Annotated in this window: 45 protein-coding genes, 1 tRNA gene, 2 pseudogenes and 2 riboswitches (1 of these 50 cut by a window edge); of the genes and pseudogenes, 25 read left to right on the top strand and 23 right to left on the bottom strand. The window is 67.5% G+C overall.

The genetic code is table 11. The features are described from left to right. Positions 1-42: 42 nt before the first annotated feature. From WMO45_RS12165 to WMO45_RS12180, 4 genes are all read right to left on the bottom strand, one after another. Entirely contained in the window at positions 43-786 is a 744-nt protein-coding gene (locus WMO45_RS12165; RefSeq protein ID WP_349141063.1) for an amino acid ABC transporter ATP-binding protein, read from the bottom strand. After that, positions 786-1,589: an amino acid ABC transporter permease gene (locus WMO45_RS12170; protein WP_349141064.1), complete on the bottom strand. Its 804-nt coding sequence runs from the start codon at positions 1,587-1,589 to the stop codon at positions 786-788. Before WMO45_RS12170 ends, WMO45_RS12165 begins: the two co-directional genes overlap by 1 nt. A gap of 4 nt (positions 1,590-1,593) precedes the next feature. Continuing rightward, positions 1,594-2,523, bottom strand: a complete 930-nt coding sequence (locus WMO45_RS12175; protein WP_349141065.1) for a transporter substrate-binding domain-containing protein — start codon at positions 2,521-2,523, stop codon at positions 1,594-1,596. 153 nt (positions 2,524-2,676) lie between these two features. Then, positions 2,677-2,854, bottom strand: a riboswitch (Lysine riboswitch). 173 nt (positions 2,855-3,027) lie between these two features. Beyond that, positions 3,028-4,506 carry a carbon starvation CstA family protein gene (locus WMO45_RS12180; RefSeq protein ID WP_349141066.1) on the bottom strand — a complete coding sequence of 493 codons (1,479 nt, stop codon included), beginning with the start codon at positions 4,504-4,506 and terminating at the stop codon, positions 3,028-3,030. A gap of 244 nt (positions 4,507-4,750) precedes the next feature. Here WMO45_RS12180 and WMO45_RS12185 point away from each other — a divergent pair, with 244 nt between their 5' ends. The 4 genes from WMO45_RS12185 (at position 4,751) to WMO45_RS12200 (ending at position 8,372) form a co-directional block, all read left to right on the top strand. Next, entirely contained in the window at positions 4,751-5,503 is a 753-nt protein-coding gene (locus WMO45_RS12185; protein ID WP_349141067.1) for an NTP transferase domain-containing protein, read from the top strand. 7 nt (positions 5,504-5,510) lie between these two features. Then, complete coding sequence (locus WMO45_RS12190; RefSeq protein WP_349141069.1) at positions 5,511-6,329, top strand: NYN domain-containing protein; 819 nt, start codon at positions 5,511-5,513, stop codon at positions 6,327-6,329. Between the two features lie 101 nt (positions 6,330-6,430). Continuing rightward, entirely contained in the window at positions 6,431-6,796 is a 366-nt protein-coding gene (locus tag WMO45_RS12195) for a BlaI/MecI/CopY family transcriptional regulator (RefSeq protein WP_349141070.1), read from the top strand. Position 6,797: 1 nt separating this feature from the next. After that, positions 6,798-8,372: a M56 family metallopeptidase gene (locus WMO45_RS12200; protein ID WP_349141071.1), complete on the top strand. Its 1,575-nt coding sequence runs from the start codon at positions 6,798-6,800 to the stop codon at positions 8,370-8,372. Here WMO45_RS12200 and WMO45_RS12205 read toward each other — a convergent pair. Beyond that, the gene (locus tag WMO45_RS12205) at positions 8,335-9,177 is read right to left on the bottom strand and encodes a C40 family peptidase (protein ID WP_349141072.1); all 843 of its coding nucleotides are present in this window, start codon (positions 9,175-9,177) and stop codon (positions 8,335-8,337) included. The genes WMO45_RS12200 and WMO45_RS12205 overlap by 38 nt on opposite strands. 94 nt (positions 9,178-9,271) lie before the next feature. Here WMO45_RS12205 and WMO45_RS12210 point away from each other — a divergent pair, with 94 nt between their 5' ends. Further along, a complete protein-coding gene (locus tag WMO45_RS12210) occupies positions 9,272-10,207 on the top strand; it encodes a helix-turn-helix transcriptional regulator (protein WP_349141073.1) in 936 nt (311 codons plus the stop codon). Positions 10,208-10,250: 43 nt separating this feature from the next. Here the strand turns inward: WMO45_RS12210 and WMO45_RS12215 are convergent, their stop codons facing one another. Both WMO45_RS12215 and WMO45_RS12220 read right to left on the bottom strand, forming a co-directional pair. Beyond that, on the bottom strand, positions 10,251-10,583 hold the full coding sequence (locus tag WMO45_RS12215; protein ID WP_349141074.1) for an arsenate reductase family protein: 333 nt from the start codon (positions 10,581-10,583) through the stop codon (positions 10,251-10,253). Between the two features lie 3 nt (positions 10,584-10,586). Beyond that, entirely contained in the window at positions 10,587-10,808 is a 222-nt protein-coding gene (locus WMO45_RS12220; RefSeq protein ID WP_349141075.1) for a DUF1653 domain-containing protein, read from the bottom strand. A gap of 303 nt (positions 10,809-11,111) precedes the next feature. On the opposite strand from WMO45_RS12220, the gene WMO45_RS12225 reads away from it, so the two are divergent. Continuing rightward, positions 11,112-12,770 (top strand): ribonuclease J, encoded by a 1,659-nt coding sequence (locus WMO45_RS12225; protein ID WP_349141077.1) that lies wholly within the window; start codon positions 11,112-11,114, stop codon positions 12,768-12,770. 52 nt (positions 12,771-12,822) lie between these two features. On the opposite strand, the gene WMO45_RS12230 is transcribed toward WMO45_RS12225, so the two are convergent. Together WMO45_RS12230 and WMO45_RS12235 are read right to left on the bottom strand one after the other, a co-directional pair. Next, positions 12,823-13,422: a hypothetical protein gene (locus WMO45_RS12230; protein ID WP_349141078.1), complete on the bottom strand. Its 600-nt coding sequence runs from the start codon at positions 13,420-13,422 to the stop codon at positions 12,823-12,825. Between the two features lie 107 nt (positions 13,423-13,529). Then, positions 13,530-14,474: an Ig-like domain-containing protein gene (locus WMO45_RS12235; RefSeq protein ID WP_349141079.1), complete on the bottom strand. Its 945-nt coding sequence runs from the start codon at positions 14,472-14,474 to the stop codon at positions 13,530-13,532. A 174-nt stretch (positions 14,475-14,648) separates the two neighbouring features. On the opposite strand from WMO45_RS12235, the gene WMO45_RS12240 reads away from it, so the two are divergent. Next, a complete protein-coding gene (locus tag WMO45_RS12240) occupies positions 14,649-16,061 on the top strand; it encodes an AAA family ATPase (protein WP_349141080.1) in 1,413 nt (470 codons plus the stop codon). Positions 16,062-16,126: 65 nt separating this feature from the next. Here WMO45_RS12240 and WMO45_RS12245 read toward each other — a convergent pair whose 3' ends face one another. After that, positions 16,127-18,412, bottom strand: coding sequence for a vitamin B12-dependent ribonucleotide reductase (locus WMO45_RS12245; RefSeq protein WP_349141082.1), 2,286 nt, complete (start codon positions 18,410-18,412; stop codon positions 16,127-16,129). A 134-nt stretch (positions 18,413-18,546) separates the two neighbouring features. On the opposite strand from WMO45_RS12245, the gene WMO45_RS12250 reads away from it, so the two are divergent. Then, a complete protein-coding gene (locus WMO45_RS12250) occupies positions 18,547-19,473 on the top strand; it encodes a CPBP family intramembrane glutamic endopeptidase (protein ID WP_349141083.1) in 927 nt (308 codons plus the stop codon). On the opposite strand, the gene WMO45_RS12255 is transcribed toward WMO45_RS12250, so the two are convergent. From WMO45_RS12255 to WMO45_RS12265, 3 genes are all read right to left on the bottom strand, one after another. After that, positions 19,464-20,183: a polysaccharide deacetylase family protein gene (locus WMO45_RS12255; protein WP_349141084.1), complete on the bottom strand. Its 720-nt coding sequence runs from the start codon at positions 20,181-20,183 to the stop codon at positions 19,464-19,466. The genes WMO45_RS12250 and WMO45_RS12255 overlap by 10 nt on opposite strands. A 75-nt stretch (positions 20,184-20,258) precedes the next feature. Further along, positions 20,259-20,936: a DUF2461 domain-containing protein gene (locus WMO45_RS12260; protein ID WP_349141085.1), complete on the bottom strand. Its 678-nt coding sequence runs from the start codon at positions 20,934-20,936 to the stop codon at positions 20,259-20,261. A gap of 66 nt (positions 20,937-21,002) precedes the next feature. Continuing rightward, positions 21,003-22,907 (bottom strand): VanW family protein, encoded by a 1,905-nt coding sequence (locus WMO45_RS12265; RefSeq protein WP_349141086.1) that lies wholly within the window; start codon positions 22,905-22,907, stop codon positions 21,003-21,005. A 306-nt stretch (positions 22,908-23,213) separates the two neighbouring features. On the opposite strand from WMO45_RS12265, the gene WMO45_RS12270 reads away from it, so the two are divergent. Continuing rightward, positions 23,214-24,323: a 5-bromo-4-chloroindolyl phosphate hydrolysis family protein gene (locus WMO45_RS12270; protein WP_349141088.1), complete on the top strand. Its 1,110-nt coding sequence runs from the start codon at positions 23,214-23,216 to the stop codon at positions 24,321-24,323. 520 nt (positions 24,324-24,843) lie between these two features. On the opposite strand, the gene WMO45_RS12275 is transcribed toward WMO45_RS12270, so the two are convergent. Next, on the bottom strand, positions 24,844-26,040 hold the full coding sequence (locus WMO45_RS12275; RefSeq protein ID WP_349141089.1) for an acetate/propionate family kinase: 1,197 nt from the start codon (positions 26,038-26,040) through the stop codon (positions 24,844-24,846). Positions 26,041-26,204: 164 nt separating this feature from the next. On the opposite strand from WMO45_RS12275, the gene WMO45_RS12280 reads away from it, so the two are divergent. Continuing rightward, complete coding sequence (locus WMO45_RS12280) at positions 26,205-27,374, top strand: tRNA(Met) cytidine acetate ligase (protein ID WP_349141090.1); 1,170 nt, start codon at positions 26,205-26,207, stop codon at positions 27,372-27,374. Positions 27,375-27,419: 45 nt separating this feature from the next. On the opposite strand, the gene WMO45_RS12285 is transcribed toward WMO45_RS12280, so the two are convergent. Continuing rightward, positions 27,420-28,268, bottom strand: a complete 849-nt coding sequence (locus tag WMO45_RS12285) for a rhomboid family intramembrane serine protease (RefSeq protein ID WP_349141091.1) — start codon at positions 28,266-28,268, stop codon at positions 27,420-27,422. Between the two features lie 88 nt (positions 28,269-28,356). Further along, positions 28,357-30,675 (bottom strand): polysaccharide pyruvyl transferase family protein, encoded by a 2,319-nt coding sequence (locus WMO45_RS12290; protein ID WP_349141092.1) that lies wholly within the window; start codon positions 30,673-30,675, stop codon positions 28,357-28,359. Between the two features lie 222 nt (positions 30,676-30,897). Between WMO45_RS12290 and WMO45_RS12295 the strand changes: the two genes are divergently transcribed. From WMO45_RS12295 to WMO45_RS12315, 5 genes are all read left to right on the top strand, one after another. Beyond that, positions 30,898-31,860, top strand: a complete 963-nt coding sequence (locus WMO45_RS12295; protein WP_349141094.1) for a radical SAM protein — start codon at positions 30,898-30,900, stop codon at positions 31,858-31,860. Continuing rightward, complete coding sequence (locus WMO45_RS12300; RefSeq protein WP_349141095.1) at positions 31,857-33,101, top strand: adenosylhomocysteinase; 1,245 nt, start codon at positions 31,857-31,859, stop codon at positions 33,099-33,101. Before WMO45_RS12295 ends, WMO45_RS12300 begins: the two co-directional genes overlap by 4 nt. Before the next feature lie 84 nt (positions 33,102-33,185). After that, positions 33,186-33,279, top strand: a riboswitch (SAM riboswitch). Between the two features lie 76 nt (positions 33,280-33,355). After that, positions 33,356-34,537: a methionine adenosyltransferase gene (gene metK / locus WMO45_RS12305; protein ID WP_349141096.1), complete on the top strand. Its 1,182-nt coding sequence runs from the start codon at positions 33,356-33,358 to the stop codon at positions 34,535-34,537. 100 nt (positions 34,538-34,637) lie between these two features. Then, a complete protein-coding gene (locus WMO45_RS12310) occupies positions 34,638-35,744 on the top strand; it encodes a glycosyltransferase family 4 protein (protein WP_349141097.1) in 1,107 nt (368 codons plus the stop codon). A gap of 21 nt (positions 35,745-35,765) precedes the next feature. Then, positions 35,766-37,310 carry an O-antigen ligase family protein gene (locus tag WMO45_RS12315; protein WP_349141098.1) on the top strand — a complete coding sequence of 515 codons (1,545 nt, stop codon included), beginning with the start codon at positions 35,766-35,768 and terminating at the stop codon, positions 37,308-37,310. A 47-nt stretch (positions 37,311-37,357) separates the two neighbouring features. On the opposite strand, the gene WMO45_RS12320 is transcribed toward WMO45_RS12315, so the two are convergent. Together WMO45_RS12320 and WMO45_RS12325 are read right to left on the bottom strand one after the other, a co-directional pair. Beyond that, positions 37,358-38,722: an MATE family efflux transporter gene (locus WMO45_RS12320; RefSeq protein ID WP_349141099.1), complete on the bottom strand. Its 1,365-nt coding sequence runs from the start codon at positions 38,720-38,722 to the stop codon at positions 37,358-37,360. An 82-nt stretch (positions 38,723-38,804) separates the two neighbouring features. Beyond that, positions 38,805-39,458 (bottom strand): C40 family peptidase, encoded by a 654-nt coding sequence (locus tag WMO45_RS12325; RefSeq protein WP_349141100.1) that lies wholly within the window; start codon positions 39,456-39,458, stop codon positions 38,805-38,807. Positions 39,459-39,569: 111 nt separating this feature from the next. On the opposite strand from WMO45_RS12325, the gene WMO45_RS12330 reads away from it, so the two are divergent. Both WMO45_RS12330 and WMO45_RS12335 read left to right on the top strand, forming a co-directional pair. Next, positions 39,570-39,806: a FeoA family protein gene (locus WMO45_RS12330; protein WP_349141101.1), complete on the top strand. Its 237-nt coding sequence runs from the start codon at positions 39,570-39,572 to the stop codon at positions 39,804-39,806. A gap of 14 nt (positions 39,807-39,820) precedes the next feature. After that, positions 39,821-39,901, top strand: a pseudogene (locus WMO45_RS12335) (FeoB small GTPase domain-containing protein); the annotation flags it as partial. An 8-nt stretch (positions 39,902-39,909) separates the two neighbouring features. On the opposite strand, the gene WMO45_RS12340 reads toward WMO45_RS12335, so the two are convergent. Further along, complete coding sequence (locus tag WMO45_RS12340; protein WP_349141102.1) at positions 39,910-41,220, bottom strand: recombinase family protein; 1,311 nt, start codon at positions 41,218-41,220, stop codon at positions 39,910-39,912. Between the two features lie 87 nt (positions 41,221-41,307). Here WMO45_RS12340 and WMO45_RS12345 point away from each other — a divergent pair, with 87 nt between their 5' ends. The 7 genes and pseudogenes from WMO45_RS12345 to WMO45_RS12375 all read left to right on the top strand — a co-directional run bounded on the left by WMO45_RS12345 (position 41,308) and on the right by WMO45_RS12375 (position 47,434). Next, entirely contained in the window at positions 41,308-41,448 is a 141-nt protein-coding gene (locus WMO45_RS12345) for a hypothetical protein (protein ID WP_349141103.1), read from the top strand. 51 nt (positions 41,449-41,499) lie between these two features. After that, positions 41,500-43,419 carry an AAA family ATPase gene (locus WMO45_RS12350; protein ID WP_349141104.1) on the top strand — a complete coding sequence of 640 codons (1,920 nt, stop codon included), beginning with the start codon at positions 41,500-41,502 and terminating at the stop codon, positions 43,417-43,419. Positions 43,420-43,576: 157 nt separating this feature from the next. Further along, the gene (locus WMO45_RS12355; RefSeq protein WP_349141106.1) at positions 43,577-44,797 is read left to right on the top strand and encodes a collagen-like triple helix repeat-containing protein; all 1,221 of its coding nucleotides are present in this window, start codon (positions 43,577-43,579) and stop codon (positions 44,795-44,797) included. A gap of 11 nt (positions 44,798-44,808) precedes the next feature. Beyond that, positions 44,809-44,982 carry a hypothetical protein gene (locus tag WMO45_RS12360; protein ID WP_349141108.1) on the top strand — a complete coding sequence of 58 codons (174 nt, stop codon included), beginning with the start codon at positions 44,809-44,811 and terminating at the stop codon, positions 44,980-44,982. A gap of 26 nt (positions 44,983-45,008) precedes the next feature. Further along, entirely contained in the window at positions 45,009-45,272 is a 264-nt protein-coding gene (locus tag WMO45_RS12365; RefSeq protein WP_349141109.1) for a hypothetical protein, read from the top strand. 24 nt (positions 45,273-45,296) lie between these two features. After that, positions 45,297-47,261, top strand: a pseudogene (gene feoB, locus WMO45_RS12370) (ferrous iron transporter B); the annotation flags it as partial. A gap of 96 nt (positions 47,262-47,357) precedes the next feature. Further along, positions 47,358-47,434: transfer RNA gene (locus WMO45_RS12375), tRNA-Arg, on the top strand. Positions 47,435-47,490: 56 nt separating this feature from the next. Here WMO45_RS12375 and WMO45_RS12380 read toward each other — a convergent pair. Further along, on the bottom strand, positions 47,491-48,330 hold the full coding sequence (locus WMO45_RS12380; RefSeq protein ID WP_349141110.1) for a GNAT family N-acetyltransferase: 840 nt from the start codon (positions 48,328-48,330) through the stop codon (positions 47,491-47,493). Positions 48,331-48,665: 335 nt separating this feature from the next. On the opposite strand from WMO45_RS12380, the gene WMO45_RS12385 reads away from it, so the two are divergent. Beyond that, on the top strand, positions 48,666-55,112 hold the full coding sequence (locus tag WMO45_RS12385) for a glycoside hydrolase family 2 TIM barrel-domain containing protein (RefSeq protein WP_349141111.1): 6,447 nt from the start codon (positions 48,666-48,668) through the stop codon (positions 55,110-55,112). Positions 55,113-55,168: 56 nt separating this feature from the next. Here the strand turns inward: WMO45_RS12385 and nagA are convergent, their stop codons facing one another. The 3 genes in view from nagA to WMO45_RS12400 are tightly spaced (at most 26 nt apart) and all read right to left on the bottom strand, a layout consistent with a single transcriptional unit that may run on beyond the window. Next, the gene (gene nagA / locus WMO45_RS12390) at positions 55,169-56,377 is read right to left on the bottom strand and encodes an N-acetylglucosamine-6-phosphate deacetylase (protein WP_349141112.1); all 1,209 of its coding nucleotides are present in this window, start codon (positions 56,375-56,377) and stop codon (positions 55,169-55,171) included. A 13-nt stretch (positions 56,378-56,390) separates the two neighbouring features. Further along, on the bottom strand, positions 56,391-57,155 hold the full coding sequence (locus tag WMO45_RS12395; RefSeq protein WP_349141114.1) for a glucosamine-6-phosphate deaminase: 765 nt from the start codon (positions 57,153-57,155) through the stop codon (positions 56,391-56,393). A 26-nt stretch (positions 57,156-57,181) separates the two neighbouring features. Further along, positions 57,182-57,256, bottom strand: the final stretch of a protein-coding gene (locus tag WMO45_RS12400) for a sugar isomerase domain-containing protein (RefSeq protein ID WP_349141115.1). 687 nt of this gene lie beyond the right edge of the window; only the last 75 of its 762 coding nucleotides appear in the window; its start codon lies off the right edge, out of view; its stop codon occupies positions 57,182-57,184.

The following is a 57,256-nucleotide window of genomic DNA, read 5'->3' on the forward strand; positions in this document are numbered from 1 at the left end:
GCCCGGCATCCATGGATGCCGGGCCCCGCCCGTTTTTTCGCCTCAGCCGGCCAGGAACCGGGAGAGGAACTCCCGGGTGCGCGCCTGCCGGGGGTTGGAAAAGACCTGCTCCGGCGCGCCCGATTCGCAGATCACGCCGTCGGCCATAAAGACCACCTGATTGCTCACGTCTCGGGCGAAGGCCATCTCGTGGGTGACCACCAGCATGGTCATGCCGCCGGCGGCCAGCTCCCGCATGACCGAGAGCACCTCCCCCACCATCTCCGGGTCCAGGGCGGAGGTGGGCTCGTCAAAAAGCAGCACCTCCGGCTCCATGGCCAGGGCCCGGGCGATGGCCACCCGCTGGCGCTGGCCGCCGGAGAGCTGCCGGGGCCGGGCATCCACGTAGGGGGCCATGCCCACCTGGTCCAGGTAGCGCAGGGCCCGTGCCCGGGCCTCCTCCCGGCCCAGGCGGAGCACCTTCCGCTGGCCCAGCATGCAGTTTTCCAGCACGTTCAGGTTGGAGAAGAGGTTGAAGGACTGGAACACCATGCCCACCCGGCTGCGGTAGGCCGAGGGGTTCACCCCACGCCCGGCCACGTCCCGGCCGTGGAAGCGGATCTCCCCCTGGCTGGGGGTCTCCAGCAGGTTGATGCACCGCAGCAGGGTGGACTTGCCCGAGCCGGAGGAGCCGATGATGCTGGTCACGTCCCCGGGGCGGACGGTAAAGTCGATGTCCCGCAGCACCTGGTGCTTGCCGAAGGACTTGGACAGGTGGCGGATCTCCAGAATGGGTTGGTTGTCCATCACGCCGCACCTCCCTTGTCCGCGTAGCGGTAGGTGCCCGCCGTCAGGGTCAGCGGGTCGGCCTGCACCAGCTCGTAGTCGCTGCTGCCCTCCAGATGCCGCTCCAGCAGCCGCAGCAGGAAGGAGGAGACCAGGGTCAGGGTCAGGTAACCCAGCATCTCAATGGCGGCCGAGGGGAAGTAGAGGTTGTTGACGCCGGTGATGTAGCGGTGGAAGGCGAAGAACTCCGTAAAGCCGATGATGAACATCACCGAGGAATCCTTGATGTTGATGATGAAATTGTTGCCGATCTGGGGCAGGATGTTGCGCAGGGCCTGGGGGAGGATGACGCACGTCATGGTCTGGACGTGGTTCATGCCGATGGCCCGGGCCGCCTCGGCCTGGCCCGGATCGATGGAGAGGATGCCGCCCCGCACCGACTCGGCCATGTAGGCCCCCGTGTTGATGGACACGATGAGGATGGCGGCGGCCCAGATGCTGTCAAAGTGCATGGAGTTGTTGGTGAAATAGGGCAGGCCGTAGTAGATGAACACCGCCTGCAGCACCATGGGGGTGCCCCGGAACACCTCCACATACAGCCGGACCACGGCCCGGATCAGCCCCAGCAGCACCCGCCGGGCCAGGGGGTCCCGGGGGCTGGAGGGGATGGTGTTGAGAATGCCGCACACCAGCCCGATGAGACAGCCGATGGCCGTGGCGGCCAGGGCCAGCAGCAGGGTGCTGCGGATGCCGCCCAGATAGGACAGGGCGTACTTGCTCCACAGCAGGGCCATGTCCTGGCCCAGAGCGAGGAAGCGGTCCATTGCCTTACACCTCCGGCTGGACGGCGATGGCGTCGTCCATCAGGGCGTTGAAGTCCTCCCGGGTCATGGGGGAGAGCACCGCGTTCATGGCGTCCAGCAGCACGGTGTTGCCCTTGGCCACCGACATGCCGATGTTGATGTTCTCGGCCTCCTCCTCCGGGGTGGCGAAGGTGAAGTTGTCCTCGGTGCCGTTGAAGTCCAGGATCACCAGGTCCGGGTCCTTGGCTACGGCCCCCTTGGCGGTGGGCACGTCGGTGCAGATGAAGTCCACGGTGCCGGTCTGCAGGGACATGATCATGGCCGGGGCGGTGTCAGCGGGGGGCTGGATCTGGGCGTCGGGGATCTGGGGCAGGCAGGTGTCGTACCAGTTGGTGCCCGACTGGGCGGTGCACACGCCTCCGGCCAGATCGGAGATGCCCTGGGCGTCGGCGTAGGGACTGTCGGCGGTGGTGACGCAGACGATGTCCGCGTAGTAGTAGGGCCCGGCCATGTCCACCTCCGCCATGCGCTCGGCGGTCATGGACTGGCCGGCGATGATGGCGTCCAGCGTGCCGCTCTGCAGGGCGGGGATCAGGGAATCCCAGGCGGTGGAGACCACCTCCAGCTCCCAGCCGTTGGCATCGCAGATCTTCTGGGCGACCATCACGTCGTAGCCGTTGGCGTAGGCGCCGGGCACGTTGGAGATGGGCACGGCCCCGTTGGAGTCGTCCGTCTGGGTCCAGTTGTAGGGGGCGTAGGCACACTCCATGCCTACGGTGAGCACCCCGTCCTCCACGCCGCTGGGCACGGCGGAGGGGGCGGCGGAGGCCGCAGGGGCCGACGAGGGCGCCGCGGGCGTGGCGGCGGCGCCGGTGGCGCCGTCCGAGCCGCAGGCGGCCAGGGTCAGGGACAAAGCGGCGGTCAGGGTCAGGGCGGTGATGGTGTTTCTTCTCATGTTTGTTTCCTCCAGTCGAGTTGTTTGGCGCTCTTGGACAACAAAAAACGCCATGAACCTTCCTGGTGGAAGCGTTCATGGCGGCAAGAGAGCATCGACAAACAGACCCCTCCTCCCAAATGGGAAAGAGCGGCGGAAACCTATGCCCAATGCCTCAATGATAGCGCTCCACACAGTTGATATGTGGCAGTCCGTGAGATCTTATCCCAACGGCCCAGGCTACCGGTCCTCAGGCAAACGGCCGGCCCTTCGGCGGTATGGCCCTTTCTCCGGCGGGGTGCCTGCCCCAGTCTGCCGGATACTCTTTCCATCCCGCGCCTCTATCATTGCAGCGGTCGCGAACCCCGCAACAATTGGTTCTTGGGCAATATTGTAGGCTGTACCGGAGGGGAAAGTCAATTGGAGGCTCCTCCAGCTTTCTATACGACAGCGTATAAAAGTTCGTAAGAAGTTATAAAAAATGCGGGACGGAGGATCCGTCCCGCAGAGAGGGAGAGATGATTCTCAGTGCTTGGCCGTGTTCAGCACAGTCACGTCGTCCTTGCCCACGATCAGGGTGCGCCAGATGAAGATGACCAGGAACACCGCCGCCGCCACGATGCCCACAGGGTAGGCGATGGAGGTGGACAGGTTCAGGCACTCGGGGGCCTGGAGGAAGTAGGTCACCGACACGGCGGACATAAAGGTGGCCGGCAGGGCCGCGATAAAGCAGGCCTTGGGGGGATAGCCGAACTTGTGCAGGAACACCGCGCCGGTCCACAGCACGATCATGGCCAGGGTCTGGTTGGCCCAGGAGAAGTAGCGCCACAGCGCGTCCCAGGGCAGGGCCAGGGCGATGACGGCGCCCACCGCCAGCAGAGGCACGGACAGGGCGGCGCGGGGCCCGATCTTGGACTGGTCGATGTGGAACCAGTCGGCGATGGTGAGCCGGGCGGAGCGGTAGGCGGTGTCGCCGGAGGTGATGGGGCAGGCGATGACGCCGATCATGGCCAGCACGCCGCCCACAGGGCCCAGCAGGGTGGTGGAGATGTCGTACACCACATCCCCCGCGCCGCCGGCGGCGATGGCCTGGGTCAGGCCGGTCATGCCGTCCAGCAGGGAGCCGTGGTTGGTGTAGAAGGTCACGCCGGCGGCGGCCCAGATCAGGGCGATGACGCCCTCGGCCACCATGGCGCCGTAGAAGATGCTGCGGCCCTGCTTCTCACTGGTGATGCAGCGGGCCATCATGGGCGACTGGGTGGCGTGGAAGCCGGAGATGGCGCCGCAGGCCACGGTGACGAACATCATGGACCACTTGGGCAGACCGTCGGGGTGCACCACGGTGAAGGCCGCGGCGGTGAGCTCCGGCATGTCGCTGCCACGGGTCAGGACGATGGCGCCGCCGATGCCCGCGGCCATGATGATCAGGCACACGCCGAAGATGGGATAGAGCTTGCCGATGATCTTATCGATGGGCAGGAAGGTGGCCACAAGGTAGTAGAGCATGATGACCACCAGCCAGAACATGGTGCCCAGCGCGTCGGGGGTCAGCTCGGCCAGCAGGCCGGCGGGGCCCACCGAGAAGTTGACGCCCACCATCACCAGCAGCACCACCGAGAACACCCGCATGATAAAGGTGATGACCTTGCCCATGTAGAGGCCCACGACCTCCGAAATGGACTTGCCGTCGTTGCGCTCGCTCATCATGCCGGAGAGGAAGTCGTGTACGCCGCCGCCCAGGATGGTGCCGAAGACGATCCAAAGGTAGACGACCGGCCCCCAGCAGGCGCCGGACAGAGCGCCGTAGATGGGGCCAAGACCTGCGATGTTCAGCAGCTGGACAAGAAAAATGCGCCAGGGTTTCATGGGGACGTAATCCACACCGTCGGGATGCGCCACAGCAGGGGTGGGACGGTCATCCACGCGGAAGATCTTCTCGACGAGCTTGCTGTACGTCATGTAGCCGACGATGAGGAGCACCAGACAGACAAAGAACGTGATCATAGTGTTCCACCTCGTAATCAATGGGCCCGGGGCCCGGAATCAAAAAAGGGCAGAAAACGGAACAGAAGCGGCCGGCCGTACCGCCCCTTCCCGAAAGCGCCCTCATTATAGTTCCGCGCCGAAAAAAGTCAATGGTGAAAATCACGAAAATTTCGACCCGGCACGATTGCAGGCCGGGGGCGGGTATGGTATACTTTTTTTCGATCAGACCCGGAAAAACCGGGAGAAAAGAGGATGAAATGCCATGGAGCATACGATAAAAGCGGTCGTCCTGGCGGCCGGAAAGGGCACCCGCCTGCGCACCGAGGGAGTGGATCTGCCTAAGGTCCTGCGGCAGGCCGACGGGCGGCCCCTGCTGGGCTATGTGCTGGAGGAGCTGTCCTTCCTGGACCGGGAGGACGTGGTACTGGTGGTGGGCTACGACCGGGAAAAGGTGGTCGCCGCCTTCCCCGACTACCCCCACGCCGTGCAGGAGCCCCAGCAGGGCACCGGCCACGCCGTGCAGTGCGCCCGGCAGGCCCTGGAGGGCTTTGCGGGCAGCGTGCTGGTCTGCTACGGGGATATGCCCCTCATGCGCCGGGAGACCTACGAGTCCCTGCTGGAGACCCACCGCCGGGAGGGCAACGACTGCACCCTGCTCTCGGCGGTGTCCGACGAGGAGCTGCCCTACGGCCGCATCGTCCGGGACGGGGAGGGGCGCTTTGCCCGCATCGTGGAGGACAAGGACTGCACCCCGGAGGAGAAGGCCATCCGGGAGCTCAACGTAGGCGTCTACGTCTTTGAGGCCGGCCCCCTGTGGCAGGCCCTGGACCAGCTGCGCCCCAACAACGCCCAGGGGGAATACTACCTGACCGACGCCCCAGCCTACATCCTGGCCAAGGGCGGCCGGGTGGGGGCCTGCCCCACCTGCACCGCCGAGGAGATGCTGGGCGTCAACACCGTGGAGCAGCTGGCCCAGGTGGAGCAGATCGTCCGCCGCCGGCAGGGCCGGGGCTGAGCCGGCCATGTCCCAGCCCAACGACCTGCGCCTGGCGGTGCTCATCGACGCGGACAACGCCCCCCGCTCCGCCCTGGGCGACGTGATGGCCGAGGTGGCGGTGTACGGCACCCCCACCATCAAGCGCATCTACGGGGACTGGACCACCCCCAACCTGGCCTCCTGGAAGCCCCTGCTGCTGGAAAACGCCATCACCCCCGTCCAGCAGTACAGCTACACCACCGGGAAGAACTCCACCGACTCGGCCATGATCATCGACGCCATGGACATTTTGTACACCGGCCAGGTGGACGGCTTCGTGCTGGTGAGCAGCGACAGCGACTTCACCCGCCTGGCCATCCGCCTGCGGGAGGCGGGCAAGAAGGTCTACGGCATGGGGGAGAAAAAGACCCCCAATCCCTTCATCGTGGCCTGCGACAAGTTTGTGTATATCGAGGTCATCCGCTCCACCGCCGAGCAGGCCCGGGCCGAAGAGGCCGCCCGGACCGAACCGGCCAAGGAGCCCGCCAAGCCCAAGAAAAGCGGCAAAAAGAAGCCCGAGGAGGCCCCCGCCCGGGAGTCCGAGCCAGCCGCCCGGGTGCCCCAGAACGTGGTGACCCTCATCGCCGACTCGGTGGAGATGCTGGCCGACGAAGAGGGCTACGCCTTTATGGGCGAATTGGGCAATTTGCTGGTAAAAAAACAGCGGGACTTCGACCCCCGCAACTTCGGCTTTTCCAAGCTGACCCAGATGATCAAATCCCTTCCACGCTTTGAGGTGGATGTACGCCAGACCAGCCTGCCCCACGTCAAGCACATCTTCGTGCGGGACCGGGAGGCAAAGTAAAACGACCGGCGCGCGGATTTCCGCGCGCCGGTTTTGCTTGACAAAACGATAAGACAATTGTAAAATGCGAATATAGACAAATGTCTAAAGGAGGAGTGGACATGGAACATCTGCCCGACGCGGAACTGGAGGTCATGCAGGCCCTGTGGAGACAGGAGGAGTATCCCGCCTCCTCCGCCGCAGTGATGGCGGCCCTGCCGGGAAAGCGGTGGCAGACCGCCACCCTCATCAAGCTGCTCTCCCGGCTGGAGGAGCGGGGCTTCGTCCGCCGGGAGAAGCAGGGGCGCAGCAACCGCTACACCCCGCTGGTGGCCCGGGGGGACTACCTGGCCCAGGAGAGCCGGGACTTTTTCCAGCGGCTCCACGGCGGGTCCCTGCCCAGCCTGGTGGCCGCGCTGATGGACAGCCCGGACCTCTCCCAGCGGGAGCGCAGGGAGCTGGAGGAGATTTTGAAAGGAGGGGAGTAGGATGACAGGCATCCTGGCCGCCCTGGCGGAGGTAAGCATCAGCATGGGGGCCCTCATCGCCCTGCTGCTGGCCCTGGGGCCGGTGTGGAAGGGCCGGTTCCGGCCCCAGTGGCGCTGCTGGGTCTGGCTGCTGGTGGCCCTGCGCCTGGCGGTCCCCCTCAACGTGAGCCTGCCCCGGGCCCCGGTCCGGCTGGAGGTCCCCGCACCGGCGGCGGCGGAGCCGGCCGTCCTTCCGGCCCGGCCGGAGCAGCCGGCGTCCCTGCCTCAGGCGGCGGAGGAGCGCCCCGCCCCCCGGGTGACGGCGGAGCAGGCCCTGGCCCTGGTGTGGGCCGCCGGAGCGGGGGTGGTGCTGGCGGTACAGCTGGGCAGCTATGTCCGCTTCCGCCGGCGGACCCGCCGGTGGTGCACGCCGGAGGGGCAGTATGAGGGCCTGCCGGTGGAGGGCTGCGCCCTGCTGTCCTCCCCGGTGCTGGTGGGGCTGGCGCGGCCGCGCATCCTCCTGCCCGAGGGGGTGGAGGGGGAGCGGCGGGCCTTCGCCCTGGCCCACGAGGCCATGCACGCCAGGCGGCGGGATCTGTGGTACCAGCTGCTGCTGGTGTGGGTGTGCGCCCTGCACTGGTTCAATCCCCTGGTGTGGCTGCTGCGCCGGGCGGCGGAGCGGGATTTGGAGATCGCCTGCGACGCGGCGGTGCTGGCGGGGAAGGACCGGGCCTGGCGGCAGCGGTACGGCAGGGCGCTGCTGAGCTTTGTGCCCGCGGGGGGACCGGCCCCCCTGACCAGCTCCTTTACCGGCGGGGCCCGGGGGCGCAGGGAGCGCTTTTCCGCCCTGATGCAGGCCGGGCGCACCCGCCGGGGGCGGGCCGCCCTGGCGCTGGTGCTGTGCGCCTGCCTGCTGGGGGGCGGCCTGGTGGCCTGCACCGCCGATCCCCAGGAGAGTCCGGCCCCGGCGGAGAGCCAGACCCCGGCCGTGGAGAGCCCCGCCCCGGCGGAGGGGAACGGCACGGTGGCGGCGGTGGTCCACGGGGTGGATGCCGGGGCGCGGCGCATCCTCTACACCGAGGACGACGGCGCGGTGGGCGAGGACAGCCCCTGGCAGGAGGCCGAGGTGGACGCCGAAGCCGGAGATCTGGAGGAGCTGGAGCGGCAGGTGGGGCTCATGAGCAGTTGGGGCCTGAGCTGCACGCTCACCTTCCGGGACGGGCGGGTGACCGCCATCCAGACCGGAGAGTTGGCCGACGGGAGCTATTACGTCGGCCGGCTGGACACGGAGGAGGGCGGGGACTTCTTCACCGCCCGGGTCTACGAGCTGGACCCCGACACCCGGCAGATGACCCGGGCGGCGGGGGAGCAGTGCTTCCGCCTGGCGGAGGACGCGGCCCTCACCCTGGCCGATGGCACCGTGTGGACGGGGGACCTCCAGTCGTTTCTGGAGGACTTCGCCCGGGACGAGCAGGCCCTCCGGGAGGAGGGCAGGCGCTACCAGGTGGTGCCCAGCCCCTATGTGCTCACCCTGCGGGCCCAGGTGTCCGGCGGGGTGGTCACCGCCCTGGAGCGGATGGCTCCGCCGGAGAAGTGAGGGGGAACACGCTGCCCACGGCCAGCAGGGAGGCGGCCAGGTCGGCCCGGTAGTCGGGGGCGGCGGAGTCCAGACTGTTGAGGACCACGCCGTCGCTCCCCGCCCGGGCGGTGGAGTGGATGTACCGCTCCTGCCCCAGGTAGAGGGCGATGTGGCCGGGGAAATAGAGCAGGTCCCCCGGCTGGCGCTGGTCGAAGGGGATGGGGCGGGCGGCAAAGCCCTCCACCAGCCGGGCGTCCCGGTAGAGGAGCACCCCGCTGAAAAACCAGGCCATGAAGGTCAGCCCCGAGCAGTCGATCCCCGACGGGGACTTGCCCCCCCAGCGGTACTGGGTGCCCAGGTAGGAGCAGGCCCGCTCCACCGCCCGCCGGCGCAGTTCCTCCTGGGGCAGCGCGGGGGGTACAGCGTAATATGGGACCAAAAGACTCCGTTTTGTATAGCCCTCCCGGCCGTCCGGGAGGGTGATTTTTTGCCAGCCCCCCTCCGGCTCCCTCACCGGGGCCGTAAGGGACCCCCGGGGCAGGGTGGCCAGCAGCAGGGCGTCTACCTCCGGGCGGGCCAGCACGTCGGCAAAGGCGGCCCCCACCGCCAGCTGCCGGGCCGGAACGCCGTCGGGGGCGGCCGTCAGGGCGTGGGCGGGCAGATAGCCCTCATAGCGGTAGTGGGTGCGCACCCGGAGCCAGCCGCCGGCCGCCTCCTCCAGCGGCTCCACCGGCCAGCCACACAGCACCTCGTCCGTCCGCTCGGCATCGGCGGAGGGGGCGGCGCGCAGGGGACAAAGGGGCAGTTGTACGAGCAGATGCATGGAAATCCCTCATTTCTCACAGGCGGTGATGAATCGGTCCGGTTTATGGGACTTGGTTTGTGCTAGACTGGGAGGCGAAAAGGAGGGGAGCGCCATGGCCAAACGGGCCAATCAGAAGGAAAAGCTGCTGCTGCTGTGGCGGCTGCTGTGGGAGCGCACCGACGAGAGCCACCCCATGCGCCTGCAGGAGCTCATCGACGCTCTGGCCGGGGCGGGCATCCGGGCCGAGCGCAAGAGCATCTACACCGACATCCAGGCCCTGCGGGCGGCGGGGGTGGACGTGCGCAGCCGGAAGGGGCGGCAGGCGGGGTGGTACCTGGGCAAGCGGCCCCTGGACCTGGGGCAGCTCAAGCTGCTGACCGACGCGGTGCAGCTGTGCCCCCTGGTGCCCGCCGGGCGGGCCGAGGAGCTCTCCGCCGCTCTGTCCGCCCTGGCCAGCACCCACCAGGCCGGACAGCTGCGCCAGCGGCGGGTCCGGGTGGACCGGCGGGCGGCGGAGCTGGACAAAGGGCTGTGTTCCAACGTGGATAAACTCCATACGGCGATCACAAATCGAAAAATCGTCCTGTTTCAATACCCGGAGTATAGGGAAAAAGCCAATGAAGCGGTTTCCGCGCGCTGTCTGGTGGACCCGGCGGAGCTGCTGTGGACCCAGGGGCACTATACCCTGGCGGGGGTGGACCAGCACACCGGACAGGCCGGACGCTACCGGGTGGACCGGATGGAGGGGCTGGTGGTCACCGCGCTGACGGGGGCGGGTCCGGACCGGACAGTATATGCGCCCGCCCCGGAGGAGATCACCCTGCGCTGCCGGGCGGAGCTGGCCGGGGCGGTGCGGGACCGCTTCGGGCCGGAGGTATCCTTCCGCCCCGGGGAGGAGGGGTGGTGCACCGCCGCGGTGTCCACGGCGGTGGACCCGGCCTTTCTGGGGTGGCTGTTCGCCCTGGGGGAGGGAGCCTACATCGCCGGGCCCGACTGGGCGGCCCGGCGGATGCGGGAGCAGCTGGCCGCCGCCGCCGCCCGGTACTGAAACGCGACGGCCGGCCCGGGCACTGCCCGGGCCGGCCGTTTGGTCACGTCCAGCTCTGCCAGATCTCGGGGCAGTAGCCCACGGTGGCCTGCCGCCCGTTGCGGACGATGGGGGTGCGCAGCAGCCGGGGGTCCTCCAGCAGCTTGTCCAGCTTGTCGGCGTCGTAGGCCAGGTAGTTGAGCAGGGCCGCGTCGGGGTGCTTGGGGTCGATGAGGGCCGCCAGGCCCACGGCGTTCACCACGCTCTTGAGCTCCCCGGGGCTGATGCCGTATTTCACCAGGTCCACCGACTGGAATTTGATCCGCCGCTCCTTGAAGTACCGCTCGGCCTTCTTGGTGTCAAAACACTTGCTCTTGCCAAAGATCTGAATGTTCATCCTTCACTCTCCCACGTAGACGAAGCGGGGGCCGGAATAGCCCTCCCGCTCCACATGCTCGCCCCACATGTCCGCCGGGCGGACCCAGAGGCCCCGCTCGCCGTAGAGCGCCTGATAGACCACCATGGGCTCCCCGGTCTCCGAGTGGCGGGCCAGAGCCAGCACCCGGTATTCGTTGCCCTTGAAGTGGCGGTAACGGCCGGGCCGCACAGGATACGTGTCCATGGAACACCGCCTTTCTCATTGCGTGTTCCCATTGTACCACGGCGCGGGAGAGAAAAAAAGGTATACTTTTTTTCGCAGGCGTGGTATACTAAGACTATCATTTTGGCTTTATGCGCGGCTACGCGCTTTGAATAAGGCAGGACACAGCAGACGGATTGGGACGGTGGTATTCTCCTTTTTCCCGGCGAGGCAGGGCCGGGACGAGCGGGAACTTCCACCGCCTTTGCATGAACGCCATTTCCCGACGCCCGTTGTCCTTATAAGACACAGATCGAGACAACAAAGGAGTGTTTCAAGACTTTTATGGCTGAAAAACTGAAGATTATTTCCCTTGGCGGCCTCAACGAGATCGGCAAGAACCTGACCGTGTACGAGTACGGCGGGGATATGATCCTGGTGGACGTGGGCATGGGGTTCCCCGATGGCGATATGTACGGCATCGACGTGGTCATCCCCGACTTTACCTACCTCATCAAGAACAAGGATCGCATCCGGGGCATCTTCCTCACCCACGGGCATGAGGACCACATCGGCTCCATCCCCTACCTTCTGCGGGATGTGAACGCGCCCATCTACGCCACCCGGATGACGGCGGGACTGGTGAAGCTGAAGCTGGAGGAGCACCGTCTGGTCAGCAAGACCAAGCTCATCACCTGCGAATCGGGCGAGGTGGTGAAGGCGGGCAAGTTCAGCGTGGAGTTCATCCACGTCAACCACTCCATCGCCGACGCCTGCGGCTTTGCCATCAAGTGCGCCGTGGGCACCGTGATCCACACCGGCGACTTCAAGATCGACCCCACCCCCATCCAGGGCGGGATGATGGATCTGGGCCGGCTGGGGCAGCTGGGCAAGGAGGGCGTGCTGGCCCTGCTGGCCGACTCCACCAACGTGGAGCGCCCCGGCTTCACCAAGAGCGAGCGCAGCGTGGGCGACTCCTTTGACGCGCTCTTCCGGGGCTGCCAGCAGCGGATCATCGTCACCACCTTCGCCTCCAACGTGGACCGCATCCAGCAGATCATCGACGTGGCGGCCCGGTACGGGCGCAAGGTGGCGGTCACCGGCCGTTCCATGGAGAACGCCATGAAGGTCTCCACCGAGCTGGGGTATATGCATATCCCCGACGGCGTGCTGGTGGATCTGGCCCACATCAAGGGCCTGCCCAAGCACAAGGTCTGCATCATCACCACCGGCAGCCAGGGGGAGACCATGTCCGCCCTCACCCGTATGGCCTTCAACACCCACCGCCAGGTGGAGATCCAGGCCGGCGACCGGGTCATCATCTCGGCCTCCGCCATCCCGGGCAACGAGCATTCCATCGGCAGCGTCATCAACGAGCTCTACCGCAAGGACGCCGAGGTGGTCAACGAGCGCCTGGGCGCCCTGCATGTGTCGGGCCACGCCTGCCAGGAGGAGCTGAAGATCATCCACGCCCTGGTCAAGCCCAAGTTCTTCATCCCCGTCCACGGCGAGCAGCGGATGCTCAAGACCCATGCCAAGCTGGCCCAGCAGATGGGCATGCCTCCCAAGAACATCATCATCAGCGACATCGGCAAGGTCATCGAGCTGACGGCCAACTCCGCCCGCATCAACGGCACCGTGCCCGCCGGGCGGGTGTTCGTGGACGGCTACGGCGTGGGCGACGTGGGCAGCGTGGTGCTGCGGGACCGCAAGCACCTGGCCGAGGACGGCATGATCGTGGTGGTGGCCTCCATGTCCGGGGAGGACGGCTCCCTGGTCTCCGGGCCGGACATCATCACCCGCGGCTTCGTCTACGTCAAGGAGTCCGAGGAGCTCATGGAGGAGCTGCGCCGGGTGGCGGTCAACGCCCTGGAAAAGTGCCAGGGGGAGAGCCTGGGCGACTGGGCGGCCATCAAATCCGAGATCAAAAACGCCATGTCCAATTTCCTCTACAAAAAGACCAAGCGCAACCCCATGATCCTGCCTGTCATCATGGAGGTATAAGCAGACAAAATCAGCCCCACAGCCGCGCATTGCGCGGCTGTGGGGCTGATTGTCATGTGGGGGACGGCGATACGTCAAAGGGGAGGGCACAGGTGTAGCATACCCCGTCGATGTACAGGATCAGCCGGCACTCGTAGCGCCCCGCCGGGATGGGCGGCGCGGACAGGTCCACCCGGAAGGTGCCGTAAGTCCCGCTGGGGTAGTCGTACCGGGCCATGGCATCCAGCTCCGCGGGGACCTCCACGGCGCTCCCGTCGTCGGAGGTGCTCCACACCGTGTCGTAGGACGCCGCGCCGCAGTACAGGATCTGGTCCGGGTCATCCAGGGGGGAGACCTCCACGGACTGGGAAAAGGAAGCGGCCGCCTCATGCGTCCCCTGCAGCTTCCAGGTCCCGGTCAGGGCGTAGACGCCGGAGGATGGATCGGGTTGCTCCAGGGCGGCGGCCGTGAGCGTATAGCCGCCGGCCGGCTCCTCCGTGCCGCCGGTCTGGGGCGGACTGGGCGCGGGGGATGCGGTTTGGGCGGCGGAGGGGGAAACGGCATCCAGCAGACCGGGCAGATCCATCCCGGTGGCAAAGGCGACGATACCCACTACCGCCGACAGCAGCGACAGGACCACCACAACGATGTTTTTGCTCAGCTTATCCCCCATGGGGCCGCCCTCCTTTCCTCATCCGGGAAAAATACAGCAGGCGGACAGCCGCTGCTGTCCGCCTGCATGCCCGGCCATCCGCCGGGACGGCCGTTTTGTATTTCGGTTCAGTTGCAGCGCACGATGCACTTGAGGGTCTGCCCGTCCACCGTGCACGTCAGGGTGGTCTGGCCCTTGCCCACGTACTTGACGGTGCCGTCCCCCGACACGGTGGCCACGGCGGTGTTGCCGATGCTCCAGGTGGGGGTGGAGGAGGTGCCGCTCACCTTCACCTGGTAGGACTGGCCGGAGCTGAGGGTGAAGTCGCTCCGGGACAGGGACAGGGAGGAGGAGCCGGACGAGCCCGAAGAGGAGGAGGACGAGGTGACCGAGTTGTACACCAGACAGGTCTGGCTCACCCCGCCGGGCATGGTGGCCGTGATGGTGGCGCTGCCCTTCTTGGTGCCGTGGCTCACCGTGCCGTTTTCATCCACCGCGGCCACGTCGGGGTCGCTGCTGCTCCAGCTGATGGTGCCGGTGGAGCCGGCGGGCACGAAGGTGACCGACAGGGTGATGGGATCGGGCCAGCGGTCGCTGAAGGAGAACTCGGTCTTGTCCAGGGTGAAGCTGGTGGCCGTCTGGTCGGCAGGGATGGTGTCCTCCGGCATCTCGGTATCCGCAGGGGCGGTCTCATCCGTGGGCGCATCCGACTCGGGGACGGGGGAGACGCTCTCCACCGGGGCCGGCGAATCGCTGGGGAGGGTGACGTTCCCCCGGGAGACCAGGGGCTTGATGATGGAGATGACGATGATCACCGCCGCCACGATGAGGGCCAGGGAGATGATGATGCCGATGATCTTCAGCGGAGAGGGGGGCGCGCCGTAGCCGCCCCCGCGGGTGTTGGTCACCAGGCGCTTGCCGCCCCGGGCGGGGGCGTCCTCATCGTAGTCGTCCGCCTCGGGGTCCATTTCGTCACAGAACGGGCAGTGTTTATAAGTAGAGGAATAGTCCTCGCCGCAATATTCACAGTGGATCATCTCGGGCAGATTGCCTCTGCTGCGCTTAGATGCCATACCAAATCTCCTTCCGGTCGACAGATTACTTTCATTTTACACGCTGTCCGCGCCTTCGTCAACGGCGGGGCGGAAAATGTAAAGGTTTTTTAATATTTATGTCAACCAAAAGCCGCCTTGCGCCGGGGCCAAGGTTCGGATATAATAACAAAAAGAGAAACGAGGTGTTGTGACTTGAAGGGATCGCTCAGCGCCGCCGAGGTGCACCGGCAGTACAGCGAGGGGGTGGCCGCCTTCCGGGGGCAGATCGCCGACGCCGCGCTGCGGGAACGCTTCACCCGGGAGGCCGATGTGTTTTTCCGGGCCTGCGCCCTGGGGGTGTGGCAGCGGGACGGGGCCAGCCTGACCCCGCGGCACGTGGAATATTATAACGCCATCTACACCCGGGGCAACCCGGCCCCCTCCATCCTGTTCTGGGAGCTGTCCACCGCCGTAAGCGGCTACCCGGGCTTCCGGGCCCCCGACTTTTTCCCCCGCATGCGGGCCTGCGACAAGGTGGCGGGGAGCCATCTGGCCCGGCGGTTCACCGATCTGACGGTGCTGATGCTGCTGCTCTTCGCGGCGGTGGACGACGTGGTGAGCGAGGCCGAGGCCGGCTTTGTCAACGCCTGCGCCGACGCGCTGGGGACCCTGTGCGACCGGGACGGCCTGGCGGAGGAGAAGCCGCCGCTGGACGTGGGGCAGTTCGTCACCCGCCGGCCCGCCCCCGACCCCGCCCCGGCCGAGACGCCCGCCCCGCCCGCCGGCGAGGCACAGGAGGAGGCCCCCGCCCCCAGCCTGGAGGAGCTGATGGCCGAGCTGGACGGGCTGTGCGGGCTGGAGCAGGTGAAGGCCGACGTCAAGAGCCTCATCAACCTGGTGAAGGTGCGCAGGCTGCGGCAGGAGCACGGCCTGCCGGTGCCCCCCATGAGCCTGCACCTGGTCTTTCTGGGCAATCCGGGCACGGGCAAGACCACGGTGGCCCGGCTGCTGGCCGGGATCTACCGGGCCATCGGCGTGCTCTCCAAGGGGCAGCTGGTGGAGGTGGACCGGTCCGGCCTGGTGGCCGGCTTTGTGGGGCAGACCGCCCTCAAGACCGGGGAGGTGCTCCAGAAGGCGCTGGGCGGGGTGCTCTTCATCGACGAGGCCTACGCCCTGGCCAACCCCGACGCCCCCAACGACTTCGGCCGGGAGGCCATCGAGACCCTGCTCAAGGGCATGGAGGACCACCGGGACGACCTGATCGTCATCGTGGCCGGATACACCGAGCTGATGGAGCGCTTCCTCCACGCCAACCCGGGGCTGGAGAGCCGGTTCAACAAGTACTTCCACTTTGACGACTACAACGGCGCCCAGCTCATGGAGATCTTCCAGGCCATGTGCCGCAAAAACGGCTACACCCTGGACCCGGCCGGGGAGGCGTGCGCCCGGGCCCAGTTCCAGGCCCTCTACGACCAGCGGGACGAGAACTTCGGCAACGCCCGGGACGTGCGCAACCGGTTCGAGCGGGCGGTGGCCCGGCAGGCCGACCGGCTGGCCGCCCTGGAGGCCCCCGGCAAGGAGGAGCTGATGGCCCTCACCGAGGCGGACCTGAAGGAAGAGGCGTGACTGGAGAACAAAAAACAGCGCATGGCGTTTGCCATGCGCTGTTTTCTTTGTGGAAAAAGCCGCGGTCAGCCGCACTTGGAGTAGCCGCAGTCACGGCAGGTGACGCAGCCGCCCTCGTGCTCCAGCTTGGCGCCGCACTCGGGGCAGAACTTGGCCAGCTTGGCCTCGGCGGGGGTCATGCCCGGCATGGGGCAGGCCTTGGGCGCCGGGGCGATGGGGGCGGGAGCGGGCTCGTGGTTCTGCTGGGAGACCTTGAGCACCTTCTCCAGGGCCTTGGCGATGGCGTCGGGGCAGGAGGTGACGGGCACGCCCTGCTGGCGCAGGCAGGAGGGGCAGCGGATGCCCTTGAGCTGCTGGATGATCTCCTTGGGGTCCATGCCCGAGCGGATGCCCACGCTCACCAGGCGGGCGGTGGCCTCGCTCTGGCTGGGGCAGCCGCCGGCCCGGCCGGTGTTGGTGAACACCTCGCAGATGCCGTTCTCATCGTAGTTGACGGTGATGTAGAGGTTGCCGCAGCCGATGCGCACCTTCTCGGTAAAGCCCGTGGTCACCGCCGGACGGGGGCGGGGCTGGATGTGGCCGTAGGCCTCGTGGGGGGGCTGGCACTCCTCGCACACCCGGCCGGAGGACGCCTTGCCGTCGTTGACCTTGCCGATGTTGAGCACCTGCTCGCTGCGGCTGCCGTCCCGGTAGATGGTGGTGCCCTTGCACCCCAGGGTGTAGGCCAGGCGGTAGACCTCGGCCACCTCCTCCTTGGTGGCGGAGTTGGGGAAGTTCACCGTCTTGCTCACGGCGTTGTCGGTGTACTCCTGGAAGGCGGCCTGCATCCGCACGTGCCAGATGGGGGAGACGTCGTGGGCGCAGACGAACACCCGCTTGATGTCCTCGGGGATGCCGTCCACGTGGGCCAGGGAGCCCTGCTCCACGATCTGCTGCATCAGCGCCTCGGAGTACACCCCGGCCTCCACCAGCTTGTCCTTGAGGATCTGGTTGGTCTCGATGAGGTGGGTGTTGTCCATCACGTTGCGGATGTAGGCGTAGGCGAACACCGGCTCCACCCCGGAGGACACCCCGGCGATGATGGACAGGGTGCCGGTGGGGGCGATGGTGGTGACGGTGGCGTTGCGGATGGGCTTTCCGTCCTTGTAGATGCTCTCTTCAAACAGGGGGAAGGCGCCCCGCACCTCGGCCAGGCGCTCGCTCTCCTGGTGGCCGATGGTGTTCACCGTGTCCATGACCTCCCGGGCCAGGGCCACGCCCTCCTCGCTGTTGTAGGGCACGCCCATGTAGAGCAGCATGTCCGCAAAGCCCATGACTCCCAGGCCGATCTTCCGGGTGGAGCGGGTCATCTGGTCGATCTCGGGCAGGGGATACTGGTTGACCTCGATGACGTTGTCCAAAAAGTGCACGGCGGTGCGGATGGTCTTTTCCAGCTTGGCCCGGTCCAGCACCCAGCCGGCCACCGTCTTCATCAGGTGGTTGACCAGGTTGATGGAGCCCAGGTTGCAGCTCTCATAGGGCAGCAGGGGCTGCTCGCCGCAGGGGTTGGTGGACTCGATCTCCCCCTGGCTGGGCACCGCGTTGTCCCGGTTGAGCCGGTCCAGGAAGATGATGCCCGGCTCGCCGGTCTGCCAGGCGGAGGTGACGATGGCGTCAAAGACCTCCCGGGCGTTCTTCTGGCCCGTCACCCGGCCGGTGGCCGGGTCCACCAGGTCGTACATGGCGTTGTTCCCCACCGCCTCCATAAAGGTCTCGGTGATGCCCACCGAGATGTTGAAGTTGGTGATCTCGGTGGTGTCGTTCTTGCAGGTGATGAACTCCATGATGTCCGGGTGGTCCACCCGCAGAATGCCCATGTTGGCCCCCCGGCGGGTGCCGCCCTGCTTCACCGCCTCGGTGGCGGCGTTGAACACCTTCATAAAGGAGATGGGGCCGCTGGCCACCCCGCCGGTGGAGTTCACCGTGGAGCCCTTGGGCCGCAGCCGGGAGAAGGAAAAGCCGGTGCCGCCGCCGCTCTTGTGGATGAGGGCGGCGTTCTTGATGGCGTCAAAAATGTCCTCCATGGAGTCGGCCACCGGCAGCACGAAGCAGGCCGACAGCTGCCCCAGAGGACGGCCGGCGTTCATCAGCGTGGGGGAGTTGGGCAGAAAGTCCAGGTTGGTCATCATCTCATAGAACCGGCGGGCGGTGGCCACCACGTCCGCCTTGGGGTCAAAGCGGCGGTCGGCCTCGGCCACGGCGTTGGCCACGCGGCGGAACAGCCCGTCCACCGTCTCCGTGGGCTGGCCCTGCTCGTCCCGGGCCAGATAACGCCGCTCCAGCACGGCCTTTGCGTTTTCCGAAATGGGCATATAAAATCTCTCCTCCGAGTCAATTTCAGCACAAGATATTGTACCCGCGCGGAGAGGGCTTGTCAACATTTCGTTTCTTGTGGAAATGAGAAAAAATTGGTATAATGAGTGCAAACTCTTTGGGAGGCGGCGGAATGGGACGCAGACTGACATTGGAAGAGGTGCAGGCACGGCAGAGCTTTTCCCGCATGGGCTGGGCCCTGGCGGCCCAGATGGGGAGCATGCTGGCCACCCAGGTGGTCCTGACGCTGGCGGCCATGCTGCTCTGCCCCGAGGTGACGGGGCAGCCCGTGTTTTTGTGGGCAGTGACCGCCCTGTCGGCCTACGGGGTGGGCTTCCCCGTGTTTTGCCTGGTGCTGCGGGGCACGCCCGCCCCGGCCCGGCCGGCCCCCCGGCCCATGGGGCCCCTGGAGCTGCTGAAGATGCTGGCCGGGGCGCTGTGCGCCCTGTACCTGACCAATTTCCTCACCCTGCAGATCATCCAGGCCCTGGGCTACCTGCTGGGGACCACGCCGGTCAACCCGGTGGAGCAGACCACCGAGTACCCCCTGGTCCTCAACCTGGTGCTGGGCTGCCTCATCGCGCCGGTGTGTGAGGAGCTCATGTTCCGCCGGATGCTGCTGGAGCGGCTGCGCCCCTGGGGGGAGGGCTTCGCCGTGGTGGCCAGCGCCCTGTGCTTCGGGCTGTTCCACGGCAACCTGAGCCAGTTCTTCTATTCCACGGCGGTGGGCATCGTGCTGGGGATCGCGGCGGTGCGCAGCGGCAGTCTGTGGCAGTGCATGCTGCTCCACGCCGCCCTCAACGCCGTCTCGGTGGGCCTGGTGCCCCTGATGGAGATGCTGGGGTCCACGGGAGAGCTGGTGGTGGCCGGGGTGGTCATGTTCTCCATCCTGGTGGGCGGGTTCTGCCTGCGCTCGCTGTACCGGCACCTCCAGTTCCAGCCCGCCCGGCCCGACCTGCCCGCCGAAGGGCGGTGGGGCCTGTTCCTGGGCAGCCCGGGAATGATCGGCTTCTGCCTGCTGTGGGGGATGCTCAGCGCCACCTACCTCATTCAGGGATAGGCGTTGGAGTAGACCTGCCCCGCCTCCAGGGGCAGGGAGCGGGCGGCGAAGAGCTCGTCCACCGTGCAGAAGAGATAGCCCTGGGCGTGGAGCTGATCCACGATCTCCAGGGCGGCGTCCACCGACTCGGGATAGATGTCGTGCATCAGGATGATGCTCCCGTCCCGGCAGGCTGACACCACCGCCTGCACCACCCGGTCGGCGTCCCGGTCCTTCCAGTCCTCCGGGTCCACCGACCACAGGATGATGGGGCACCCCGCCCACTGCTTCACGCTCTCGTCCAGCAGGCCGTAGGGCGGGCGCAGCAGAAAGTCGTTGTGGCCCAGCGTCTGCTTGAGCAGCGCCCGGGTGGTGTCCACCTGGGCGCTGAAGTCTGCATGGTTGAGCTCGGTGAGCTCCACGTGGTCGAAGGTGTGGATGCCGATCTGGTGCCCCTCCCGGTCCATGCGCTGCACCACGTCCTGCTGGTATTCCACCTGGGAGCCGATGAGGAAAAAGGTGGCGTGCACCCCCCGCTGGGCCAGCCCGTCCAGCAGGCGGGTGGTGGTGGCGCGGCGGGGGCCGTCGTCAAAGGTCAGGGCCACCAGCTTGGGCTCCTCCGGCAGCTCCACCACCGCGTCCACCGTCCGGGCCGGGCCGCACCCGGCCAGCGCAACAAAAAACAGCAGCGCGGGCCAGAGGGCCGCGCGCCGCCGGAAAATCTGCTTCATCCCATCCGCCGCCTTTCTCCACGCCGTTTGTGCTAGTATGTGCGGCGCCGGGAGGGATTTACGCTGTAAAAATTGTCATTGCGCCCGGGGGTCCGGGTCGCTCGAAACCGAGAGCAGGTAGTCGTAGTAGGGCAGCAGGAAGTCGTACCCCTCCAGCAGCAGCTCCACCAGCTCATGGCTGCGGAGCACCGGCTCGTGGGGGGCGTCGTGGGAGAGAGCCAGGTTCTTTTTGTTGTACCAGGGGGCCAGCAGGGGCGAGGGGGCCGGCTTGGGGCGCTTGTAGTCCTCCCCCTCCAGGGCAAAGCGGTCCTGGGCGGCAAAGCGCCGGGCCAGACGCTCCATGGGGGCCGGGTCCCGGTCCATGCGGGCACGGAACTTGGCCATGGTCACCGCCGGCGCCTGCCAGAAGCCCATGCCGCAGGACCAGCCCTCCGGGGCCAGCTCGAACCAGAACACCGGCTCGGCACAGCCCTCCTCATGGGGGCGCACCAGGCTCAGCCACAGATGGTCCTTGTAGGGCCCCCGGCCGAAGAGCCGCCGGGCGTCCCGGTAGATGCGGGAGACCTTGCAGACCAGCGGCCGGTCGGGGTGGCGGTCGGTGAAGCCGGCGTACACCTCGTCGGCCAGGGCCTTCATGGGCTGCTGGAAGTGGAGCTGGTACTCCTGCTTGTGGGCCTCAAACCAGGTCCGGTCGTTGTTGAAGCGGATGCCCCACATGAAATCCACGGTGGCATCGGAAAAACCTTGAAACATGGACATGCTCCTTTGTCTGACACAGCAGGGCCCCCCGCCCGGAGCGGGGGGCCCTGTTTGCTGCGGTTATGGGGTAGGGGAGGCGGCGGTCTCCACCGGCTCCATGCCTGGGCCGGAGGAGGTGGCCGGTGTGGCCTCCGGCGTGGCCGTGGCTGCCGGCGTCGGCGTAGCCTCCGGCGTGGCTGTGGCTGCCGGGGTCGGCGTAGCTGCCGGGGTGGGGGTTGCCGCCGGGGTAGCGGTGGCCTCCGGAGTCGTGGTGGCCGAAGGCGTGGGGGTCGCCGCCGGGGTCGGCGTAGCCGCCGGTGTGGGCGTGGCCGTGGGCGTCAGGGTCTGCAGGCCGGTGGCCGGGTCGATGCCCCACAGGGCCGCGTCGGCCGGGTTGTAGAAGTAGACCGCGTCCCGGGCCGAGAAGGTGTCCACATGGATGACGGTGTCGCTGATGACGTTGCCGTTGGCGTCCCGCAGGCGCTGGTGGACCTCCACCTTCTTGCCGGTATAGGCCGTCCGCTCCGGGTCCTTCTGGGGCTTGGAGCCCTGGGGGACCGAGCTGTTGGGCTCATAGAGGGTCTTGGGCTGGATGGTGCTCAGCACCACCGAATAGGGGTCGCCGTAGATGCCGGTGGTGTTGGTGCCGTAGATGGTCACGTTGCAGTAGCGCACGCCGCTGCTGGTCTTGGTGAGGGACGCCTCGATCTTGATGGGGTAATCGGTGTTGTTCTTGAACTTGAAGTCCAGCGAGTCGCTGTACACCGTGGCGTCCAGTCCGGGATAGGGCAGGTAGCCCACGTCGTACTTGTGCTTGGTGCGCTCCACCGTCTCCAGGTTGGCCTTCAGGGTGGTGTAGTAGATGGTGGAGGAGAGCTGGCACACGCCGCCGGCCCAGGTGTCGCTGGTCTTGCCGCTGACGTAGGCGCCCGCCTTCTCATATCCGCCGGCCTGGGAATAGGGGCCGCACAGCTCGTTGTAGGAAAAGACCTCCCCGGGCAGCAGGATGGTGCCGTTCACCCGCTGGCAGGCCAGATCCACGTTGTGCCAGCGGGAGGAACCGCCCGCCGTCCGGGTGGAGGACTTGCCCAGCACGTCCTTGAAGAGGTTGGCCTCCAGATCCGCGGTGGTGATCTTGGGCTCCTCCAGGGTGACGGGCACCTCCACATCAGTGCCCTCCTCCGCCGCGTCCACCAGATCCTTGGCCTGCTCGGCCGAGAACGTCACGCCGGTGACCGAGGCGACGATCTGCTTGGTCTCCTTATCTAAGTAGGCGTCGGCGGGCTCGGTGCAGATCGCGTCGTGGATGGCGTCAAAGTCCGGGTCGGCCGGAGGGGCGGTGGTGACCTGGGCCTCGATGGGCTCCAGCGCGCCGGTGTCCCCCTCCAGAAGCAGCTGCTCCAGCTGCTCGGTCAGGCGGGTAGTCAGATCGGCGGTGTCGATGGTGCGCCCGGTGACTCCCTTGTGGAAAATCAGCTGGTTGTCGGTAAAGTCCCAGGTGGTCTGAGCCTCCGGGTCGGAGCACTCCTCCACCGCCTGCTCCACCGCAGCGGGGGTGCCCTGGAAGGAGAGGGGCACCTGGTAGCGCCCGCCCCCGGCCAGAGCGGTCAGATACCGCAGGCCCCGGCCCAGAAAGCCGGTGAACTGGTCATTGGCGGCCTGCTCCACCGCCGCGTCCACGTCGGCCACGGCGTCGCCGCCCGACTGGGTATATTCCTTCCCTTCACAGGTAAAGCTTACGCTCAGCCCCGCCAGCCGCTGGGGCAGCTGGGCGCTGAGGGTCTCGGCCGCCTGCTGGGCGGTCTGGCCGCTCACGTCCACCCCGCCGATCACCGTGTGGGGCAAAAAGCTCCCGCTCCCGGCCAGGGCGCACAGGCCCGCATAGCCCGCCGCCGCCACCAGGACCAGGGCCAAAAGCACGATCAGGATCACCCGACCGCCCCGGCCCGCCTTGCCGGCGACCCGTTTTCCATCCCGTTTTTCCATGCACATCAACTCCCAACATCCAGGGGATGCAAACGTTCCATTTTTTCCCGCACCTCCCGGCGGGAGGTTGCAGTTGTCCCTATTATAGGGCGTTCCGCGGCAAAATGCAATTACAGAACGGTAACATGCCCATCGAAGGAAAACGCTTTACACCGCGCCCATTTGGCGGTATGATAACAGAGTACGCAAAGAGATACCACTTCATCTTTCATGTTTTTTAAAGAAGTTATTCAGCAAAACTTTAACACTTCTGTGTTAAAATCACAGTTAGACGGACAGACCTCGGGAAGGGGAGGGGTACCATACATGGCATATTACGACAATCCGAACCGGAACGATTCCGGGGATCTCATCTACTGGATCGTGACCATCGTCCTGCTGGTCAGCATCTGGCCGGTGGGACTTTTCCTGCTGCTGCGCAAGCTGATGGGCGGAGGCCGGCGGCGCAAACATCCCTATGACATCCGCCGGGAGAGCGCCGGGCCGGTCCCGGGCACCCAGGGCATGGGGCGCGGCCCCGCCCGGCAGAAGACCCCGGCGATGAGCGGCAAGCCGGGCAAGGGCCTCACGGTGGCGGGCATCGTGGTGGCGGTGATCTTCGGCATCGCCCTGACCAGCCTGCCGGCGGTGGCCCTGAGCGAGGGGCTGATTCAGGCTCTGGCCATCATGTCCCCGGTGATCGGCTTTTTCTGCGGCGGCCTGGCCATGATCTGGGCGGGCACCCAGCGCAGCAAGAAGGCCCGGCGCTTCCGCAAGTACCTGGCCCTTATCGGCCGGCGGGAGAGCATCTCCATCACCACCCTGGCCCAGGCCATGCCCGTGTCGGTACACAAGGCCTGTGACGATCTGCAGGAGATGCTGGACAGCGGCATCCTGGAGGCCGGGTATCTGGATATGTCCACCGGGCGGCTCATCCTCAGCGACGAGGGCCTGCCCGAGGAGGAGCCCCCCGCCCCCCAGAGCGAGGAGGACGAGGAGGAAACCCTGGACATGAGCGACGACAACGCGGTGCTGGGGGAGATCCGCCGGCTCAACGACGACATCGACGACCCGGTGATGAGCCGCAAGATCGACCGCATCGGGGAGATCACCGGCAAGATCTTCGCCTACCAGAAGCAGAACCCCGGCCGGGCCGGACAGCTGAACAGTTTTCTGAGCTACTACCTGCCCACCACCCTGAAGATCCTGCGGGCCTATGCCCGCATGGAAGAACAGGGCGTGGAGGGGGAGAACATCCGCTCGGCCAAGGAGCGCATCGAGGGTATGATGGACAAAGTGGTGGAGGGCTTTGAAAAGCAGCTGGACCGCCTGTTCCAGGACGACGCCATGGACATCGCCACCGACGTGCAGGTGCTGGAGCGGATGCTGGAAAAGGACGGCCTCTCCGGCGGCGGCGGTATGACCCTGGGGGGCTGACACGACCTATAAAAGAGCAAAAGCGGCGCGGCCCACGGGGCCGCGCCGCTTTTTGGTCCGGCTGGGAGAACTTCACAAACTGTTCATGACAGGGTCAAAAACGGTCCACCATTGCCGGGCGGGGAAGTGCTATTCTATAACCACAGCCGAGGAACACGAAAAAAAGATCCGCTGCCGGGAGCGTGCGAGGAAAAATGCCATCCAGAGCGTGCTCAAACCACCGGAAGATCTTTTCACTGCCCCCGGGCTGAGGGGGCAGACAAACAACAACACGCGGCCGCGTGTGAGAATAGATCAAAAACGACCCGGGAAGCGGCAAGCTCCCGGGTCGTTTTTTCGTTGCGGATCAGGCCCCACAGGCGTGAAGCAAATCCAGATTGGTTTTCCCCGGCGACATGTGCGTCGGGGAAAACACCTCTCAGCCCGCAAGTGTGGAATGTGGCCGCCGGCGGCGGACCATTCTGCGCGCGGCGGGCTGCATCTGACTCGGAAAAGCGGCGCAGCCGCTTTTCCGACAGTCTCAGCCCTTGACGATGGCGGCGGTGTCCATGGCGATCATGAGCTCCTCATCGGTGGGGATGAGCAGCACCTTCACCTTGGAGTCGGCAGCGGAGATGACGGTCTCCTTGCCGCGGGTGTTGTTGGCCTCGGCGTCCATCTTCACGCCCATGAACTCCAGACCGGAGGCCACGGCCATGCGGGTGGCGGCGTCGTTCTCGCCCACGCCGGCGGTGAAGACGATGGCGTCCACCCCGCCCATGGCGGCGGCGTACGCGCCCACCAGCTTCTTCACGCCGTACTGGAAGGCCTCCAGCGCCAGCTCGGCACGCTGGTTGCCCTGCTTGGCGGCGTCCTCAATGTCGCGGAAGTCGGAGGACACGCCGGAGATGCCCAGCACGCCCGACTTCTTGTTGAGGATGTTCATCATTTCCTTCATGTCGTAGCCGTACTTGTTCATCAGGTACTCCAGGATGCCGGCGTCCAGATCGCCGGAGCGGGTGCCCATGGGCACGCCGGCCAGGGGGGTGAAGCCCATGGAGGTGTCCACGCTCTTGCCGCCGTCCACCGCGGCCACGGAGGAGCCGTTGCCCAGGTGGCAGGTGATGATCTTCAGCTCCTCAATGGGCTTGCCCAGCATGGCGGCCGCACGGGCGGACACATAGCGGTGAGAGGTGCCGTGGAAGCCGTAGCGGCGGACCTTGTCGGTCTCATAGTACTCGTAGGGCAGCGCGTAGATATAGCTCTTGGCGGGCATGGTCTGGTGGAAGGCGGTGTCGAACACGGCCACCATGGGCACGCCGGGCATGACCTTCTCGCAGGCCTGGATGCCGGTGATGTTGGCCGGGTTGTGCAGAGGGGCCAGAGGGATGCACTCCTCCAGCGCGGCCATCACGTCGTCGGTGATGCGCACGGAAGAGGCGAACTTCTCCCCGCCGTGGACCACGCGGTGACCCACCGCGTCGATCTCCGCGGCGCTCTTGATGACGCCGTGCTCGCTGGAGAGCAGCGCGTCCAGCACCGCCTGGATGGCCTCGGCGTGGGTGGGCATGGGGATCTCAAACTCATACTTGGCGTCCTTGGCGGGCACCTTGTGGGTCAGACGGCCGTCGATGCCGATGCGCTCGCACAGGCCCTTGGCCAGGACCTCACGGGTCTCGGGGTCCATGAGCTGATACTTCAGGGAAGAACTGCCGGCGTTGATGACCAGAACTTTCATTGGATCGATCTCTCCTTACTAAACTATGACTTGTGGGCATACTGCTCTTATAGTAGAATAGGAACACATATCACATTTATTTTAGCCCCTTTTCCGCGAAAGGACAACCCATATTTTAGAAAGAATCGGGGAAATTTTTCGCCCCTGTGTTTGGAGGAACCGCCATGCCCACCGCCGGGATCGTCGCTGAATACAACCCCTTCCACCTGGGCCACGCCTTCCACCTGGCCCGGACCCGCTCCGCCCTGGGGGAAGGCGGGGCGGTGGTGTGCGTCATGAGCGGCCACTGGGTCCAGCGGGGGGAGTGCGCCCTGGCGGACAAGTGGACCCGCGCCGCCCTGGCCCTGGAGGGCGGGGCCGACCTGGTGCTGGAGCTGCCCACCCCCTGGGCCATGGCCTCGGCGGAGGCCTTCGCCCGGGGGGCGGTGGGCCTGCTGGCGGCCACAGGGGTGGTGGATGTGCTGTCCTTCGGCAGTGAGGACGGGGAATTGGACCCCCTCCGCGCCGCCGCCGCCGCCATCGACGCGCCCGACTACCCCCAGAAGCTCCGCTCCGCCCTGGACCGGGGCCTCTCCTTTCCCGCCGCCCGGCAGGCGGCGGCCGGGGCGGCCTGCCTCTCCGCCCCCAACAACAACCTGGGGGTGGAGTACCTGCGCTCCCTCAATGCCCTGGGCAGCGCCATCACCCCCATGACGGTGGCGCGCCGGGGGGCGGGCCACGATAGTACGGGACATCTGGACGGCTTCGCCTCGGCCTCCCACATCCGGGCCCTGCTGCGGGAGGGCAGGACGGCGCAGGCCGCGCCCCTGCTGCCCGCCGGGGCCCTGGAGGCGCTGGGGGAGCCCGCTTCCCTCGCCTGGGCCGAGCGGGCGGTGCTGGCCCGGCTGCGCACCATGGGGGAGGGCGACTGGGCTGCCCTCCCCGACGGCGGCGGTGCGGAGGGGCTCCCCGCCCGGCTGGTGCGGGCGGCGCGGGAGGCCCGTACCCTGGAGGAGTTCTACACCCTGGCCAAAACCAAGCGCTACCCCCACGCCCGGCTGCGGCGGCTGGCGGTGAGCGCCTTTCTGGGCCTGAACAAAGAGGACCGCCCGGCGGCGGTCCCCTATGTGCGGGTGCTGGGGCTCAACGGGCGGGGCCAGGCCCTTTTGAAGCGGATGAAGCAGACCTGTGCCCTGCCGGTGCTCACCAAGCCCGCCCAGGCCAGGGACCTGGACGGCCCGGGCCGGGCGCTCTTTGCCGCGGAGAGCCGGTACACCGACCTCTTCGGCCTGTGCTTCCCCACCCCCAGGCCCTGCGGGCTGGAGTACACCACCAGCCCCGCCGTGCGGCCCTAGCGAAAAACCGCGCCCCGGACCACTCTGGTCCGGGGCGCGGTGCGTTTACTCGATGTGCACGTGGTTGTGGATATGCTCCGAGCAGTAGCAGTAGTAGCCGTTGCACTTGGAGCAGTAGCGGAACTCCTCGTCGGGGTAGTCGGTGTCGGTCTTGCCGCAGACGGCGCACTTGTGGATGTAGCCCTTCTGCTGCTGGGCCTTTTTGGTGGCCTGGCGGAAGTTCACCGTCTGGCGGGAGTGGCGGTACTGCACCCGGCCGAAGCGCTCCATGAGGTCCGACCAGAAGAAGAGCACGTAGTTGGCCACCGCCACCAGGGGCAGCAGGCAGAGGAACCACATCCCCACGGAGAGATAGCGGGCGCACTCAATGACGAACAGGGCCGCGTCCAGCCAGGCCAGCCACTTCACCTTCACCGGGATGACGAAGAAGAAGAGCACCTGCAGATCGGGATACAGGGTGGCGAAGGCGAAGAACATGGACATGTTCACATAGAACATGTTGATGAGGCTGCCCGCCCCCCACAGGCTGAGCACAAAGCCGCAGGCCAGGGTCAGCAGGGCGCCCACGCCGTAGAACACCGTGAACTTGGTGGTGCCCCACTCCCGCTCCAGGGTGGTGCCCACGAACCAGTAGAAGTACAGCGAGAGCAGGAAAAACAGGGCGTTGGAGGAGTCCAGCGGCAGAAACAGGAAGGTGACCAGCCGCCACACCTGCCCGTGGAGAATGGCGCTGGGGGAGAAGGTGAGCAGCATGGACAGGGTCCCGCGGCTCAGGGTATCCAGCAGGTAGACCACCGCCTGCAGGATGACCACGTATTTCATCAGGCCCGGAATACCCAGCTGGGGATGCCGGCTGGAAAACCGGTCCAGCCAGGTGTCAACCGATCGTCTCAAACAAGATTACCTCCCAAGATCAGGTGATGTCCAGTGTAGCAGACACGGGGGCGGAATGTACGAACAAACTGTAAACTTTTCGTATCCGTTATTTCAGTACCTTGCGCAGCTTGTCCTTCATACCTGGGGTGAGGACCTTGGCCGCCGCCCGGTAGGGCAGGGAGGGCAGGGCCAAAAAGCGCTTTTCCACATCCGGGAAGGGCAAGGTGGAAAACGCGGCGAAAAAGGCCGCGCGGCGGGGGTTGGCCTTCAGGGGGCTCTTGAGCCGGGGATTGCCGGCCACCGCCTCCTCCACCGGACGCTCCACCTGGCCGAAGCGGGGGGAGAGTGCGTCAAAGACCCGCTGCCCGCGGGCGCTGTTCACCAGCACCATGGACACGCCCTTGTCCCGCTCCACCGGCAGGGAGAGCTTGGGGTCCAGGCCCCAGTAGTCGGCCAGGGTGAAGTCGGCCGGGCGGCTGGTGCTGGTGTACTGGCACCGGGCGCAGGCCGGGCGCAGGAACAGCTGCATGCCGAAGCCACGGCCGTAGGGCGTGCGGTTGAAGTCCTCGGTGTAGCGGCTGCCGTTGTCAAATTCCACCGTGAGCCAGGGGTGGGACCAGCCGTGGGACTTGTCCTTGAAGCGCACGCCGGTGACCTTGGCCCCACGGTCGGCCTCCAGGCGGTCCAGCCAGGCGCGGAACACCGCCGGGGAGGGCACCCCGTGGCACACCAGATCGCAGGTCAGCAGCTGCTCATACTCCCGGCCCAGGTACCGCTTGAGCCCGTCCACCTGGCAGGGTACACCGGAGAAGAGCACCGGCGTGCCCGCCTCCAGCAGCTGCTTTACCTGCCGGAAGCAGTCCCCCAGCTGGCTCTGCACATACTTGGAGCCCCGCATGGGGGCCAGCTCCGCCTCGCTGCGGGCGCAGACGTGGCGGGCGGTCATGTCCTGGTCCAGCACCGTGCCGAACACCGCGCCCCCCTGGCGCAGGGTGTACCGGGCCAGCAGGGAGAAGAAGCCGCCCGAGGAGCTCTGCACCCGCTCCCCCTCGTCCAGGTTCCACACCGCGTGGGCGCAGGCGGGGGCGGGGCCGGGCAGCGGGGGATGCAGGGGGGGACAGACCTGCTCGCACTTGCGGCAGAGGATGCACGCCTCCCCCACCGACGGGCGGAGGAAGCCCTCGTGGTCGGGGCGCATGGTGATGGCGTTCACCGGGCAGACCGAGGCGCAGGCCGTGCAGCCGGTGCAGTCCTCGCTCTTGCACAGCATGGGCCGGTCCGGAGCGGCGGGCGCGGGCTCCTCCGGCGGCAGCTCGGCCCCCTCCACCGCCGCCTTCAGGTAGGCCAGCGAGTCGGCCCGGGCGGCGGAGAGCTTCTCATACACCGCGGCGTAGTCCATGGGCGTGCCCACCGGCGCGGTCTCCTCCAGACCGATGATCCGGTCGGTGCACCCCAGGCGGGAGAGCAGGCTGTAGATGCGGGAGAAGGTGGGCTCCGCCCGCTCCTTGGGGGACATGGAGGTGAAAAAGTCCTTCTGGAACTGCAGGGAGAAGGCCGCCCCGTGGAAGGAGTTGGTCACCACGGCGCGGGCGTCCCGGAACAGGGCCAGAAATTCCCGGGGGCCGGCGTCAAAGACGATCTCGTGGGCGCCGTCGATCTTCCGCCGGGCGCCGGCCAGCTGCACGATGGGCCAGCCGGTCTGCTTGGACAGGGCCAGGGCGTAGGGCGCGGCCTCCCCCGGGTCGGAGACGAAGTAGCACAGGATATAGGGCCCCTGCCGCCGCTGGGGATTGGCCAGCTTGCCCCAGTCCTCCCCGGTCAGCAGCAGGGTGGGGTCCAGCACCACCCGGGCGTCCCGGCCGGCGGTCTCCCGCAGCAGCACCTGCCCCCGCTTCTCCCGCACGGACAGGGCCGAGAAGGGGGCCACATACTCCCGCAGCTGCCGGCCCTTGTCCTCCGGCAGGGAGGGCACCCCCAGGCTGGGGGCGTAGGCGATGCGCCGCCCCTCCCGGACGAAGGCCAGCAGGAAGGAGGGGTCGAACTGCTTGTCGGCGAAGATGAAGGGGTTCCAGATCTGGTCGCTGCCCGACACATACACGTCGTACGCCGGCGGGGCGGCCTGCAGCTGGGCAAAGGAGGTGTACCGGGTGGGGGAGAGGTCCATCTCCCGCGCCACAAACTCCTCAAAGCGCTCGTACCGGCGCTGGAAAGCGGCATAGTGCAGGGCGGTGTGGGCGTCCGAGGCCAGCGCCCGCACCGAGGCGCTCTTCTTGAACAGCTGGTTGGTGCGGGTGGTGTGGGGCAGGCGGTAGTCGATGATCTCACACTCGTGGCCCAGGTTCTGGATGGCCTTCATGGTGGCCAGTGCCTGGAGCTGGGCCCCGTAGTGGTGGGCAAAGTGGAAGGTGATAAGTCCCGTGCGCATGAAGCTCACTCCTAATTACATACGTCGATATCGTCTCAGTATACCATACGCCGGGGCAAAAGTATATCCCGGAATTGCCTGCCAGAGCCCCCGTTAGACATTCTGGGCATTTTGTATGAAAATCAAACACAGGTCCGGATTTTGTCTATGGCGTTGCGGGCGCGCATGCTTTATGATACAATCATTCTGTATAGCCCCAGCCAAGAAGGAGCGTGCATATCCATGAGCTTACCGGCCCGGCTCAGGGCATTTGGGGTCGCCAGGGCGCTGGACTATCTGGAACGGGACCCGGACGCAAACCTGCCCAAGCTGATGGATTGGGTGGACAAATACGCCGGAGGGCGCCTCGCGCCGCCCTATGGGGATCTGTTTCACCAGATCATGACCGACCCGGACAACAACTGGCACCGCCTGATCAAAAGCCTGTATACCGACATCGACAACCGGGTACTGAAAAAACTCTTTGAAAACTTCATCATCCACGGCCGCCTGCTGGAGTGGCCGGAGCGCAACGCCGCCGGGGAACTGGATCAGGACCGGGCCCCCTGGGCCGTCATCATCGACCCGTCCTTCCCCTGCGCCATGGACTGCGCCGGCTGCGGAGCCTCCATCTACGGGGTGCGCCCGTCCATGGAGTTCGACCGCCTGGACGAGGAGATCGAGATGCGCAAGGCCGGCGGCTGCCACCTGTTCATCTTCAGCGGCGGCAACCCCCTGGCCCGGCAGGAGGAGATCATCGCCCTGTGCAACAAGCACACCGACTGCGTCTTTGCCGCCTTCACCCCGCCGGCGTCCATCACCCCCGCCCTGTGCGAGGACCTGCTGCGGGTGGGCAACCTCTTCCCCGCCATCCAGGTGGACGTGGACCCGGAGGACGCCATGCGCGCGGCCGGGCTGCTGCGCCGGGACCGGCTGCCCTTCGGCGTGGCCTGCCGCTGCACGGCGGAGAACGCCGAGCGGGTGGCCACCGAGGCATATTACGACCGGGTCATCACCACCGGGGCCAAGTTCTGCTGGTTCTTCTCCTGCCCGGCCTACGGAACGGCGCCCCCCGCCAGCGCCGAACAGCTCACCGACATCCACCGGCGCGTGCGCGCCTTCCGCAGGACCAAGCCCCTGCTGACCCTGGATTTCTGGGACGGGCCCAGCCCTTCGGCGGCCGCGCCCAAAGGAGGAAACATATGAGTATCGTAAAAGATATGGCCCTGGCCCCGTCCGGCCGGAGAAAGATCAGCTGGGTGCGGGACTTCATGCCCGCCCTGGGGGGCATCGAGGCCCGCTTTGTCAAGGAGCAGCCCTTTGCCGGGCTGCGGGTGGCGGTGTCCGTCCACCTGGAGGCCAAGACCGCCAACCTGGGCTATGTGCTCGCCAAGGGCGGGGCCGAGGTGCGGCTCACCGGGTCCAACCCCCTGTCCACCCAGGACGACGTGGCCGCCGGCCTGGCTGACCTGGGGGTGGAGACCTTCGGCATCCACGGCGCTTCCGCCGAGGAGTACGAGAGCCACCTCATCGAGACGCTGAAGTTCAAGCCCCACCTCATCGTGGACGACGGGGGAGACCTCATTCACCTGCTGGGGGGCAAGTGCGCCGAGCTGGGGGAGAACCTGATCGGCGGCTGCGAGGAGACCACCACCGGCATCCTGCGCCTGAAGGCCCGGGAGCGGGAGGGCATCCTGCCCTGCCCCATGATGGCGGTCAACGACGCCAAGGCCAAGCACTACTATGACAACAAGTACGGCACCGGCCAGAGCGTGTGGGACGCCATCATGCACACCTCCAACCTGGTGGTGGCCGGCAAGACCGTGGTGGTGGCCGGCTACGGCTGGTGCGGCAAGGGCGTGGCCATGCGGGCTTCCGGCATGGGGGCCAACGTCATCGTCTGCGAGGTGGACCCCTTCAAGGCCCTGGACGCCACCATGAACGGCTTCCGGGTGATGCCCATGGACGAGGCCGCCAGGTACGGCGACATCTTCGTCACCGTCACCGGGTGCAAGGACGTCATCGTCCCCCGGCACTTCGCGGTGATGAAGCACAACGCCATCCTGACCAACGCCGGCCACTTTGACTGCGAGGTGGACGTGGCCGGACTGGCCGAGATGGCCGTCAAGCGGGAGGTCCGCCGGGACAACATCGAGGGCTTCACCCTGCCCGACGGGCGGGTGCTCAACGTCATCGGTGAGGGGCGGCTGGTGAACCTGGCCGCCGGCAACGGCCACCCGGCGGAGATCATGGACATGTCCTTCGCCGTCCAGGCCCTGGCCCTGGAGTGGCTGGTCAAGCACAAGGACGGCCTGGAGAAAAAGGTCTACCAGGTGCCCGCCGAGATCGACGACGAGATCGGCCGGGTGAAGCTGGCCGCCATGGGCCTGGCCATCGACACCCTCACCCCCGAGCAGGTGGACTACCTCAACGGCTGGAAGGCGTAAACGATCCCTTTACACAAACTGGGCATTTTGTCTATTGCAAAACCGGGCGAAAGCCGGTAGAATAAGCCACAGTCAATTGAATATGCCTTATCAAGAGCGGTGGAGGGAACGGCCCGATGAAACCCGGCAACCTGCAATGCAAGGTGCCAAATCCGGCGAGAACATCGAAAGATGAGGATGGATGAGCTCCGCGCGCTCCGCCATCCGGCGGAGCGCGTTTTTGCGCTCGACACAGAAAGGAAGGAAGTTCTATTATGGCACACCGTCTGTTTACCTCGGAGTCCGTTACCGAGGGGCATCCCGACAAAGTCTGCGACCAGATCTCCGACGCCGTCCTGGACGACATCCTGGCCGCCGATCCCACGGCCCACGTGGCCTGTGAGACCTTCACCACCACCGGCATCGTTACGGTGATGGGCGAGATCACCACCAAGCACTACACCGACATCCCCTCCATCGTCCGCCGCACCGTGGAGCGCATCGGCTACACCGACCCCGCCTACGGCTTCGACTACCGCTCCTGCGCCGTCATGACCGCCATCGACGAGCAGTCCCCCGACATCGCCATGGGCGTCAATGAGTCCTACGAGCTGCAGGAGGGCGGCACCGACGAGGCCGACCGCATCGGCGCCGGCGACCAGGGCATGATGTTCGGCTACGCCTGCGACGAGACCGAGGAGCTCATGCCCGCCCCCATCTCCATGGCCCACAAGCTCTCCCGCCGCCTGGCCGACGTGCGCAAGTCCGGCCAGCTCAAGTGGCTGCGCCCCGACGGCAAGAGCCAGGTCACCGTGGAGTACGGCGACGACGGCAAGGTGCTCTCCTGCCCCGCCATCGTGGTGTCCACCCAGCACGACCCCGACATCGCCCTGAAGGACCTGCGGGAGGCCGTGGTGGAGGAGATCATCAAGCCCGTCATCCCCGCCGAGTACATCACCAAGGACACCAAGTTCTTCGTCAACCCCACCGGCCGCTTCGTGGTGGGCGGCCCCGTGGGCGACACCGGCCTCACCGGCCGTAAGATCATCGTGGACACCTACGGCGGCGCCGCTGCCCACGGCGGCGGCTGCTTCTCCGGCAAGGACCCCACCAAGGTGGACCGCTCCGCCGCCTACATGGCCCGCTACATCGCCAAGAACCTGGTGGCCGCCGGCCTGTGCCGCAAGTGCCAGATCGAGCTGGCCTACGCCATCGGCGTGGCCCACCCCGTCAGCGTGCTGGTGGACACCTACGGCACCGGCGTGCTCAGCGAGGAGCAGCTCTCCGAGATCGTCAACCGCCACTTCGACATGCGCCCGGCCAAGATCATCGAGAAGCTGGACCTGCGCCGGCCCATCTACGAGCAGACCGCCGCCTACGGCCACTTCGGCCGCACCGACATCGATCTGCCCTGGGAGCACACCGACCTGGTGGAGACCCTCAAGAGCTATCGGTAAGCACGGGAAAAGCCGGTTGATTTCCCGGCGGATTTCCGGTACAATGATAAGCGCGGAGCGCGGCTCCGCGCTTATCTTTTTGAAAAGGGGGGTATCCTTCATGATGAAGGTGCTCTATCTGCTCAACTTCGCCGGTAAGGCGGGCACCGAGCGGTATGTGGAGACCCTGGTGAAATACCTGTCCGCCGACGGACTGGTCCAGCCCTTCTTCGCCTACAACGAGGGCGGACTGCTGGTGGAGCGGCTGGAGAGCATGGGCGTGCCCTGCCGCCGGGTGGAGATGCGCCGCCGCTTCGACAAAAAGGCCGCCAGACAGCTGGCCGAGCTGTGCCGGGAGTGGGACATCGAGCTCATCCACTGCCACTACCTGCGGGAACACTACACCGCCCTGCTGGCCAAAAAGTACAACCCCAAGATCCGGGTGGTCTACACCAACCACTTCGTGCTGGCCAACGACTTCGTCACCCGCTTCTCCAACCGCATCATGGACAAGCGCCAGGACCAGATGATCGCCGTGTGCAACAAGGGGAAGGAGCAGCTCATCGCCAACGGCTGGAGCGGGGACCGCATTCAGGTCATCTTCAACGCCGTGGATCTGGACGCCTGGGCCGGGGACCGCTCCGAGTCCACCCTGCGCGCCGAGCTGGGCCTGCCTGAGGACCGGTTCGTCATGCTGTGCGCCTCCCGCTTTGCCGACGACAAGGGCCACAAGTACCTCATCGACTCGGTCAAGCGCCTGACCGAGCTGACGGCGGTGCCCTTCACCCTGGTGCTGGCCGGGGACGGCCCCCTGCTGGAGCCCACCAAGCAGCAGGTGAAAGAGCTGGGGCTGGAGGAACAGGTGAAGTTCATCGGCTTCCGCAAGGACATCAAGAACCTCTACAAGGGCTCCGACCTGTACGTCAACTCCTCCCGGCACGAGGCCCTGTCCTTCCTCATCATCGAGGCCATGGCCGCCGGGCTGCCCGTCATCGCCACCGACATGGGGGGCAACTCCGACATCGTCAACGACGAGGCCGGCTGCGGCATGCTGGTGGAGTACGACAACCCCGACTCCATGGCCGTGGCCATGAAGTGTTTCCTGGAGGACCCGGCCTTCGCCGCCCGCTGCCGGGAGAACGCCCGCAAGACCATCGAGGACAAGTTCGAGGTCCACAAGATGGCCCGGGCCACCTACGGCGTCTATGAAAAGGCGCTCCACGACTGATTCCAAGGAGTAGAAACGTTGATGCAGATTACAGAAAACAGCTTGATCCTGCGCTTTTTCCTGGCCCTGTGGCTGGCTGTGAAGCAGGCGGGGAGCAACAGCGTGCTGGGCCGGGCCTGTGACCGGCTGGAGGCGCTGGCCCGCCGGGGGACGGAGCACAGCGCCATCTGGACCTTCTTCTGGCGGGAGGGGCGGGTGCCCAAAGCCTGGCCCGACAGCCTGGCCTGCCGCCTGTTCACGGGGCTGATCAACATCCCCTGCGCCCTCTTCAAGGCCGTCTACCGGGCCGGACGGCGGGTGTGGGACGCCAGCCTCTTCTGCCGCCTGATGGGCGCGCTGGGAGGCGCCAGCTTCTTCTTTTTGGGCCTGTTCATGCTGGTCATGCTCATGGCCCCCCACGCCATGTGGAACAACCTCTACGGCCTGCTGGGCGCCATGGCCCTCACCGGGCTGTTCGTGGTGGGCAGCGCCTCCCGGCGGCAGTACCGGCTGGAGCTGGACACCCTGGGACCCTACATGACCATCTACATGGGCTTCATCTGCGTGGCCCTGCTGGGCTCCCTGTCCACCCACCTGTCCCTGCGCTTCTTCGCCTTCCACCTGACCAGCTTCCTGCTGGTGCTGCTGGTGGTCAGCTCCATCCACAAGTACGAGCAGCTCCAGCTCATGGTCTCCCTGGCCGTGGTGGGCATCTCGGTGGCCGCCCTCTACGGCTGCTACCAGGGCTACATCGGGGTGGACATCGTCCCCTCCCAGCAGGATATGACCCTCAACGCCGGCATGCCCGGGCGGGTCTACTCCTTCTTCGACAACCCCAACAACTTCGCCGAGCAGCTGGAGATGCTCCTGCCCCTGGACCTGGCCCTCTTCCTCAACTCCCGCTGGCGGGGCAAGCTGCTCAGCCTGATCTCCCTGGGCCTGGGCGTGGCCGCCATCGGCTTCACCTACGGCCGGGCCAGCTGGATCGGCCTGGTCTGCGCGGTGGTGGTCTTTGTGGCCCTGGTGAACTGGCGCTGGCTGCCCGTGCTGCTGGTGCTGGGCCTGGCCGCCATCCCCTTCCTGCCTGAGACCATCTACAACCGCATCCTCACCATCTTCCAGGCCAGCGACGACAGCTCCGTCCAGTACCGCTTCGGCATCTACGACACCACCAAGAACCTCATGGAGGACTACTGGGTCCGGGGCGTGGGCCTGGGCAGCGACGTGATGAAGAAGGTCTTCCAGACCTACCCCACCAACTTCGACGGCTCCTACCCCATCCACACCCACAACAACTATCTGCAGATGTGGGGCGAGACGGGCATCTGGGGCATCCTGTCCTTCCTGGCCCTGCTGGTCTGGCAGCTCAAGACCGGCGTCAAGCGCTTCTGCGCCGCCACCGACGTGCGCCTGCGGCGCATGCTGGCCGCCGCCATCGGCGCCTTCTGCGGCATTTTGGTGGTGGGCCTGGCCGAGTACACCTGGTTCTATGCCCGCAATATGTTCACCTACTGGTTCCTCTTCGGCATCATCGCCGCCTGCGTCAAGCTGAGCCGCCAGAAGAGCGAGAATACCGAAACTGCGTAAGAAAACAGCAAAGGGCCGGTCCCATTTGGGACCGGCCCTTTTGTTTGTCATGCGGTTTTTTCTTCGTCCCCCAGGGGCAGGACCACGTTGTAATAGATGTGCCGCAGAAAGCACACGCACAGCAGCAGCGAGGCGATCTCCGCGATGGGGAAGGCCCACCACACGGCGGCCACATTGCCCGTGAGGGAGAGCAGGAAGGCCGCGGGCAGCAGCACCACCAGCTGACGGACAAAGGAGATGATCATGCTCAGCACCCCGTTGCCCAGGGCCTGGAAGGTGGACGAACAGATGATGTTGAACCCGGCGAACAGGAAGCACAGGCTGATGATCCGCAGGGCGGGGATGCCGATGGCCAGCATGGCGTCCGACGCCTCGAACAGGCCCAGGATGGGGCCGGGGATGAGCTGGATCACGATCAGTCCCGCCAGCATGATGGCCACCGCCAGGATGGCGCTGAAGCGGACGGTCTCCACCAGGCGGCGGCGCTTGCGGGCGCCGTAGTTGTAGGAGACGATGGGCACCATGCCGTTGTTCAGCCCGAACACCGGCATGAACACGAAGCTCTGCAGCTTGAAGTAGACGTTGAACACCGCCACCGCGGTGGAGGAGAAGGCGATGAGGATCTGGTTCATGCCGAAGGTCATCACCGAGCTGATGGCGTTGAGCAGGATGGAGGGCGCGCCCACGGCGTAGATGCGCCGGATCACGCTGCCGTTGGGCCGGAAGGCGCGGAAGCTGGGGTGGATGTCGTGGTTGCGGGTCAGGTTGAACACCAGGGCCAGGATGGCCGCCACGATCTGCCCCAGCACGGTGGCCGCCGCGGCCCCCGCCACGCCCATGGCCGGGAAGGGCCCAAGGCCGAAGATGAGCACCGGGTCCATGACGATGTTGATGATGGCGCCGGTGCCCTGGGTGATCATGGTGTAGAAGGTGCGCCCGGTGGCCTGGAGCAGCCGCTCCAGCATGATCTCCAGGAACAGACCCACCGACAGCCCGCCGCAGATGCGCATGTAGACCGCGCCCTGCTCCACGATGTCGGGGATGTCGGTCTGGATGGCGAAGAAGGGCCCGGCCAGGGTCAGGGCCAGGACCATGAACACCAGCGTGCTCACCACCGCCAGAAAGATGCCGTTTTCCGCGGCGTGGTTGGCCGTCTCATAATTGCGCTCGCCCAGACTGCGGGAGAGCAGGGCGTTGACGCCCACGCCGGTGCCCACGCCCACGGCGATCATCAGGTTCTGAAAGGGAAAGGCGATCCCCACCGCCGTCAGGGCGTTTTCGCTGATCTTGGCCACAAAGTAGCTGTCCACCACGTTGTACAGGGCCTGGACCAGCATGGAGATCATCATGGGCAGCGACATGGAGACCACCAGCCGCCGCACCGGCATGACGCCCATTTTGTTTTCTGACATAACCAACCTCCCGAAACAAACACACAAAAAAAGCAGCCGCAGCGTTTTGCCGCGGCAGACTATTTTATCCGATGTGGGATGGTCAGTCAATCCCTTTGTCCGATTCTATCGCATTTTTGTAGAAACTGTAGAACTCCGGCCGGCCGATGGCGGTAAAACCGGCGGCGGCGGCGTCCGGCGAGCAGACCACGCCCCCCAGACTGCTGGAGCAGTGGAGCACGGGCAGCGCCCCCTCCGCCGGGGGCCCGGCCACCACCCCCACGTGGGACAGGTCGGGGAAGAAGGCCAGATCCCCCGGCTGGGCCTGCTCCCAGTCCACCGGGGTGCAGGCGGCCCACTGGCCGGACACGCCGCTGCCCATCACCGCCCCCGCCGCCGGGTCCTCCGCGGCGGTGACGGCGCACCAGCTGACAAACCCCGAGCAGTCCAGGCCGAAGGGCAGGCACTGGCCGGTGGTGGAGCTGCCCGGCGCGTCCACCACCGTTGCCGTCCCCCAGCGGCGGTCCCAGCCCACCGCCTCCGATTTGCCACCCCAGAAGTAATCCACCCGGCCCAGCAGGGCCGCGCCCGCTTCCACCACCCGGCGGCGCAGCGGGTCCAGCTCCGCCGGAAGGGCCGCCCGGATGGCCCGGGCCGCCGGGCTGTCCGGCAGCGCCGGGGCCGGACGGCACAGCGCCCCCGGCAGCAGCATCCCCGCCGCCAGCAGCAGCACGGAAAGGACCCGTCGGACCTTCATCCCCCTCCTCCTCCCGGACAAGGCACCCATTGAGACGCCTTACAATAAGATAGGGTGGGGGAGGCCATGGCTTCCCCCCACCTTCACCTGTATGACAAGGAGAACGGAAGTATGAGTACCCTTTCCTTAAATATGCTCCAGGTGGGCCAGAGCGCCCGCGTGGAGGCCGTCGCCGCCCGGCCCGACCTGCAGCGGCGGCTGCTGGACCTGGGCCTGATCCCGGGCACGGCGGTGACCTGCACCGCCAAAAGCCCCGCCGGGGATCCGGCGGCCTACCTCATCCGGGGGGCGGTCATCGCCCTGCGCAGCCGGGACGCCGCCGGCGTGCGCCTGGAGGGAGAGCCGTGAGCGGGGAAGAGCGGGTCGTGGCCCTGGCCGGCAACCCCAACGTGGGCAAGTCCACCGTCTTCAACGCCCTGACGGGCCTGCGCCAGCATACCGGCCGGCGCTGCTATGGCGAACGCCAGCGCACGTGAAAGGCCCCGTCCTGACTCACGTCCACCCCCTCGGCCACCCGGGCCCAGAACTGCTTTTTCAGCGGCCGGGACAGCTGCCGGTACAGCCCCACCCAGCTCTCCGCCGCATCCTCCTCCGCCGGGGCGGGGAGGGGCGGGGCCTCCAGCGCCGGGCGCAGGGCGGCGTAGCAGCGGGCGTAGGAGGCGCGGTCCATCAGGTCGTTGAGGTAGAGGTCCTGGAGCTTCTCCAGCTTCCGCCGGGCCCGGGCCCGGGCCGGCTCCGGGTCCTCCGCCGCCGGGGCCTGGCGCACCCGCGGCGCCCAGGGGGCCAGCCCCTCCGCCAGGGCCGCGGTCAGGGCCTCCTCCAGCGCCCCCTCCCCGGTGCGCCGCCGGTGGGGACACAGGTGGAGGGTCTCATACCGGGTGCAGCGGTAGTAGATGTACTTGCCCGACACCGTGTGCCCGCTCAGGCGGCGGCCGCACTCGGCGCAGAAGGCAAGCCCCGTGAAGAGGTACACCCGCCCGCCCTCCGCCGCTCGCTGGGACCGCTGCTGCCGCAGCTGCTGGACCAGACGGAAGCGCTCGGCGTCCACGATGGCCGGGGCCCCCAGCGCCCCCATGTAGCGGGGGTTGGACAGCAGGCCCCGCAGGCCGCTGTCGCTGTACGCCAGGCCGTAGCGCTCCAGCAGGTACCGCCGCACCGCGCCCACCGAGCGCAGGGCCGTATACTGCCCGAACAGGTCGGCCACCACCGCCGCCGACGCCGGGTCCACCGCCAGACGGCCCCCCTCGATCCGGTAGCCCAGGGGCACCTTGCCGCTGAGCACCTCCCCACGGGCCCGCTTGCCCTCGAACACCGCGCGGATGCGCTCCCCCGTCCGGTCGGCCTCGTCCTGGGCCACCGAGAGCATGATGTTCACCTTCAGCCGCCCCGAGGCCGTCACCGTCTCGTAGTCCTCCCGGATGGCCCGCCAGCGGGCCCCCGCCCCGTCCAGCACCCGCTGGACCTCGTAGTAGTCCCCCACGCTGCGGAACCACCGGTCCAGCCGGGTGAAGAGCACCAGCTCCACCCGGCCCGCCGCCACGTCCTCCAGCAGCCGCAGCAGGGCCGGGCGCTTGCGGTAGCCCTTGCGGGCCGAGATGCCCTCGTCGGCGTACACCCCCGCCACCGTCAGGCCGTGGCCGGCGGCGTAGGCCTCCAGCGCCGCCCGCTGGTCGGGCAGGGACAGGCCGTGCTGGGCCTGCTCCTCGGTGCTGACCCGGATGTACAGCCCCGCCCGCAGGCCGGCTTGGGTCTCCTGCTCCATGTGCCTCACCTCCTATGCCAGCATACGCCCCGTCGGGGGAAACAGAACGGGGCCGGGCGCATACAATGGCCCCGGGAGGTGGCGGATATGGCGCAGGACCACGGCCCCGACCCCGCCCGGACGGCGGCGGTGCTGGGGGAGCTGCTGAGCTGGCAGCGGGAGCGACGGGTGGAGGTGCAGGCGGTAGCTGTACGCCGGCGTGCAACAAAACAGGGCGGGCCCGGGTAGGTTGCGGGCCCGCCCTGCCCCTTTGGGCGGGCCGGAGAGGAGGAGCGAGAGATGCAGGATGAAGCAACCGGCCTGGACCGCCTGGCCCGGGCCATGGAGCATCTGGACCCGGCGGGGCTGGACTATGAAGACTGGCTGCGGGTGGGTATGGCCCTCAAGCAGGCCGGGGGACGGCCGGAGGACTGGGCGGCCTGGAGCCGCCGGGACCCGGCCCGCTACCGCCCCGGGGAATGCGAGCGCAAGTGGAACAGCTTTCGGGGCAGCGGCCACCCGGTCACCGCCGGCACCGTGCTGCACATGGCCCGCCGGCAGGGCTGGCGGGAGGAGGAGGGGCAGCCGCCCCGGGAGGGCCCGGCGGAGGAGCTGGCGCGCTATCTGCGGGCCCTCTTCGCCCCGGAGGAGCGGGTGGGCTACGTGGCCGAGTGCTGGCAGCGGGAGGGCCGGTGGCTCCCCGGCCGGGGCCGCTGGGACCGCACCGCCGGGGAACTCATCCAGGCCCTGGAGCACTGCGGCGGGGACCTGGAGCGGGCCCTGGGGCCCCTGCGGCGGGAGGCGGGGGCCTGGATCCGCTTCAACCCCCTGGACGGGAAGGGGTGTAAGGACGAGAACGTGACCGCCTTCCGCTACGCGCTGGTGGAGTCGGACAGCATGCCCATCCAGCGGCAGTACGAGGCCATCCGGGCCTTACAGCTGCCGGTGGCCTGCCTGGTCCACTCCGGCGGCAAGAGCCTGCACGCCATCGTGCGTGTGGACGCCGCCGACCGGGAGGAGTACCGCCGCCGGGTGGATTACCTCTACGAGGCCTGCCGCCGGGGCGGGCTGGAGGTGGACCGGCAGAACCGCAACCCCTCCCGCCTGTCCCGCATGCCCGGGGTGGCCCGGGGGGCGGGCCGCCAGCGGCTGCTGGCCACCGGCCTGGGCCAGCCCTCCTGGCAGGCGTGGCGGGCCTGGATGGAGGCCCAGAAGGACGGCCTGCCCCCCTTCACCCGCGAAAAGCCCGAGGGGGAGCTGGAGCCCCTGGCTCCGCCCCTCATCCAGGGGGTGCTGCGGCAGGGCCACAAGCTGCTGCTGGCCGGGCCCTCCAAGGCGGGCAAGTCCTACGCCCTCATCCAGCTGTGCATTGCCATCGCCGAGGGGGGCAGCTGGCTGGGCTTCCCCTGCGCCCAGGGCCGGGTGCTCTACGTCAACCTGGAGCTGGACAAGCGCTCCTGCGAGCGCCGCTTTGCCGACGTGCGGCGGGCCCTGGGCCTGCCCTGCACCCACCCGGTGGAGCTGTGGCACCTGCGGGGGCGCAGCTGTCCGCTGGACAAGCTGGTGGACGCCCTGCTGGCCCGGGCCCGGCCGGGGGACTACCTGGCCGTGGTGCTGGACCCCATCTACAAGGTCATCACTGGCGACGAGAACGCCGCCGACCAGATGGCCGCCTTCTGCGGCCAGTTCGACCGGCTGTGCGCCCGGCTGGGCTGCGCGGTGATCTACTGCCACCACCACTCCAAGGGCAGCCAGGGGGCAAAGCGCTCCATGGACCGGGCCTCGGGCTCCGGGGTGTTCGCCCGGGACCCGGACGCGCTGCTGGACTTCATCCAGCTGCCGGTGGAGGAGCTGCCCGGTGAGCGCGCCCCGGCGGGGCGGACGGCCTGGCGGGTGGAGGGAACGCTGCGGGAATTTCCCCCCTTTCCGCCGGTGGACCTCTGGTTCGAGCACCCCATCCACCGCCCCGACCGGGAGGGGGTGCTGGCCGGACTGGACCCGGAGGGGGGACGGAAGCACCCCGGCGCCGGAGCCGCCCGGCAGCGGCGGGAGCAGCGGCGGCAGTCGGTGGAGGGGGCCTTCGCGGCCTGCGCCCGGGAGGGGCGGACCACGGTGGCCGAGCTGGCCGACCACCTGGGGGTCACCCCAAAGACGGTGCGCAGCCGGCTGAAGGAGCACGGCCGCTTCCGGGTGGAGGGGGGCGTGGTGGAGCGGAAATGAGGGAAAAAGACCCCTTCCGCCCCGGGAAGGAAACCCTCCCCCCTACGGGGGGAAACCGAAGGCGGACAGGCCGCCGCCTTCGGGTTTCCCCGCCCGGTTGCCCGGCAGTGTGCAACAAAAGCCGGTGGAACAGGGAGGGTGAAGGGAGGAATTTCGTATGATCCGATTTGACGCGTGGACCCTCATCCCGCCCGAAGCGGGGGAGATCCTGGCCCGGCAGTACGACCGGGGACGGGTCCTGTCCATCACCGGGGAGCTGCCCCAGGGCTGGACGTGGGACCTGCTCATCCAGGCGGGGGACCACCTGGACATCCTGGCCCTGACGGCGGCGGAGGGGGGCGCCGAGGCGCTGCTCACCGGAGAGACGCTGGCGCTGGGCGGGCTCTACACCCTCCAGCTGCGGGGCACCCGGGGGGAGACAGTGCGCCACACCAACCCGGTGGCGGTGTTCATCCCGCCCTCCTTGTCCGGGGACGCGCAGTGGCCCACGCTGCCCAGCGCATTTTCCCAGGCCGAGGCGCGCATCCGGGAGTTAAACGCCCACCCGCCCATCCCCGGGGACAACGGGTACTGGCAGGTGTGGGACCTGGAGGCGGAGACCTATGGGGAGAGCCAGCTGCCCCTGCCCGATGTGTCGGTGGGCCCCGAGGGCCCGCCCGGACCCCAGGGTCCCCAGGGCGAGCCGGGCCCACAGGGCCCCCAGGGGGAACCGGGCCCCCAGGGGGAAAAGGGGGAACCGGGCGAGCCCGGCCCCCAGGGTGAGCCGGGGCCCCAGGGACCGGAGGGGCCAAAGGGGGAAAAGGGCGACCCCGGAGAGCCGGGCGCCCAGGGCCAGCCGGGAAAGGATGGAGCCGGAGTGCCCGCCATCACGGCGGAGGACGAGGGCAAGGTGCTCGCTGTAGCCGATGGCGCGGCGGTGTGGTCCGCCCTGGGCGCGGGGAGCGGAGCCGCTCCCCGTCTGCTGGCTCAGATCGTCTCGGACGGCAGCGCGGCGCTGTACAGCAAGAGCATTGACCAGCTCGGCGACGGCCTGTATGCCGTATATCTCTTTGTGGAAACCGACGAGGCCAACAAGGGACAGAATATTTACGCCAAGGTGGGGCCGAGCAGTATGAGTCAGTATACCGGCGGCATCCGCACCGCGAGTGTGGTCAGCGGCACAGATGCAATAAACCTGACCTGGACGCGCCTGTCTTTTTGGGTAGGCGGGAGAGACGTGGTCGGATTTGCAGAGGTGGGGACCACCGCGGGCACCGCATTCCGAGCAAGAGAGGGCAGGGGTGAGCAGATCGACGCGGTGGTCAAGCTGATGATGTATTCCAGTGAGGGAAAGACAATTCCTGCCGGTTCGGAGCTGACCCTTTGGAAGCTGGTATAGGAGGTGACAGGATGAACGCGGGAGAGAAACTGACCTATTGGATCGACGGGGCGCTGGTGGAGCACACGGTGACGGAAGAGGAGGCCCGCCGCTGGCAGGCCGCCCAGGCGGAGCAGGCCGCCCCCACCCTGGAGGACCGGGTGGCCGCCCTGGAGCAGGCCCTGGAGGAAGGGCTGCGGGCATGAGGCGCGCACGGGGGGCGGGATGAGCCATGGAGTGGACCGTCGTCACCGTCATCATCGCCCTGGTCGGGCTGGGGGGCGCCATCCTCAAGCCCCTGACCTCCCTCACCGGCTCCATCACCCGGCTGACCGTGGTGGTGGAGCGCCTGGAGCGGGAGCTGGAGGAGCAGGCCCGGCACAGCCAGGAGAGCCACCGGCGCATCTGGGAGCACAACGAGGAGCAGGACCGGCGCATCGAGGAGCATGAGCGGCGGCTGGGCGTGCTGGAGCGGAAGGGAGGGCCTTCGCCATAGCGCGCCCGGCCCACCGGCAACTGGCCGGGCAAAACCGTGGGCACCGCCCAGGGAGCGTGCACCTTCCGCGGGCGGCGCTACCAGCTGGTGGACCTGCCGGGCACCTATTCCCTGCGGGCCCACTCCGCCGAGGAGGAGGTGGCCCGGGACTTCCTGTGCGCGGGGGGAGCCGACGCCGCCGTGGTGGTGTGCGACGCCACCTGCCTGGAGCGCAGCCTCAGCCTGGTGCTGCAGACCCTGGAGCTGGAGGCGCGCACGGTAGTGTGCGTCAACCTGCTGGATGAGGCCGCCCGCCGGGGCATCCGGGTGGACCTGGCCCGGCTGGAGGAGCAGCTGGGCGTGCCGGTGGTGGGCACCGCCGCCGGACGGGGGGAGGGGCTGGAGGCGCTGCTGGCCGCGGTGGAAGGGGTCATCGACCGGCCCCCCCGGCCCGGCGACCCGGTGCGCTACCCCCCGGCGGTGGAGTTCGCCCTTTCCTCCCTGCGCCCGCTGGTCCAGCGCCACGTGAACGACCCCAGGCGGGCCCGGTGGGCCGCCCTGCGCCTGCTGGAGGAGGACGGCACCCTGCTGGCCGCCCTGGGGGACTGGGCGGGGGAGGACCCCCAGCTGCAAAGCGCCCTGGAACAGGCCCGGGACGGGCTGGTCCGGGCCGGACTGGACCGGCAGGCGCTGGCCGCCGCCGTGGCCGCCGCCCAGGTGGGGACCGCCGAGACCCTGGCCGCCGCCGCCGTCACCCGCACCGGCGACACCGACCGCTGGCAGCGGAGGCTGGACCGGCTGCTCACCCAGCGCAGCACCGGCATCCCCATCATGCTGCTGCTGCTGGCCGGGGTGTTCTGGCTCACCCTGCAGGGGGCCAACTACCCCTCCCAGCTGCTCTCCCAGGCCCTGTTTTGGGTCCAGGACGCCCTCAGCGCCCTGTTCCGCGCCGCGGGCGCCCCCGAGTGGCTCCACGGGGCCCTGGTGCTGGGGGCCTACCGCACCCTGGCCTGGGTGGTGTCCGTCATGCTGCCCCCCATGGCCATCTTCTTCCCCCTGTTCACCCTGCTGGAGGATCTGGGCTACCTGCCCAGGGTGGCCTTCGTGCTGGACCACGCCTTCCAGAAGGCCCGGGCCTGCGGCAAACAGGCCCTCACCATGTGCCTGGGCCTGGGCTGCAACGCCGCCGGGGTGGTGGGCTGCCGCATCATCGACTCCCCGAGAGAGCGGATGATCGCCATACTTACCAACAACTTCATGCCCTGCAACGGCCGCTTTCCCACCCTCATCGCCGTGTTCACCATGTTCTTCGTGGGCACCGGCGGCGGCGTGTGGCAGGGCCTGGCCGCAGCAGCCGGGCTCACCGGCATCCTCCTGGTGGGGCTGGGGATGACCCTGCTGGTCTCCCGCCTGCTCAGCGCCACCCTGCTGCGGGGCACCCCCTCCGCCTTTACCCTGGAGCTGCCCCCCTACCGCCGCCCACGGGTGGGGCAGGTGGTGGTCCGCTCGGTGCTGGACCGCACCCTCTTCGTCCTGGGCAGGGCCGCCGCCGTGGCCGCCCCCGCCGGGCTGCTCATCTGGGTGTGCGCCAACCTCTCCGTGGGCGGACAGAGCCTGCTGGCCTGGTGCACCGGCTTCCTCGACCCCTTCGCCCGGCTGATCGGTCTGGACGGGGTCATCCTCATGGCCTTTTTGCTGGGCTTCCCCGCCAACGAGATCGTCATCCCCATCCTGCTCATGGGCTACCTCTCCACCGGAACCCTCCAGGACATGGAGAGCCTGGACGCCCTGCGCCAGCTGCTCTGCCAGAACGGCTGGGACGGCCTCACCGCCGTGTGCACCCTGCTCTTCTCCCTGATGCACTGGCCCTGCTCCACCACCTGCCTGACCATCGCCAAGGAGAGCGGCGGGCTGCGCTGGGCCCTGCTGGGCATGGCCATCCCCACCGGGGCCGGAGTGGCGGTGTGCTTCCTCACCGCCTCCGCCGCCCGGCTGTTGGGCCTGGCGTAACCCAGGGGACAGAAATTTTAAATTGCCCCTTTACAAACCGGGAAAACATTGCTATAATAATCTGGCACGTTGAGCATGTCCCATGCTGTGCCAGACGCGCCCGTAGCGCAATTGGATAGAGCGTCAGATTCCGGTTCTGAAGGCTGGGGGTTCGAGTCCCTTCGGGCGTACCAAAAAAGAAGCACCTGCGAATGCAGGTGCTTCTTTTTTTATCTCCGCGAGAGGCCGGTCACCCGCCGGAGAGGGGCTTGCGCAGCTCATACTGTCCGGCGACCACCTGGAAGGAGCACCCGCTCAGCAGCCGGAGGAGCTGGGGATAGCCCACGTCAAGGTTCTTCACGGTGACGGCGGGGAAGGACGAGACCAGGCCCTGCACCAGCGCGCCCAGATCGGGCAGATGCGCGTATCCCAGCTGAAAGACCGCCCCGCTGGCCTGGTCAAAGACGCAGAAGGCGGAGATGCGGCCCTGCCGGGTCATGTACCGGACCCGGGGAGGCCGCGCCCGGCGCAGCAGGACGGCGGTGGTGTGCTCAAAGGACGGCTCCGCCAGAAGGCAGTGCCCCGCCGCCCCCGGGTCAAAGCGGGAAAGGTCCGTCTCCTCCGCCGGTGGCGGGACGGGCCCGCCCGCGGCCGGGGCCGAGCGCAGGATCTGATACTCCCGCGCCACCGAAAAGCCCAGCCCCTGGTACAGCCGGATGGCGTCCCGGTTTTGCCGCAGCACTTCCAGATAATAGGCCTGCGCCCCCTGCCGCGCCAGCTCCCCTTCGGCCCGGGCCAGCAGATGGTGGAACACCTGACGCCCCCTGTGCTCCGGGACCACCCCGGCGGCCACGGCAAACACGGCGCGCTCCCCGCCGTATTCCCCCTGGGCGTTCAGAAGCAGGCCGATCAGCCGCCCCTCCCGGAACGCGCCGTAAGACGCCGCCCGGTCCACGCCGCTCTCCTCCAGATGGGAGAGCAGCACCGCCCCGTCGGCCGGGACGGAGACACAGTAGTCGCCAAACGCCCGGCTGAGGCACTGGGCCAGCTGGGAATCACACAGGGACTCCAACGTGCTGTAGGTATACATGGCGTGCTTCCTTTCTCACCCAAAAAGTGCATCCGGACAGGCCCGCTTGTCTGACCGCCCCATGCTAGGGGAATTCTACCATAAATACCGGTGGAATTAAACAAAAAACAAAGAAAAATTCCATAGAATATTGACACTACAGTACAAAAGAACTACAATCGGAGGCAGAAGGCAATAAAACGTTTTTCCCCGGCGGACGACCGGACGCGGCCGCGGCCGACGCGGCGCGCCCACAGAGTGGGAGGTGGAGCAGAATGAGCGGCTGAACAGCGCACATCGGCAGGATCCGCGCGGAAACACAGCGACTCCCTATTTGATCAGAAGGAGACGAGAAGATGGAAAAACGAGCGTTTCGCAAAGCCGCATCGCTGTTGCTGTGTCTGGCGATGATACTCAGCCTGTGCCCCTGGGCCGCCGCCGTGGACGGCATGGGGCCCGGCTATGAAAACCCCGACCGGCAGGCCGACGGAGACATCGAGCTTGCCTTGTTTACCGGGACGTCCAAAGAGGACATCACACCGCGCTACACCGTCACCTTTACCGAGGACGAGACCGACCGGGACCCGAACTATCCGGTGGACGCCTCGTACGACCGGGGGATCTGCTACTTGCAGACCGGTTCCATGCCGGAGGGCCACGCCGTGGAGGTGAGCGGGATCGAAAACGTCCCCTACGGCACCTACCGGATGGACCTGCTCTACAAGATCTTTGACGACGGCCGGGCCACCGTCCAGTGCCACTGGGACGGACAGCCCGTGGGCGAGGCGGTGGACCTGGGCTCCTCCGAAGAGCCCGCCCGCAGCCAGCCCCAGGGGGACTTCCTCCACACCGACGGCACGGGCCAGAACAACTCCAACCTCTACGCCGTCACCCTGTCCGAGGCCCTGGAGGTCACGGGCAACGAGGCCGACAGCCACACCCTGCGCCTGGAGGTGCTGGAGAAGGGCGTCTGCGCCGTCTACGGCCTGCTCCTCACCCCGGTGGGCGAGCCGGTGATTCGGCTGGACCAGGAGCGGGTGGACCTGGAGCAGATCCAGCCCGAGCCCGTGGTGATCACCGCCCAGGTGGCGGAGGGCTTCGGAGCGCTGGAGTGGACCGTGGAGGATGACACGGTGGCCGCCGTGGAGCCCGGGGAGGACGGGACCGCCGTCCTTACCGCCGTGGGCGTGGGCCAGACCACCCTGACCGCCGCGGTCACCCGCCAGGACGACCCCATGACGGTGCGCACGGCCAGCCTGCCGGTGACGGTGACCGACGCGCCCGAGATCACCCTGGACCGGGCCGACCTCACCATCGACCTGAGCCAGGAGGGGGACCACACGGCCACGGTGACGGCCCAGGTGGACCCCCGCTTTGAAACGGTGGAGTGGACCGCCGAGCCGGAGGCGGTGGCCAGCGTGGAGCCCGGAGAGAACGGGACCGCCGTCATCACCGGCCAGAGCGCCGGCGACGCCGTAGTCACCGTGACGGCCGGCAAGAATGGCATTACCAAGCAGGCTGCCTTGACGGTGCACGTGGTGGACGGCGCCCTGGGCTTTACCGAGGGCCGGCTGGACATGAGCGACAAGCAGCTGGCCGAAACCGTGGACCCGGACGCCATCCGCTTCAACGACCTGGAGTGGACCGGCCTGGACCTGGGGGACACGGTGTCCGTCAACCCCGGCCGGCAGGAGGACGTATATGAGGTCAACCGCGTGGAGCCCCACGCCACGCTGCTGCCCTACGGCACTGTGGAGCAGGCGGTGACCGGCGCCCGGGACTACGACCGGGCACAGTCGGAATACTACCTGTCCCTGACCACGCCGGAAGATCTGGACCCGGCCACCTCCAGCTGGCAGTTCGCCATGGTGGACAGCCTGGGCTACGACCTGGAGGCCGCCGCCGCCCGGAAGGACCCCTACGACGACAGCCAGAACATCGTGGACTTCTACCGCACCGACTACGACGCCTCCCAGTGGCCCGGCGTGGCCGTGCCCTCCAGCTGGCAGGTCCAGGGCGTGGACGGCAGCGGCACCCCCTACACCGGCTATTACGACCCGGAGTACGGCTACGACCCGCCCTACTACACCAACGTCTCCATGCCCGGCAGCGTGACCATCCACGGCACGGTCCGGGAGATCTTCAACGGCATCAGCGCCCCCGCCGCCCCCGAGGACTACAACCCCGTGGGCTTCTACCGCAGGAGCTTTGACGTGCCGGAGGAGTGGATGGCCAACCAGAACAAGGTCTTCCTCTTCGTGGGCAGCGCCGAGGCGGCCTACTACGTCTACGTCAACGGCAAGCAGGTGGGCTACCACGAGGACAAGACCCCCGGCGAGTTCGACGTGACCCCCTTCCTCAACCCCGACGGGCAGGACAACCTGCTGGCCATCAAGGTATACCGCTGGGCCGACTGCTCCTGGATGGACGACCAGGATTCCCTCCGCCTCAGCGGCATCAACCGGGAGGTCTACCTCATGGCCACCCCCGCCCTGCACATCCAGGACTACAAGGTGGAGACCGACTTCGACGCCGGCTTTGAAAACGCCACGGTCAAGCTGGACGTGCAGGTGGAAAACTACACCGACCAGGCCCTGGACGGCTACTGCGTGACCGCCCAGATCTTCGACGAGAACGGGCAGGACCTGCTGCTGGGCAAGAACATCCGGCTGGAGCTGGGCGAGGTGGCCGGCGGCGGCGACGTCCGCCTCAGCGGCAGCGCCCTGGTGGAGCGGCCCCACAAGTGGTTCCCCGACGACCCCTACCTCTACACCCTGGTGCTCACCCTCCACGACAAGGCCACCAACACCGCCATCGAGCACATCAGCCAGCAGCTGGGCTTCCGGGAGATCACCTACCGCCAGCAGAACGACGACGATGTGCGGGACATCGTGCGCATCAACGGCCAGAAGGTCATGATGCTGGGCGTCAACTACCAGGCCATCACCCCCTACGGCGGCCACTACATCACCCCCGCGGACTATGAAAAAGACCTGCAGATCATGAAGCAGAACAACATCAACACCATCCGCACCTCCCACTGCCCGCCGGACACCTACATGCTCTATCTGGCCGACAAGTACGGCCTGATGGTCATGCTGGAGGCCAACAACGAGAGCCACGCCATCGCCGGCTCCTGCTTCAAGGCCGGACTGTACGAGCTCATCAACGCCCGGGTGCAGAACATCGTGCGCCAGGAGAAAAACCGCAGCTGCGTGGTGGCCTGGTCCCTGGGCAACGAGTGCGGCGGCGAGAGCAGCTGGGGCGACGTGATCGCCAACATCCACGCCGTGGACCACACCCGCCCGGTCCACTATGAGCCCATCCGGGGCAACGTCAGCGGAGCCATCAACCGCTCCCCCGACCTGCACAGCAATATGTACGCCAGCGTGGACGGCTACGAGCGCAACTGCACCGACACCTCCCTGGTCCCCTCCGTGTTCCTGTGCGAGTTCGCCCACGCCATCGGCGACGGAATGGGCAACCTGGCCGACTATGTAGAAGTGTTCCGCGCCCAGGAGCGGGCCATGGGCGGCTGCCTGTGGGACTTTGTGGACCAGTCCATCTGGACCGTGCCCGGCACCTACGGCGCCTATTCCGAGAGCGGCCCCTACGCCATGGAGGGTACCAGCACCGCCACCACCAACGAGGCACTCTTTACCGAGCATGAGGGGACCCGGGTGCTCCGGGCCGGCGCGTCCGTCACCTATGCCAACCGGGCCGGGACCGACGGCCAGGACCTCTTCAACGAGAAGATCAGCGGCCGCCAGCCCTTCAGCGTGGAGGTCTGGGCCAGCCCCAGCTCCGCCGAGGCCAACAAGATCCTGGTGGCCAAGGGCGACACCCAGTTCTCCCTCAAGACCAGAAACGAGGGGCAGATCCAGTTCTGCCTCTACACCGACGGCGGCTGGCGCTCCGCCCTGGCCGACACCCCCGACGACTTCGCCGACGGGTCCATGCACCACCTGGTGGGCACCTTCGACGGCGACACCCTCATCCTCTACTACGACGGCGCGGAGCTGGCCCGCTATGAGCTGCCCGAGGGGGAGCGCATCCAGACCAACAGCTACGCCTTCGGCGTGGGCATGGACCAGGAAAAGGGCCGCAACTCCGTGTCCGAGATCGCGGGCGTGCGCATCTACAGCCGCGCCCTGACGGCCGAAGAGGCCGCGGACCCCGGCCGCAGCCCCGCCGATCCCTGCCCCGCGGACAGCACCGACGTGCTCTTCTGGACCAACTTCCAGCAGGGCGACGTGGAGGCCAGACAGCAGCAGCTGGCCTGGGACTGCTATGAAAACGGCATGTACCTGGGCTACGGCGGCGACTGGGGCGAGGGCAACCACGAGAGCACCGGCTGCGCCGACGGCCTCGTCACCGCCGACCGCCGGACCCAGCCCGAGATGGCCGACGTCAAAAAGCTCTTCCAGCCCCTCAACTTCCTGGCCGACGAGGAGCAGCTGCTGGACGGCGTGGTGAACGTGCGCAACGAGTTCTACGCCACCGACGGCGCCGCGTTCACCTACCGCTGGACCCTGCTGGAAAACGGCGCGGAGATCGACAGCGGCGTGCTGGAGGACGTCCCGTCCATCCCCGCCGCCCAGAACGGCATGGATGTGTTCGACCAGCTGCCCACCCAGGCCATCCAGATCCCCTATGAACTGCCCGACACCCTGCGCCCCGGCGCGGAGTACGCCCTGCGCATCCAGGCCTGCCTGAAGCAGGACACCCTGTGGGCCGACGCCGGATACGTGGTGGCCCAGGAGCAGTTCGACCTGCCTGTGGAGCAGACCCCGGCTCCCGCCGCCGACCTGGGCGGCTGCTCCGCCCCCGAGGTGACCGACGGGACCGACCGGCTGCTGGTCCGCGGAGACGGCTTCTCGGTGGAGTTCGACCGGACCGACGGCAGAATGCACAACTACACCGTCAACGGCCAGGTCCTGGTGCTGGACGGCCCCATGCCCCAGTTCACCCGCAAGGCCGGCAAGAGCAGCAACGAGGGGACAGTCCAGGGCAGCGTCTGGAACGGCATCCAGAGCAAGCTGGACGCGCCCACCGTCACGGTGGACCGTCTGAGCCAGCCCCAGGCCGTGGTGGTGCAGGTGGACTACCCGCTCAGCGCCGTCAGCGCCGCCTCCGGCATCGGGATGACCTACACCATCTACCCCAACGGCGCCATTGAGACCCAGATGCGCCTGAGCACCGACGTGACCCAGCAGATGTACCGCTTCGGCGTGGACCTGGTGGTGCCCGAGGGCTATGAGACCGTGGACTACCTGGCCCGTGGCCCCCTGGGCAACTTCACCGACCGCACCAGCGGCTATCCCGTGGGCCGCTACCGCACCACGGTGAGCGAGAACTGCTTTATCTTCATCGATCCCCAGCACACCGGCGACCGGCTGGACGCCCGCTGGATGGCCCTGAGCGGGGCGGACAAGGAGACCGGCGTGATGTTCGTCGCCACCGGGGACACCATGCAGTTCAACGCCCAGCACCTGGCCCTGGAGGACCTGAACGTCCCCCACCCCACCGACCTCCAGCGCCGGGACGAGACCATCGTCAGCCTGAACAGCGCCTCCCGGGGCGTCAGCGGCAAGCTCACCAACGTGCTGCCCCAGTACCAGCTGGAGAGCCGGGACGGCATGACCCTGCGCTACACCATGGTGCCCTTTGACCCGGAGACCGGGGACCTGCAGAGCGTGGCCGACCCGTACCGCCAGAGCCCCACCTTCGCCTATCACGTCACGGTGAACACCCAGGGCCGGGGCGAGGCCGCCGCTCAGCCCGCCGTGGCCTCCGCCGGCGACACCGTCGCCCTGAGTGCCCGGGCCGAGGAGGGCTGGCACTTCGTGGAGTGGCAGTCCGAGGACGTCACCGTCACCGACAACGCCTTTGTCATGCCGGACGGAGACGTCACCCTCACCGCCGTGTTCGCGCCGGACGCCCCCATGGCCACCGGCGTGACCATCAGCCAGCAGAGCGTGTACCTGTACGCCAACTACGGGCCCTCCACCGTGCAGCTCACCGCCGCCGTGGAGCCCGCCGGCGCGGACCAGTCCGTCACCTGGACCAGCGCCGACGAGGATGTGGCCACCGTCAGCGACACCGGCCTGGTGCGCCTGACCGGAGAGGGCATGACCACCATCACCGTCACCTCCGCCGACGGCGGCTTTACCGCCCAGTGCCTGGTGCAGGTGGGCGCCTACAACGACGGCAGCGACTCGGATAACGAGGACACCACGCCGCCCACCGAGCCCACCGAGCCCGGCGAGCCCACCGAACCCGGTGAACCCACGGAGCCCGAGAAGCCGACCTTCTCCGACGTGCCCGCCACCCACTGGGCCTACAGCGCCGTGAACTACGTGGTGGACCGGGGCCTCTTCAACGGCACCTCCGGCACCACCTTCTCCCCCGAGACGCCCATGACCCGGGCCATGTTCTTCACCGTCCTGGCCCGCATGGACGGGGTGGACACCACCGGCGGGGCCACCTGGTATGAAACGGCCATGGCCTGGGCGGTGGCCGAGGGCATCACCGACGGCACCAACCCCGAGGCCACCATCACCCGGGAGCAGCTGGCCGTCATGCTCTACCGCTACGCCGGTGCTCCCGCTTCTGAGGGCAGCCTGAGCGGCTTTGCCGACGCCGCCTCCGTGTCCGCCTGGGCAAAGGACGGCATGCGCTGGGCCGTGGCCCAGGGCATCCTCACCGGCAAGACCGGCTCCGTCCTGGATCCACAGGGCACCGCCAGCCGCGCCGAGGTGGCCATGATGCTCATGCGCTTTGACCAGGGACAAAAGGCCTGAGCCTGGCCCGGACCACAAAAAAAGCACCTGCGAAAGCAGGTGCTTTTTTTTGCCGGTCAAGGGTCGGACGGAGCGGGGTGGGAGGTCTGCCAGCGCACTTCCCCCAGGACCATGACCAGGGAGACATGGATCGCGTCGTCGAACAGCAGCAGGTCCGCGTCCTTTCCCACGGCCAGCGAGCCCTTGTGGTCAAAGACCCCCGCGTTTCTGGCCGGAGTGGCGCTCATCATCTTGACCGCGTCGGTCAGGGGAACGCCGGCCAGCTCCACCATGGTGCGCACCAGACGGTCGGCGGTGGCCACGCTCCCGGCAAAGGCGCTGCGGTCGGGCAGCTTGGCCACGCCGTCCTCCACCACCACCGTGGTGCCGCAGGTCCGGCTGTCGTACGTGCCGCCGCCGCTCAGGCCGGCCGCGCCGATGGCATCGGTGACCAGGCAGATCCGGTCGGGACCCTTGAGCTTGTAGATCAGCCGGAGCAGGCTGGCAGGCAAATGTTTGCCGTCGGCGATGACCTCCACATACATCCCGTCCAGCTGGTAGGCGGCCTCCACGATCCCCGCGTAGCGGTAGGCGTTGATCCGCCGGACCGAGGAGGTGCAGGAGTAGAGGTGGGTCACCGTGTCGAAGCCCCACTCGTAGGCCTGGACGGCCTCGTCATACAGCGCGTCCGAGTGGCCCATGGACATGCGCACCCCGCGCTGGCGCAGGCAGCGGGCCATCTCCATGACCCCGGGCCGCTCGGGGGCGATGGACCAGCGCAGCAGGTTGGGACAGGCGTCCAGGATGGGAAGGTATTCAGCGGGGTCCGGGTCGCGGACGTATCGGGGGTCCTGGGCCCCGCGCTGTTCATAGGCGAAGTAGGGGCCCTCCAGGTGCAGCCCCAGGATGTTGGGCCCGTCCTCCATGGCGGAAAAGGCGCGGGTCATGTGCGCCATGGCCTGGCGGAAGGCCTCGGGATCGGCGGAGGAGGTGGTGGGCGCCATGGAGGTGGTGCCGTGGCGCAGATGGGTCCGGCAGGCGGCCAGCACCTCGTCGGGGCTCCGGGCCATGAACTCACCGCCGCCGCCGCCGTGGACGTGCAGGTCGATGAAGCCGGGGGAGAGGTACCGGCCCCCGGCGTCGATGCACACCTCGCCGGGGCGGGGAGGCCGGCCGGGGCCCTCGAACAGCTCGGTGATCCGGCCCCCGGACACCGCCGCGCCCCCCAGGGGGAGCAGGCGCTCCTGGGTGATCACCCGGGCGTTGCGGATCAGATAATCGGCCATGAAACACCCTCCTTTACAGCAGCGCGGCGCTCTCAGGCTCCAGGTAGAGGTGGGCCTGAGGGTGGGTGCGCAGGATGGAGGCCGGGCAGGCCTCCGACACCGGGCCGTACAGCGTCTCCCGCACCGCCTGGGCCTTGGCCCGGCCGGGGACCACGCAGACGATGAACCCGGAGCGGAGGATGGCGGGGACCGTCAGGGTAAAGGCATGGCGCGGCACCGCCTCCAGGGTGGCAAAGCAGCCGTCGTGGACCTGCTGCATCCGGCAGCGCTCATCCAGCGCCACCTGCTTGACGGCCTTGGGATCGTGAAAGTCGGCCACGGCCGGGTCGTTGAAGGCGATGTGCCCGTTCTCCCCGATGCCCGTGCAGGCGATGTCCAGCGGATACTGCTCCAGAAGGGCGGCGTACCGGGCGCACTCCGCCTCCGGGTCCGGGGCGTCCCCGTCCAGGTAGTGCACCGTCCGGAAGGGGAGCCGGTCGAACACCGCCCGCCGCAGAAACTGCCCGAAGCGCTGGGGCGCCTGCCGGGGCAGGCCGATGTACTCGTCCATGTGCAGGGCGTTCACCCGCTGCCAGGGTACGTCGGAGAAGCTGCACAGCGCGTCCAGAAATTCGTTTTGGGAGGGAGCGGCGGCAAAGAGCATGTTCACCTGCTCCTGCTGCCCCAGCAGCCAGAGCAGCCTGTCATGCACCAGGCCGGCCGCGGCCCGCCCCATCTCTGCCCGGTCCGGTTGACAGGAGACGGTCAGGCAGGGGGCCTTTTGAGAGTGTACCATCATCGCTCGATGCTCCTTTTTTAGAGGTTTTAGAACAGCAGAATGGCTTTGCCGGCGTACTGGTCCACCAGGCGCTGGTTGAACGCGTCGCCGCCGGGCAGATT

This window comes from Flavonifractor hominis (assembly GCF_040095835.1).
Taxonomy (GTDB): Bacteria; Bacillota; Clostridia; order Oscillospirales; family Oscillospiraceae; genus Flavonifractor; species Flavonifractor hominis.

Excerpts from the sequence above, each read along its gene's own strand:
- WMO45_RS12165 (WP_349141063.1), bottom strand. The coding sequence starts at position 786 with ATGGACAACCAACCCATTCTGGAGATCCGCCACCTGTCCAAGTCCTTC.
- WMO45_RS12170 (WP_349141064.1), bottom strand. The coding sequence starts at position 1,589 with ATGGACCGCTTCCTCGCTCTGGGCCAGGACATGGCCCTGCTGTGGAGC.
- WMO45_RS12175 (WP_349141065.1), bottom strand. The coding sequence starts at position 2,523 with ATGAGAAGAAACACCATCACCGCCCTGACCCTGACCGCCGCTTTGTCC.
- WMO45_RS12180 (WP_349141066.1), bottom strand. The coding sequence starts at position 4,506 with ATGATCACGTTCTTTGTCTGTCTGGTGCTCCTCATCGTCGGCTACATG.
- WMO45_RS12185 (WP_349141067.1), top strand. The coding sequence starts at position 4,751 with ATGGAGCATACGATAAAAGCGGTCGTCCTGGCGGCCGGAAAGGGCACC.
- WMO45_RS12190 (WP_349141069.1), top strand. The coding sequence starts at position 5,511 with ATGTCCCAGCCCAACGACCTGCGCCTGGCGGTGCTCATCGACGCGGAC.
- WMO45_RS12195 (WP_349141070.1), top strand. The coding sequence starts at position 6,431 with ATGGAACATCTGCCCGACGCGGAACTGGAGGTCATGCAGGCCCTGTGG.
- WMO45_RS12200 (WP_349141071.1), top strand. The coding sequence starts at position 6,798 with ATGACAGGCATCCTGGCCGCCCTGGCGGAGGTAAGCATCAGCATGGGG.
- WMO45_RS12205 (WP_349141072.1), bottom strand. The coding sequence starts at position 9,177 with ATGCATCTGCTCGTACAACTGCCCCTTTGTCCCCTGCGCGCCGCCCCC.
- WMO45_RS12210 (WP_349141073.1), top strand. The coding sequence starts at position 9,272 with ATGGCCAAACGGGCCAATCAGAAGGAAAAGCTGCTGCTGCTGTGGCGG.
- WMO45_RS12215 (WP_349141074.1), bottom strand. The coding sequence starts at position 10,583 with ATGAACATTCAGATCTTTGGCAAGAGCAAGTGTTTTGACACCAAGAAG.
- WMO45_RS12220 (WP_349141075.1), bottom strand. The coding sequence starts at position 10,808 with ATGGACACGTATCCTGTGCGGCCCGGCCGTTACCGCCACTTCAAGGGC.
- WMO45_RS12225 (WP_349141077.1), top strand. The coding sequence starts at position 11,112 with ATGGCTGAAAAACTGAAGATTATTTCCCTTGGCGGCCTCAACGAGATC.
- WMO45_RS12230 (WP_349141078.1), bottom strand. The coding sequence starts at position 13,422 with ATGGGGGATAAGCTGAGCAAAAACATCGTTGTGGTGGTCCTGTCGCTG.
- WMO45_RS12235 (WP_349141079.1), bottom strand. The coding sequence starts at position 14,474 with ATGGCATCTAAGCGCAGCAGAGGCAATCTGCCCGAGATGATCCACTGT.
- WMO45_RS12245 (WP_349141082.1), bottom strand. The coding sequence starts at position 18,412 with ATGCCCATTTCGGAAAACGCAAAGGCCGTGCTGGAGCGGCGTTATCTG.
- WMO45_RS12250 (WP_349141083.1), top strand. The coding sequence starts at position 18,547 with ATGGGACGCAGACTGACATTGGAAGAGGTGCAGGCACGGCAGAGCTTT.
- WMO45_RS12255 (WP_349141084.1), bottom strand. The coding sequence starts at position 20,183 with ATGAAGCAGATTTTCCGGCGGCGCGCGGCCCTCTGGCCCGCGCTGCTG.
- WMO45_RS12260 (WP_349141085.1), bottom strand. The coding sequence starts at position 20,936 with ATGTTTCAAGGTTTTTCCGATGCCACCGTGGATTTCATGTGGGGCATC.
- WMO45_RS12265 (WP_349141086.1), bottom strand. The coding sequence starts at position 22,907 with ATGGAAAAACGGGATGGAAAACGGGTCGCCGGCAAGGCGGGCCGGGGC.
- WMO45_RS12270 (WP_349141088.1), top strand. The coding sequence starts at position 23,214 with ATGGCATATTACGACAATCCGAACCGGAACGATTCCGGGGATCTCATC.
- WMO45_RS12275 (WP_349141089.1), bottom strand. The coding sequence starts at position 26,040 with ATGAAAGTTCTGGTCATCAACGCCGGCAGTTCTTCCCTGAAGTATCAG.
- WMO45_RS12280 (WP_349141090.1), top strand. The coding sequence starts at position 26,205 with ATGCCCACCGCCGGGATCGTCGCTGAATACAACCCCTTCCACCTGGGC.
- WMO45_RS12290 (WP_349141092.1), bottom strand. The coding sequence starts at position 30,675 with ATGCGCACGGGACTTATCACCTTCCACTTTGCCCACCACTACGGGGCC.
- WMO45_RS12295 (WP_349141094.1), top strand. The coding sequence starts at position 30,898 with ATGAGCTTACCGGCCCGGCTCAGGGCATTTGGGGTCGCCAGGGCGCTG.
- WMO45_RS12300 (WP_349141095.1), top strand. The coding sequence starts at position 31,857 with ATGAGTATCGTAAAAGATATGGCCCTGGCCCCGTCCGGCCGGAGAAAG.
- metK (WP_349141096.1), top strand. The coding sequence starts at position 33,356 with ATGGCACACCGTCTGTTTACCTCGGAGTCCGTTACCGAGGGGCATCCC.
- WMO45_RS12310 (WP_349141097.1), top strand. The coding sequence starts at position 34,638 with ATGATGAAGGTGCTCTATCTGCTCAACTTCGCCGGTAAGGCGGGCACC.
- WMO45_RS12315 (WP_349141098.1), top strand. The coding sequence starts at position 35,766 with ATGCAGATTACAGAAAACAGCTTGATCCTGCGCTTTTTCCTGGCCCTG.
- WMO45_RS12320 (WP_349141099.1), bottom strand. The coding sequence starts at position 38,722 with ATGTCAGAAAACAAAATGGGCGTCATGCCGGTGCGGCGGCTGGTGGTC.
- WMO45_RS12325 (WP_349141100.1), bottom strand. The coding sequence starts at position 39,458 with ATGAAGGTCCGACGGGTCCTTTCCGTGCTGCTGCTGGCGGCGGGGATG.
- WMO45_RS12330 (WP_349141101.1), top strand. The coding sequence starts at position 39,570 with ATGAGTACCCTTTCCTTAAATATGCTCCAGGTGGGCCAGAGCGCCCGC.
- WMO45_RS12340 (WP_349141102.1), bottom strand. The coding sequence starts at position 41,220 with ATGGAGCAGGAGACCCAAGCCGGCCTGCGGGCGGGGCTGTACATCCGG.
- WMO45_RS12345 (WP_349141103.1), top strand. The coding sequence starts at position 41,308 with ATGGCGCAGGACCACGGCCCCGACCCCGCCCGGACGGCGGCGGTGCTG.
- WMO45_RS12350 (WP_349141104.1), top strand. The coding sequence starts at position 41,500 with ATGCAGGATGAAGCAACCGGCCTGGACCGCCTGGCCCGGGCCATGGAG.
- WMO45_RS12355 (WP_349141106.1), top strand. The coding sequence starts at position 43,577 with ATGATCCGATTTGACGCGTGGACCCTCATCCCGCCCGAAGCGGGGGAG.
- WMO45_RS12360 (WP_349141108.1), top strand. The coding sequence starts at position 44,809 with ATGAACGCGGGAGAGAAACTGACCTATTGGATCGACGGGGCGCTGGTG.
- WMO45_RS12365 (WP_349141109.1), top strand. The coding sequence starts at position 45,009 with ATGGAGTGGACCGTCGTCACCGTCATCATCGCCCTGGTCGGGCTGGGG.
- WMO45_RS12380 (WP_349141110.1), bottom strand. The coding sequence starts at position 48,330 with ATGTATACCTACAGCACGTTGGAGTCCCTGTGTGATTCCCAGCTGGCC.
- WMO45_RS12385 (WP_349141111.1), top strand. The coding sequence starts at position 48,666 with ATGGAAAAACGAGCGTTTCGCAAAGCCGCATCGCTGTTGCTGTGTCTG.
- nagA (WP_349141112.1), bottom strand. The coding sequence starts at position 56,377 with ATGGCCGATTATCTGATCCGCAACGCCCGGGTGATCACCCAGGAGCGC.
- WMO45_RS12395 (WP_349141114.1), bottom strand. The coding sequence starts at position 57,155 with ATGATGGTACACTCTCAAAAGGCCCCCTGCCTGACCGTCTCCTGTCAA.